The organism is Fundidesulfovibrio soli, assembly GCF_022808695.1.
GTDB lineage: Bacteria > Desulfobacterota > Desulfovibrionia > Desulfovibrionales > Desulfovibrionaceae > Fundidesulfovibrio > Fundidesulfovibrio soli.
The window spans coordinates 1-45,663 of sequence record NZ_JAKZKW010000027.1 but is presented as its reverse complement, the minus strand read 5'-3'; the positions used below and the strand labels follow the sequence as shown (position 1 = coordinate 45,663).

The 45,663-nt window shown below is 68.5% G+C and carries 42 protein-coding genes and 1 riboswitch; of the genes, 25 read left to right on the top strand and 17 right to left on the bottom strand.

Annotated features, from left to right (window positions below; translation table 11 throughout):
* Window positions 1-77: 77 nt before the first annotated feature.
* The 5 genes from MLE18_RS16670 to MLE18_RS16650 form a co-directional block, all read right to left on the bottom strand.
* The gene (locus MLE18_RS16670; RefSeq protein WP_243439933.1) at window positions 78-1,295 is read right to left on the bottom strand and encodes an MFS transporter; all 1,218 of its coding nucleotides are present in this window, start codon (window positions 1,293-1,295) and stop codon (window positions 78-80) included.
* A gap of 36 nt (window positions 1,296-1,331) precedes the next feature.
* Window positions 1,332-2,309 (bottom strand): diguanylate cyclase, encoded by a 978-nt coding sequence (locus MLE18_RS16665; RefSeq protein ID WP_243439932.1) that lies wholly within the window; start codon window positions 2,307-2,309, stop codon window positions 1,332-1,334.
* 9 nt (window positions 2,310-2,318) lie between these two features.
* Window positions 2,319-5,789 carry a response regulator gene (locus tag MLE18_RS16660; RefSeq protein WP_243439931.1) on the bottom strand — a complete coding sequence of 1,157 codons (3,471 nt, stop codon included), beginning with the start codon at window positions 5,787-5,789 and terminating at the stop codon, window positions 2,319-2,321.
* A 6-nt stretch (window positions 5,790-5,795) separates the two neighbouring features.
* Complete coding sequence (locus tag MLE18_RS16655; protein WP_243439930.1) at window positions 5,796-7,115, bottom strand: branched-chain amino acid ABC transporter substrate-binding protein; 1,320 nt, start codon at window positions 7,113-7,115, stop codon at window positions 5,796-5,798.
* 119 nt (window positions 7,116-7,234) lie between these two features.
* On the bottom strand, window positions 7,235-7,861 hold the full coding sequence (locus MLE18_RS16650; protein ID WP_243439929.1) for a hypothetical protein: 627 nt from the start codon (window positions 7,859-7,861) through the stop codon (window positions 7,235-7,237).
* A 124-nt stretch (window positions 7,862-7,985) separates the two neighbouring features.
* Here MLE18_RS16650 and rarD point away from each other — a divergent pair, with 124 nt between their 5' ends.
* Complete coding sequence (gene rarD / locus MLE18_RS16645; protein ID WP_243439928.1) at window positions 7,986-8,894, top strand: EamA family transporter RarD; 909 nt, start codon at window positions 7,986-7,988, stop codon at window positions 8,892-8,894.
* Window positions 8,895-8,904: 10 nt separating this feature from the next.
* Window positions 8,905-9,729 (top strand): nitroreductase family protein, encoded by an 825-nt coding sequence (locus MLE18_RS16640; RefSeq protein ID WP_243439927.1) that lies wholly within the window; start codon window positions 8,905-8,907, stop codon window positions 9,727-9,729.
* Window positions 9,730-9,892: 163 nt separating this feature from the next.
* Here the strand turns inward: MLE18_RS16640 and MLE18_RS16635 are convergent, their stop codons facing one another.
* The 5 genes from MLE18_RS16635 to MLE18_RS16615 form a co-directional block, all read right to left on the bottom strand.
* Entirely contained in the window at window positions 9,893-10,366 is a 474-nt protein-coding gene (locus MLE18_RS16635; protein ID WP_243439926.1) for an EVE domain-containing protein, read from the bottom strand.
* A gap of 25 nt (window positions 10,367-10,391) precedes the next feature.
* Window positions 10,392-10,688, bottom strand: a complete 297-nt coding sequence (locus MLE18_RS16630) for an ArsR/SmtB family transcription factor (protein ID WP_243439925.1) — start codon at window positions 10,686-10,688, stop codon at window positions 10,392-10,394.
* A gap of 127 nt (window positions 10,689-10,815) precedes the next feature.
* On the bottom strand, window positions 10,816-11,061 hold the full coding sequence (locus tag MLE18_RS16625) for a hypothetical protein (RefSeq protein WP_243439924.1): 246 nt from the start codon (window positions 11,059-11,061) through the stop codon (window positions 10,816-10,818).
* Window positions 11,062-11,172: 111 nt separating this feature from the next.
* Complete coding sequence (locus tag MLE18_RS16620) at window positions 11,173-11,448, bottom strand: hypothetical protein (protein WP_243439923.1); 276 nt, start codon at window positions 11,446-11,448, stop codon at window positions 11,173-11,175.
* 94 nt (window positions 11,449-11,542) lie between these two features.
* Entirely contained in the window at window positions 11,543-12,001 is a 459-nt protein-coding gene (locus MLE18_RS16615; protein ID WP_243439922.1) for a universal stress protein, read from the bottom strand.
* A 191-nt stretch (window positions 12,002-12,192) separates the two neighbouring features.
* Between MLE18_RS16615 and MLE18_RS16610 the strand changes: the two genes are divergently transcribed.
* From MLE18_RS16610 to MLE18_RS16580, 7 genes are all read left to right on the top strand, one after another.
* Window positions 12,193-14,619: a Lon protease family protein gene (locus MLE18_RS16610; RefSeq protein ID WP_243439921.1), complete on the top strand. Its 2,427-nt coding sequence runs from the start codon at window positions 12,193-12,195 to the stop codon at window positions 14,617-14,619.
* A 3-nt stretch (window positions 14,620-14,622) separates the two neighbouring features.
* Entirely contained in the window at window positions 14,623-15,393 is a 771-nt protein-coding gene (locus MLE18_RS16605; protein ID WP_243439920.1) for a hypothetical protein, read from the top strand.
* 236 nt (window positions 15,394-15,629) lie between these two features.
* Window positions 15,630-17,453: a triose-phosphate isomerase gene (locus tag MLE18_RS16600; protein WP_243439919.1), complete on the top strand. Its 1,824-nt coding sequence runs from the start codon at window positions 15,630-15,632 to the stop codon at window positions 17,451-17,453.
* Complete coding sequence (locus MLE18_RS16595) at window positions 17,425-18,579, top strand: potassium channel family protein (RefSeq protein WP_243439918.1); 1,155 nt, start codon at window positions 17,425-17,427, stop codon at window positions 18,577-18,579. The genes MLE18_RS16600 and MLE18_RS16595 overlap by 29 nt, the downstream gene beginning before the upstream one ends.
* Window positions 18,579-19,088 carry a cyclic nucleotide-binding domain-containing protein gene (locus MLE18_RS16590; protein ID WP_243439917.1) on the top strand — a complete coding sequence of 170 codons (510 nt, stop codon included), beginning with the start codon at window positions 18,579-18,581 and terminating at the stop codon, window positions 19,086-19,088. Before MLE18_RS16595 ends, MLE18_RS16590 begins: the two co-directional genes overlap by 1 nt.
* A complete protein-coding gene (locus MLE18_RS16585) occupies window positions 19,085-19,987 on the top strand; it encodes a hypothetical protein (protein ID WP_243439916.1) in 903 nt (300 codons plus the stop codon). The genes MLE18_RS16590 and MLE18_RS16585 overlap by 4 nt, the downstream gene beginning before the upstream one ends.
* Complete coding sequence (locus tag MLE18_RS16580) at window positions 19,984-20,820, top strand: hypothetical protein (protein ID WP_243439915.1); 837 nt, start codon at window positions 19,984-19,986, stop codon at window positions 20,818-20,820. The genes MLE18_RS16585 and MLE18_RS16580 overlap by 4 nt, the downstream gene beginning before the upstream one ends.
* A gap of 21 nt (window positions 20,821-20,841) precedes the next feature.
* On the opposite strand, the gene MLE18_RS16575 is transcribed toward MLE18_RS16580, so the two are convergent.
* From MLE18_RS16575 to MLE18_RS16560, 4 genes are read right to left on the bottom strand one after another with little or no spacing between them, the layout of a single operon-like run.
* Window positions 20,842-21,363 carry a hypothetical protein gene (locus MLE18_RS16575; RefSeq protein WP_243439914.1) on the bottom strand — a complete coding sequence of 174 codons (522 nt, stop codon included), beginning with the start codon at window positions 21,361-21,363 and terminating at the stop codon, window positions 20,842-20,844.
* A 38-nt stretch (window positions 21,364-21,401) separates the two neighbouring features.
* Window positions 21,402-21,593: a hypothetical protein gene (locus MLE18_RS16570; RefSeq protein ID WP_243439913.1), complete on the bottom strand. Its 192-nt coding sequence runs from the start codon at window positions 21,591-21,593 to the stop codon at window positions 21,402-21,404.
* 58 nt (window positions 21,594-21,651) lie between these two features.
* On the bottom strand, window positions 21,652-21,975 hold the full coding sequence (locus tag MLE18_RS16565) for an AzlD domain-containing protein (RefSeq protein ID WP_243439912.1): 324 nt from the start codon (window positions 21,973-21,975) through the stop codon (window positions 21,652-21,654).
* The gene (locus tag MLE18_RS16560; RefSeq protein ID WP_243439911.1) at window positions 21,951-22,664 is read right to left on the bottom strand and encodes an AzlC family ABC transporter permease; all 714 of its coding nucleotides are present in this window, start codon (window positions 22,662-22,664) and stop codon (window positions 21,951-21,953) included. Before MLE18_RS16560 ends, MLE18_RS16565 begins: the two co-directional genes overlap by 25 nt.
* Window positions 22,665-22,785: 121 nt before the next feature.
* Here MLE18_RS16560 and MLE18_RS16555 point away from each other — a divergent pair, with 121 nt between their 5' ends.
* From MLE18_RS16555 to MLE18_RS16535, 5 genes are all read left to right on the top strand, one after another.
* On the top strand, window positions 22,786-24,789 hold the full coding sequence (locus MLE18_RS16555) for a molybdopterin-dependent oxidoreductase (RefSeq protein WP_243439910.1): 2,004 nt from the start codon (window positions 22,786-22,788) through the stop codon (window positions 24,787-24,789).
* A 47-nt stretch (window positions 24,790-24,836) separates the two neighbouring features.
* Window positions 24,837-25,802 carry a CobW family GTP-binding protein gene (locus tag MLE18_RS16550; RefSeq protein WP_243439909.1) on the top strand — a complete coding sequence of 322 codons (966 nt, stop codon included), beginning with the start codon at window positions 24,837-24,839 and terminating at the stop codon, window positions 25,800-25,802.
* A complete protein-coding gene (locus MLE18_RS16545) occupies window positions 25,799-26,833 on the top strand; it encodes a WD40 repeat domain-containing protein (RefSeq protein WP_243439908.1) in 1,035 nt (344 codons plus the stop codon). Before MLE18_RS16550 ends, MLE18_RS16545 begins: the two co-directional genes overlap by 4 nt.
* 2 nt (window positions 26,834-26,835) lie before the next feature.
* Window positions 26,836-27,951, top strand: coding sequence for a lytic murein transglycosylase (locus MLE18_RS16540; protein WP_243439907.1), 1,116 nt, complete (start codon window positions 26,836-26,838; stop codon window positions 27,949-27,951).
* A gap of 163 nt (window positions 27,952-28,114) precedes the next feature.
* A complete protein-coding gene (locus MLE18_RS16535; RefSeq protein WP_243439906.1) occupies window positions 28,115-29,401 on the top strand; it encodes a cyclic di-GMP phosphodiesterase in 1,287 nt (428 codons plus the stop codon).
* Window positions 29,402-29,423: 22 nt separating this feature from the next.
* Here the strand turns inward: MLE18_RS16535 and MLE18_RS16530 are convergent, their stop codons facing one another.
* Window positions 29,424-30,296, bottom strand: a complete 873-nt coding sequence (locus tag MLE18_RS16530; protein ID WP_243439905.1) for a diguanylate cyclase — start codon at window positions 30,294-30,296, stop codon at window positions 29,424-29,426.
* 53 nt (window positions 30,297-30,349) lie between these two features.
* Window positions 30,350-31,612, bottom strand: coding sequence for a M48 family metallopeptidase (locus tag MLE18_RS16525; protein ID WP_243439904.1), 1,263 nt, complete (start codon window positions 31,610-31,612; stop codon window positions 30,350-30,352).
* 192 nt (window positions 31,613-31,804) lie between these two features.
* Between MLE18_RS16525 and MLE18_RS16520 the strand changes: the two genes are divergently transcribed.
* A complete protein-coding gene (locus tag MLE18_RS16520) occupies window positions 31,805-32,155 on the top strand; it encodes a hypothetical protein (protein WP_243439903.1) in 351 nt (116 codons plus the stop codon).
* 1,074 nt (window positions 32,156-33,229) lie between these two features.
* On the opposite strand, the gene ilvD is transcribed toward MLE18_RS16520, so the two are convergent.
* The gene (gene ilvD / locus MLE18_RS16515) at window positions 33,230-34,891 is read right to left on the bottom strand and encodes a dihydroxy-acid dehydratase (protein WP_243439902.1); all 1,662 of its coding nucleotides are present in this window, start codon (window positions 34,889-34,891) and stop codon (window positions 33,230-33,232) included.
* A 251-nt stretch (window positions 34,892-35,142) separates the two neighbouring features.
* On the opposite strand from ilvD, the gene MLE18_RS16510 reads away from it, so the two are divergent.
* The 10 genes from MLE18_RS16510 to MLE18_RS16465 all read left to right on the top strand — a co-directional run.
* On the top strand, window positions 35,143-37,128 hold the full coding sequence (locus MLE18_RS16510) for a response regulator (RefSeq protein ID WP_243439901.1): 1,986 nt from the start codon (window positions 35,143-35,145) through the stop codon (window positions 37,126-37,128).
* A complete protein-coding gene (gene metX, locus MLE18_RS16505; RefSeq protein ID WP_243439900.1) occupies window positions 37,125-38,303 on the top strand; it encodes a homoserine O-acetyltransferase MetX in 1,179 nt (392 codons plus the stop codon). The genes MLE18_RS16510 and metX overlap by 4 nt, the downstream gene beginning before the upstream one ends.
* Window positions 38,304-38,900 carry a methionine biosynthesis protein MetW gene (gene metW / locus MLE18_RS16500; protein ID WP_243439899.1) on the top strand — a complete coding sequence of 199 codons (597 nt, stop codon included), beginning with the start codon at window positions 38,304-38,306 and terminating at the stop codon, window positions 38,898-38,900. It begins immediately after the preceding gene.
* 509 nt (window positions 38,901-39,409) lie between these two features.
* Window positions 39,410-39,591: riboswitch (cobalamin riboswitch) on the top strand.
* A gap of 136 nt (window positions 39,592-39,727) precedes the next feature.
* A complete protein-coding gene (locus tag MLE18_RS16495; RefSeq protein WP_243439898.1) occupies window positions 39,728-40,633 on the top strand; it encodes a sirohydrochlorin cobaltochelatase in 906 nt (301 codons plus the stop codon).
* A gap of 34 nt (window positions 40,634-40,667) precedes the next feature.
* Window positions 40,668-41,675, top strand: a complete 1,008-nt coding sequence (locus tag MLE18_RS16490) for a FecCD family ABC transporter permease (RefSeq protein WP_243439897.1) — start codon at window positions 40,668-40,670, stop codon at window positions 41,673-41,675.
* The gene (locus tag MLE18_RS16485) at window positions 41,668-42,450 is read left to right on the top strand and encodes an ABC transporter ATP-binding protein (protein ID WP_243439896.1); all 783 of its coding nucleotides are present in this window, start codon (window positions 41,668-41,670) and stop codon (window positions 42,448-42,450) included. Before MLE18_RS16490 ends, MLE18_RS16485 begins: the two co-directional genes overlap by 8 nt.
* Window positions 42,450-43,316, top strand: coding sequence for an ABC transporter substrate-binding protein (locus MLE18_RS16480; protein WP_243439895.1), 867 nt, complete (start codon window positions 42,450-42,452; stop codon window positions 43,314-43,316). Before MLE18_RS16485 ends, MLE18_RS16480 begins: the two co-directional genes overlap by 1 nt.
* Window positions 43,313-44,017: a precorrin-2 C(20)-methyltransferase gene (gene cobI / locus MLE18_RS16475; protein ID WP_243439894.1), complete on the top strand. Its 705-nt coding sequence runs from the start codon at window positions 43,313-43,315 to the stop codon at window positions 44,015-44,017. The genes MLE18_RS16480 and cobI overlap by 4 nt, the downstream gene beginning before the upstream one ends.
* A 215-nt stretch (window positions 44,018-44,232) precedes the next feature.
* Window positions 44,233-45,123 (top strand): flagellin N-terminal helical domain-containing protein, encoded by an 891-nt coding sequence (locus MLE18_RS16470; protein WP_243439893.1) that lies wholly within the window; start codon window positions 44,233-44,235, stop codon window positions 45,121-45,123.
* A gap of 221 nt (window positions 45,124-45,344) precedes the next feature.
* Window positions 45,345-45,663: flagellin N-terminal helical domain-containing protein (locus MLE18_RS16465; RefSeq protein WP_473828293.1), on the top strand; the 319-nt coding region annotated here is incomplete at its 3' end.

The window sequence follows — 45,663 nt, the reverse complement described above, 5'->3', positions numbered from 1 at the left end:
GGGCCGGACCTGGACAACCGGCAGGCCTCCGGCGGCCAAGGGGTTGTGCCCCTTGGAACCCCGATCGGCTTCGCGTTCTATGCGGGTTTGTTTTGGACGAGCTTGTCGCGCAGGCGCAGCGCCGGGAACAACCGCATCCACAAGGCCACCACCACCAGCGTCCCGATTCCCCCCAGCACCACCGACCCCACCGCGCCGAACAGGGCCGCCGTCACGCCGGACTCGAACTCGCCCAACTGGTTCGAAGTGCCGATGAAGATGGAGTTCACCGCGCTGACCCGGCCGCGCAGCTCGTCTGGCGTCTCGAGCTGCACCAGGGTGGAGCGGATCACCACGCTGACCATGTCGCTGGCCCCCAGGCAGGCCAGGGCCGCAAGCGACAGCGGGAACGAGGTGGAAAGCCCGAACACCACCGTGGAGACGCCGAACACGGCCACGGCCCCGAACATCTTGTGCCCCACGCGCCGGGTGAGCGGCACCCGGGCCAGGAACAGCGACATGGAGAGCGCCCCCACGGCAGGGGCCGCGCGCAGCATGCCCAGGCCCCAGGGGCCGGAGTGCAGGATGTCCTTGGCGTAGACGGGCAGCAGGGCCGTGGCCCCGCCCAGCAGCACGGAGAAGAGGTCCAGGGAGATGGCCCCCAGGATCTCGGGGCGGGAGCGGATGTAGGAGATGCCCCCCAGCACCGAGCGCAGGGTGGGCGGCTCTCGGCGGGCCTGGGGGGCCTGCCGGGGGATGGAGAACATGGCGGCCGAGCCCAGCACGAAGCACACGGCGCACACGCCGTACACCGCCTGGGGGCCAGCCAGGTAGAGCGCCCCGCCCAGGGCCGGGCCTACGATCACCGCGCTCTGCCAGCCCGAGGCGCTCACGGCCAGCATGCGCGGCAGCATGGCCGTTTCGGCCAGGCCCGGCAGCAGGGCCTGCATGGTGGGCATCTCGAAGGAGCGGGCCGCGCCGATGGCGAAGGCGCAGGCGTAGATGGCGTGCTGGTCCACCAGCCCGGCCAAGCTCCCGGCGGCAAGGATCGCGGCCAGCAGCCCCTGGGCCGCCTGGCAGACGAAGACGATGCGCCTGCGCTCCATGTGGTCGGCCGCGTGCCCCACCACCAGGGTCAAAGCCAGCTGCGGCAGGAACTGGGCCAGGCCCACCAGGCCCAGGCTGAGCGCGCTGCCTGTGAGCTCGTACATCTGCCAGCCCACGGCCACGGTCATCATCTGGTAGGCGAAGCCCGAGGCCACGCGGGAGAGCCAGAAGCGCTTGAAGGAAGGGTTGGAGAAAACCGGCGTCTGCATGGCGAAGCCCCCTAAGGTCGAGGGGCTTGCGATGGCTCATTCCCCCGGAGAGGTCAACCCCGGCGGCGGGGCGATCTCCACGCGGTTCCGCCCTGATGCTTTGGCCCTGTAGAGGGCGTCGTCAGCGCGGCGCAGCAAGCTGGCCACGTCGTCCCCGGGGTGGTAGGCGGCCACGCCGAAGCTGGCCGTCACCTGCTCCACAGGGGGAAGGGGCTGGCAGGCCAGCACCGAGCGCAGGCGGGATGCCAGCTCGGCAGCGGTCTCCAGCCCGGTTTCTGGGCACAGCAGCAGGAACTCCTCCCCGCCCCAGCGGCCCACCATGTCCATCTCGCGCACGTTGGCCGAGAGGGTGTCCGCCACCTGCACCAGCACGCTGTCGCCCACCAGGTGCCCGAAGGTGTCGTTGACGGTCTTGAAGGAGTCCACATCCAGCAGGATGACGGAGAACTGGGTGGCGTAGCGCTTCGCCCGCAGCACCTCGGCCTGGAAGGCCTCGTCGAGCTTGTGGCGGTTGTGCAGCCGGGTCAGGCGGTCGGTCTGCAGGAGCACCTCCAGGGCGCGGTTCTTGTCGTCGAGCTCCTGGTTCTTGAGGTCCAGCAGGGTGTAGGCCTCGTTGAGGCGGTTCTTGGCCCGGACGAACTCGATGTGGTTCTTGACCCTGGCCAGCACGATGGGCGGGCTGAAGGGCTTGGTGATGTAGTCTATGGCCCCCAGGCTCAGGCCCTCCAGCTCGTTGGTCTCGTCGCTCTGGGCGGTGAGGAACACCACGGGGATGGCGCGCGTGGCCGGGTTGGCCTTGAGCCTGCGGCAGACCTCGTAGCCGTCCATCTCCGGCATGGAGATGTCCAGCAGCACCAGGTCGGGCGGAGAGGATTCCGCAAGGGCCAGGGCCATGTGCCCGTCGGTGGCGAAGCTCACCGCGTAGCTGTTCTTGAGGAGCTCCCGCAGCAGCTTGATGTTTAATGGCATGTCGTCGACGACGAGCACGCGGGGCCTGTTGGTGACTGCTGCCATACGATGCCTTCAATCGGACTGGAGTTCGGTCTCCAGTTCCTGCAACACCGCGAGGGCGGTTTCGTAGTCCAGTTGGGAGAGGCGGGCTTCCAGTTCGTCGAGCAGGGAGGCGTGCAGTCCGGCCGAGGCGGCCCGCAGCTGCGCCAGCGTGTCCGCCGCGTCCATGTCGTGGGCCTGGAGCTGGGCGCGCAAGCCGTGCGCCAGGGCGGCCAGCGCAAGCTTGTCCGCCGCTGTGCGCGCGTGGCCGCCGGGTGCAGCCGTGGCGGGCCGGACTCCGGGCAGGGCGTCGAGCCCCTGTAGCACGGTCTGGAGGGCATGCAGCAGGCGGTCGATGAGCGGCTGCAGGTCCCGGTTGGTGCCTTCCTTCAGTGCGTGCTCAAGAGGCTGGATGGCCTCGCGCACCTCGTTCGCAGCCATGTTCGCGGCAACGCCCTTCATGGCGTGGAGCAGTCCCGGCAGCTCGTCCGGCCTTTCCCGGAGCGCCCGGCGGAGTTTGTCCGGGAAGGCGCGGGCCTGGGCCGCGAAGCCTGAGAGCAGTTCCAGGTACGTTTTCGAGTTGCCCATGACCCTCGCCAGGCCGGTCTGCATGTCGATTCCCGGCAGGGAGTCAGGCAGTGCCGGAGGCGCGGGGGGCTGGTCCTGCCCCTGGGGCGGAGCGTCGGAGGCCGCACCCATGCGGCCGTTTCGGCGCGGCATCCAGCGCAGCAGGGCGGCGAACAGCTCAGACGGGTCGATGGGCTTGCCCAAATGGTCGTCCATGCCCGCATCCAGGCAACGCTGGCGGTCGCCGGTCATGGCGTGGGCGGTCATGGCCACGATGGGCAGGTTCTTGAGGCGCTCCACGGCGCGGATGGCAGCCGTGGCCTGGAAACCGTCCATTCCCGGCATCTGGATGTCCATGAGCACCAGGTCGAAGGGCTGGGCCAGAGCCTTGGCGATCCCTTCGGAGCCGTTGGTAGCGACTTCCGTCACAACGCCGGCGTGATGGAGCAATTCCACGGAGACCTGCTGGTTGAGGGGGTTGTCCTCCACCACGAGCACCCGGGCCCCGCGCAGATCTTCGAGCCGGGTGAGGTCCACCCCTTCCGGGGGGGCCGGGGTGTCAGGCGAGCCCTCGCCATCTGGGCTGACGGGGCGCCCCAGGACTTTCAGCACGGCATCGAACAGGCTGGACTGGGTGAAGGGCTTGGTCAGCACCATGTCCACGCCGGAGCCGGAGGCCTCGGACATGAGGCCCATGCGGCTGTAGGCGGTGAGCATGAGCAGCGCGGGCTGTTTCTGGATGCGCAGGCTGCCGCGTATGCGCCGGGCCAGCTCCAGGCCGTCCATGTCGGGCATGAGCAGGTCGATGAGCGCCAGGGAGAAGGGGTCCGCGGGGTCGGCCTGCTCCAGGATGCGCAGGGCGTCCCGGGCGTTGGTGGCCGCGCTCACCTGCAGCCCGTAGCCGCGCAGGAATTCGGACACCAGGGCCAGGGCGTTGGCGTTGTCGTCCACGGCCAGCACCTTCAGGGAGCGCAGGGACTGGTCGGGCGCGGCGCGGCGGCGTTTCTTCTCCTCGACTCCGAATGCGGCGGTGAATGTGAAGGTGCTGCCCGACCCATATTCGGATTCCACCGAGAGTTTGCCCCCCATGAATTCCACTAGGCGCTTGCAGATGGCCAGGCCCAGGCCTGTGCCGCCGTATTTGCGCGTGATGGAGCCGTCCGCCTGGGAGAAGGGCTTGAACAGGTTGTCGAGCTGGACACGGGTCATGCCCACGCCCGTATCCCGAACGGAAAAGCGCAGCACCGACTTGCCGTCCTGATGGCTATCCAGGGCGATGCGGATCTCGACCTCGCCCTGCTCCGTGAACTTGAGCGCGTTGCCCACCAGGTTGAGCAGCACCTGGCCCAGGCGAAGCGGGTCGCCCAGCAGGTTGGTGGGCACGTCCGGCTCCCTGCGCATGATGAGCTCGATCCCGCGCTCTCCGGCGCGGGCGCCCAGCACGTTGGACACGTCGGCCAGCACGTCGTCCAGGGCGAAGGGCACGAGCTCCATGTTGAGCTTGCCAGCCTCGATCTTGGAGAAGTCCAGGATGTCGTTGACGATGGCCAGCAGGGAGCGGGCCGAGGAGTTGATCTTCTTCAGGTAGTCCCGCAGGCGCGTGGGATCGTCGCTGTCCAGACCCAGGCTGGAGAAGCCCAGGATAGCGTTCATGGGGGTGCGTATCTCATGGCTCATGTTGGCCAGGAACTCGCTCTTGATCCTCGTGGCGGATTCGGCGGCCAAGTTGGCGGCGCGCAGCCCGCGCACAGCCTCCTCCAGCTCGTCCTTGGCCTTGGCCAGCTCCCCGGTGCGCTGGCTGACCTTGGTCTCCAGGTCGCCCACCAGGCCGCTCATCTCGGACGCCATGGAGTTGAACGTGTCGGCCAGCTCGCCGAACTCGTCGCCGGTATCCACCGGCACCCTGACGTCCAGGTTGCCCGAGCGCAGCGAGGCGGCCGAATCCGTGAGCGCAACCAGCTTCCTGGTGACCGAGGCGTTGACCAGCCAGGCTATGAGCAGGGTGCAGACCAGGCCCAGCAGGGCGGTGACGGCTATGATGGCCGTGGCGGAGCGGCTCACCGCGTCGATGTGCGCCCTGGTGCGGTTGACCTCGGAGGTCACCAGGGCCTTGAGCTCTTCGGAAATGGGGTCGATGGCTTGTGATTGCAGGGCGAAGTCATTGAACTTCCCGGCTATGGCCGAGTCGACGTTGGCGATGTCCTCGCCGATGGAGGCGACGTTGCGCAGGATCTCGCGGGCCTGGGCCTTCTGGTCGGCGTTGAGATGCTTGGAGGCGGCCACGGCCTTGCCCAGCAGGAAACCCTCGTTGAGCGCGGCCTGCATGTCCGGGCGCTGCTTCGTGAGCTGGTACTGCTTCTGCTGGGCCAGCTGCTTGAGGAACAGCCGGGACATCTCCTCGCTGGCGTCGGCCAGCGGGGCCAGAACGGCCATCTGCTCATCCAGCCGGTCCTGCAGGCCGGTCTCGGGCGCGGCCAGGATGGTCACCAGGTCAACGAGCTCCAGGAAGGTCTGGGTGAAGCGTTTGGCCGAGGAGAGATAAAGGTTGATCTCCACATTGCGGCGTTGCAGCGCATCGCTGACGTCCGGGCTGGAGACCAGCCGCTTGAGGTCGTCGCTCAGGGCCACCACCCGGGCGATGGCCTGGATGGAGGGCTGGAAGTAGAGTTCGTGTGCCTTGCTGAAGCCCACGGAGGGGTAGTTGAGGAAGAAGTCGCGGTGCAGGCGGCGGGCCTTTTCCAGCCCGGCGTCCATCTCGTAGACCCGCTGCCTGATCTCGGCGCTGTTCAGGATCACGTTCTCTGCGTGGCGCACGGACGCCAGGGCGAAGTAGCTCACCGCCGCAACGAGCGTGAGCATGGCCAGCAGCAGGGCGAAGGCCAGCCCGAGCTTGTAGGTGATGGAGAGGTTGCGCCAGAACGAAGTGACGGTGTTCATGCCGGCCTAGCGGGCGGTCCCCGGTGCGTAGGTGAAGAGCACGTTGGCCCGCAGGCCTTCCACGCCTTTGGAAAGGTCGTCGAGGCGCAGCACGTTGAAGCGGGGCGGGGCGCAATCCCCGAAATCGTTGCAGGTGAGCGTGCCGGTGACGCCCTTGAAGTCCGCGGTGGCGTAGAGCGCGTCGCGCAGGGCCTGTCGGCCCACGTGCAGGGTGTTCTTGGAGTCCCTCTTTGCGGCCTTCTCGATGGCGTCGAAGAGGATGTTGGCCGCGTCGTAGGCGCTCTGGTAATACATGGTGGGCGGCTCCGTTTTGTAGCGCTCCATGTACGCCTGCCGCAGGGCCGCCACCTCGGGGGTGGCCGCCGGGGGGGTGGGGCCGACGAAATACATGCCCAGGGCGTCCTGCTTCACATCCGCCAGGAAGGTGCCCTCGATGAGCGAGCCGTCGCTCATCAGGATGACGTCCTTCATCTCAGGCATCGATCTGGCCTGGCGCAGCACATGGTTGCCCTCCGGCTGGAACAGCGGGAAGAACAGCAGCTGCGCGCCGGAGTTGGCCGCCGCCGTGAGCACGGGCGCCATGTTGGTGTCGCTCTTGTTCACGGTGGCCGAGAGGGTGATGCGTCCGCCCAGGCGTTCGAACTCCTGCCGGAACCCCTCGGTGAGCCCGGCGGTGTAGATGTCGCCGTCGTTGACCGTGGCGGCCTGCCGGATACCCAGGGTCTTGAAGGCGTAGGTGGCGGCGGCCGGGCCCGAGGCCTCCTCGTTGGGGGCGGTGCGGAAATAGCCGGGCTGCCACTTGGGTGCGCGCTTGCCGGCCACGGAGGTCAGGAAGGGGGCGCTGTTGTTGCCCGAGATCATGGAGAGCCCCGCCTCGGACATGACCCCGGCCGCGGTGGCCGCGTCGCCCGAGCAAGTGGTGCCGAAGATGGCCAGCACGGACGGATCCGCCACCAGCTTGAGCGCGGTGTTGGCGCCGCCCTCGGGCTTGCAGCCGGTGTCCTCGGTGGGCAGTGCCACGGGGCGCCCGGCCACCAGGCCGCCGCGCTTGGCCAGTGCCAGCTCGAGGCCGCGCACCTGCTCCTGCCCGAGGATGGCCACCTTGCCCGAAAGGGCCTGGATCACGCCGATCTTCACGGGGTCGTCGGGCCCGAGATCCACGCAGCCCAGCTTGTCCGAGCAGACGAAGCGCTCGGGCTGGCCGGAACAGGCGGCGGCCAAGGCTGCCGCCAGGGCGCAGGCCAGGAAGGCGCGCGAGATGATGTTGCGGGACAGGACGCCGCGGGAGCGGCGTCCGGCTGATGATCCGGTGCGGGCAATGGTCATGGGCGCTCCGTACATTCGATATCCATACGAATACTCGACATTATACCACGCACTCAGACTAGCCTATGCCGCAGGTGCCCACAATGCTTTTCCAACAGGCGATCATGTCGCCCGGGGGCTCAGTCGGGCTCGAAGGGCGGAACCAGCCCACCGAATCCGGCGGAGGCGCGCTTGCGGTAGAGGGTGTCGTCGTCGGGCGAGTTGGACTTGGTGTGCTTGAGGTGGTCCACCTCCATGAGCACGCAGTTGGGGTTGTAGGTCATGACCTCCTGGGCGCGTGCGATGGCCGAGAGCTCCACGTCGGCGAAGTGGCTCTTGTAGCCGGGGAAGAACAGGCAGGTGCGGTAGAGCGCGCGGGCCCAGGCGCGGCTGGCCAGCCCGAACACGGCCAGGTTGCCGTGGAAGCGGCCGTCGTTGAAGGCCAGCAGGCAGGCGCCGCTGTTTTCGAGGGTGAAGAGCGCGCACTTGAGCCAGCCGTCGCTGGGGAAGGCGTCCTCGGCCAGGTATCCGAAATATTTCGACTCGCTGCGGGCGAACAGGGCGTTGGCCACGCCCACGAACCCCATGCGCCTGTCGTCCTCCACCAGCACAAGCAGTCCGTCGGCCAGGGCGCGGCGCGTCAGCACCTCCCTGCTCAGCTCCGCAGCCCGGGGGTCGATGAAGGGCAGCACCAGCACGGCTTCATCGTGCTGGAAGCGCTGGCCGGGCTCCAGCTCGGAAAACTTGAGGCTGAGGGTCTGCAGCATGCGGGCCTCCAGGATGGGGAGTGCCAGGATAGCGCTTTTCCGGCTTTCCCGCCACCCGGGGGAAGGGGTTCACAAGCGGTTGCAAAAGGAGCACTATCGCCCCCTTCACACAAGGATGCCCATCATGTCCCAAAGACAGACAGGCCCGGGCCTCGCGGCCGCGGCCTTCTCCTTTCTCTGTTGGGGGATGCTCCCCCTGTACTGGCGGTTGCTGGACGGCGTTGCGGCCCTGGAAATCAGCTGCCACCGCGTGGTCTGGTCCGGCGCGCTCACCGGTTTGCTGCTCCTGGCCCTGGGCCGCGCGGGCGAGGTGCGCAAGGCGCTCTCCAGCCGGCGGGACCTGGGCCTGCTGGCCGTGAGCAGCGCCATGATCGGCGTGAACTGGGTGCTCTACATCTGGGCGGTGAACAACGGCCACGTGCTGGACGCCAGCCTGGGCTACTACTTGAACCCCCTGGTGAACGTGGTGCTGGGCATGGCCGTGTTCCGCGAGCGCCTGAACAGGCCACAATCCGTGGCCGTGGGGCTGGCGGCCTGCGGTGTGGCCGTGCAGTTCGTGGGCGCGGGCAGCCTGCCCTGGATCGCCCTGTCCCTGGCGGTGAGCTTCGGCATCTACGGCATGGTGCGCAAGCTCACGGCGGTGGAGTCCCTGCCGGGCCTGTTCGTGGAGACGGCCTGCCTGGGCCTGCCCGCCGCGGGCTACCTGTTCTGGCGGGCCGCGCAGGGCGTGGGCGGCATGGGCAGCGGCGGCCTGGCGCTGGATTTGCTGCTGGTGGGCGCGGGGGCCGTCACCACGCTGCCGCTGTTGACCTTCGCCTTCGGTGCGCGGCGCATCAGCCTGACCACCCTGGGCGTGCTGCAGTACATCGGGCCCACGGGCATGTTCGCGCTGGGCATTCTGGTCTACGGCGAGCCGCTGGGGCTGGCCAGGGCCGCCACCTTCGGCCTGATCTGGGCGGGCGTGGCGCTCTACACCGTGGACGGGGCCATGCGCCTGCGCGGGCTCGCGAGGCGGGCGGACGCAAACAGCTGACGGAGGACACATGCAGGACCTGGATTTTCGCGTGGACGAGACGCTCTGCGTGCGCTGCGGCGAATGCGCGCAGGATTGCCCCGCGTCGGTGATCCTTCTGGACGACCTGCCGCGCCTGACCAACCCTCAGGGCTGCATCCGCTGCCAGCACTGCCTGGCCGTGTGCCCCACCGGGGCGCTCTCCATCCTGGGCCGGAACCCCGAGGACAGCGAGCCACTGGAGGGGGGCATCCCGGACTTCCGCAGCCTGGCCGTGCTGGTCAAGGGCAGGCGCTCCGTGCGCCGCTACCAGCTCCGCGACCTGGACCCGGCTTTGGTGCGCTCCCTGCTGGACGCCGCCTGCCACGCGCCCACCGGGGTCAACTCCCAGGGCGTGCTCTTCACGCTGGTGCCGGGCCTGGAGGCCATGCGGGGGGTGCGCGCGCAGGTGCTGGACGCCCTGGAGCGGCTCAAGCGGGAGGGGAGGTTGCCCGAAGGCTACATGGGGCGGGTGCTGGGCTGGGCCGTGAAGGTCTGGCGGGAGCAGGGCCGCGACGCCGTGTTCCGGGACGCACCGCACCTGCTGGTGGCCAGCGCGCCCGAGAGCGTCCCCTCGCCCGTGGAGGACTGCCTGGCCGCTTTGACCACCTTCGAGCTGTTGGCCTGCTCCGCCGGGGTGGGCACCCTCTGGAACGGCATGGTCATGGCGGCCCTGAAGCTCTGCCCCGAACTCCGGGATCGCCTGGGCATCCCGCGGGATCACCGCCTCGGCTACGCCATGACCTTCGGGCTCCCGGACGTGGCCTACCGCCGCACCGTGCAACGCGGCCCGGCCCGGGTGAACGTGGTGTCCTAGCAGCCTGTTGAAAAATCCCTGCTGACATCGTTGCTCAATAATAGCCAAACCCTCGCGTAGGAGAGCTGCGCGTCGGGCTTGGCTTTTTTCTTGCGCCTTGCCAGCAGGTTTTTTGAACAGGCTGCGAGAATCGGCTTTTCAACGGACAGCAAGGCCGGAAAGCTCAGGACTCGCCAGCCTCGGCCATGGCGCAGACCAGGGCGAACTCCCCTTGGCTCACCGGCATGACCGAGAGGCGCGAGCCCCGGCGCAACAGCTCCATCCCGGCCAGCCCGGGCGCGGCCCGCATGGCCCCCAAGGGCACCGGGCGTGGGAATATCCGTTCCAGGCGCACGTCCACGGCGTACCACTGGGGTTTCTCAGGTGGGGATTTGGGGTCGTAGTGCCGGTCTTCGGGGTCCCAGGCGGTGGGGTCGGGGTAGGGCTCCCGCACCACGCGCACCACGCCCACGGCCGAGGGGTCGGTCACGCTGTGGTAGAAGATGGCCAGGTCGCCCGGGGCCATGCCGTCGCGGATGAAGTTGCGGGCCTGGTAGTTGCGCACCCCGGTCCAGGAGGTGGTCTGGTCCTCCTCCTGGGAGAGGTTCGCGATGGAGTAGCAGCCGGGCTCGGTTTTCAGCAGCCAGTGTCTGGGCATGCGGCGTCCTTGGAGTGCCGGGCGTTCAGCGCCGGCCAGCGGAGAGCAGGCCCATGACCTCCTCCAGCACGGCCGGGTTGGGCCGCGCGGTGAGGAACTTGCCTTGGCGCTCGGTCTCCACCAGCCCGGCGTTCACCAGCTCCTTGAGGTGGTGGGAAATGGTCGGGGCCCCGATGTTGAGCCTGGCCATGATGTCGGAGACGCAGCATTCGCACCCGGCCTGGAAGTCCCTCCGTTCGCCCCGGACGATGGCCAGATAGATCTCCAGCCGGTTGGGGTGGGAGAGGGCCTTGAGCACCTTGGCTGCCTGCTGCGTGTTCATGCACGGACCTGCTTGTGAAATTCGATAAGCGTCAAATCGAAAATGCACCGCCGTGGGCGGGCTTGTCAAGCGCGAGGCCTGGCCGCAGGAGGGCGGACCCTCCCTGCGGCCAGGCTGCCGTGGTGGTCTACTCGTTGGCCGCGTCGATGAGCTTCCTGTCCGGCGTGAAGATGATGCGCTTCTTGCCGCCGCCGTCCGATTCGGAGCGCCACTCGCCGATGCCCTCCAGATAGGCCGTGTCCTTGTTTTTCATGGCGTTGGTGATGACGGAGCCCACGATGGTGATCACTTCGGCCGCGTCCTCGTCGGTCTTGATGCATTGCGACATGGCGTCCTTCAGAACGTTCGTGAAAGTCTTCAGATCAGCAGCCATGGGAACCTCCCTGCGGTTATCGGTGTGCCAGAGGGAAACGCAGCCTGTACGCCTGACGACGGTGGAAAAGTGCGAAACGGATGGGCGGCAGGGGGCGGGGCCGCCCCAGGGTCAGCCGCCTACGGGGCACTCCTTGGAGTGGCGGCAGTAGCTGTGCACGAACTGGCGCAGCTCAGCGGCGAAGGCCGTGCATTCTTCGCCGCCCAGGCATTTGCGGACGTCCTCGTTGTCCAGGCACGAGCTCATGCTGTTCTGGCCCTTGCCCAGCCGGACCTCCCAGGAGTCCATTCGCGGGTCTTCGATAACCTCCAGGGTCACACCGTACTCGACGATCTCGGGGAACATGCTCCTGATTTTTGCTTCGATCGCCTTTGCGTCGACGTTCATGGCCTGCCTCCGTGTGGAACGGCACGGGTTGGGGGCCGCGCTCCCGGCGTGACGGTCGCGGCCCGTTTGCTGCGCCTTGCCTGGCCCGGCTCCGCTAGGGCCGCACGATATGCACGGGGACCTTGGACAGCTCCAGGATTTCCCTTGCCACGCGCCCCAGCCCCGTCTCCCCGCCCGGCCTGGCCCCCAGGCCATGGCCCCGGCTGGTCATGACGACCAGGTCGGCCTTCTCGGTGTCGATGGCTTTGAGGATCTCGGCCGCGGGCTCGCCCGAAACCAGGTGGATCTTGAGCCTTGGGCAGCCCTTCAGGGCCTCGCCGCAGATATGCTCCAGCTTGAGCTTGGCCTGCTCCACCTCCCAGCCCTGGAACTCCTGGATCATGTTCGGGCTGGGGTAGTTGCCGTAGGCCGGGAAATAGGAGCAGAGGTCCACGCTGACGTACATGACCACCACGAGGGCGCCGTATTTCTCGGCCAGGGAGAGAACGTGCCCCGACGCCTTGAGGGAGCCGGGAGAGAGGTCAGTGGGCCAGAGGATGGTGCGTACTTCCATGGTTCCCCCTCGAATTGGGTTGGAGTGGAGAGGAATACGACCCTGCCACACTAACGCGGGGGGAGAAAAATGCAAGGGCAATCAGCTGGAGCGGCGATTCCCCGCATTTGCGGGGTTCCCTTGCGAGCGCGGCCCTTGCGAGCGCGGCTGCCAAGCGTTACTCTATGACAAAGATTCTTTCAGGATACCCCATGCCCAAGCCTTCGCCTCTGGCTCCGGAAAAGCTCCGGGCCGTCTGCCCCCCTGAATCCATTCCCTGCGACGACAGCACCACGCTGCCGGAGGCCGAGGCCTCCGACGCGTCCTTCCAGCCGCGGGCCCTCTCGGCGCTGGAGCTGGGGCTCTCGCTCAGCGGGCGCGAATACAACATCTTCCTGGCCGGGGAGCCCTACCAGGGCCGCACCTATTTCCTCAAACGCTTCCTGACCCCGGTGGCGGCCAAGGCCCCCACGCCCCCGGACATCGTCTACGTGCACAACTTCGAGGACCAGGACCGCCCCGCCGCCCTGACCCTGCCCCCGGGCCAGGGGCGCAGGCTCAAGGCCGAGACGGCCAAGGCCGTGGCGGCCGTGCGCGACGAGATACCCATCCGCTTCGAGCAGGAGGGCCACCTGGCCAGGCGCCAGAGCCTCCAGCGCGACTTCCAGAGCGTGCGCGAGGAGCTGTTCTCCGAGATGGAGGAGCGCGCCGCCGAGCAGGGCTTCAACCTGGACGTGGACGAGCAGGGCGGCATGACCCTCTACCCCCTGCTTGAGGGCAAGGTGGTCAGCGACGAGGACTACGAGCGCATGGACCCGGATCTGCGCAAGTCCCTCAAGCAGCAGGGCGACGAGATCCTCTCCGACATGGGCGGCTACATGCGCACCCTGGCCGCCGAGGACCGCACCTACCGCGAGAACGAGAAGAAGCTCGACCAGCAGACCGTGGGCGAGGTGGTGGACTTCCACCTGGAGGCGCTGCTGGCCGAGTTCGCGGACCAGCCGGAGGTGCTGCGCTTCCTGCGCGGGGTGCGCCAGGACGTCATCGAGAACTACGAGGGATTCCTGGTCAAGGACGCCCCGCCCGTGCCCGTGCACCCCGGGCAGGACCAGGGCCTCACCGCCGACGGCCTCATCGCCCGCTACGAGGTCAACCTCTTCGTGGACAACTCCCGGCTGGAGGGCGCCCCCGTGGTCATCGAGGACCACCCCACCCACCACAACCTGCTGGGCTGCGTGGAGCGCGAATCCGACTTCGGAGCGCTCTACACCGACCACACCCTGATCAAGCCCGGGGCCATTCACCGCGCCCTGGGCGGCTTCCTGGTGCTGCGCATCGACGACCTGGCCCACGGGGCCCAGGCCTGGGAGGGCCTGCTGCGCGCGCTGCGCTCCGGCCTGTGCCGCATCGAGGACCCCGCCGACGGCGAGCAGGTGCGCACCCGCACCATCGAGCCGGAGCCGGTGCCGCTCACGGCCAAGGTGATCCTGGTGGGCACCGACGAGGCCTACGAGGTGCTGCTCTACGGCGACGAGCGCTTCCAGAAGCTCTTCAAGCTCAAGGCCCACCTGCAGGACCACATCCCCCGCACCCCGGCCAACGAGGCGGCGCTGCTCTCCATGCTGCGCCGCGTCATCGACGAGGGCGGGCTCAAGCCCTTCGACCGGGGGGCCCTGGCCGCCCTGGTGGAGCAGGCCTCCGCCCTCTGCGACGACCAGACCCGCCTGACCCTGCGCCTGCCGCTCCTGCGGGAGCTCATGTGCGAGGCCTCGGCCCTGGCGGGCATCCGCGGCAGGGACATGGTGGACGCCGGCGTGCTGCGCGCCGCCCGCGACGCCAGGCTGTTCCGCGCCAACCTCCTGGAGGAGGAGTTCCTGGCCGAGTACGACCGCGAGATGATCAAGGTCTCCACCTCGGGCAGCGCCGTGGGCCGGGCCAACGGGCTCTCGGTGCGCATGTACGGCGACTTCGCCTTCGGCCTGCCCCACCAGATCGCCTGCACCGTGGGCGTGGGTCACGGCGGCATCCTGGACCTGGAGCGCGAGGCCGAGCTGGGCGGGCCCATCCACACCAAGGGCATGATGATCCTCAAGAGCTACCTGGTGAGCCAGTTCGCGCAGGACAAGCCCGTGGTGCTCACCGGCAGCCTCTGCTTCGAGCAGAGCTACGCCGAGGTGGAGGGCGACTCCGCCTCCGGCGCGGAGCTGGCCGCGCTGCTCTCCGCGTTGTCGGGCGCGCCGCTGAACCTCTCCCTGGCCTTCACCGGCGCGGTGAGCTCCTCCGGGGCAATCATGGCCGTGGGCGGGGTGAACCAGAAGATCGAGGGCTTCTACGAGGTCTGCAAGCGCCGGGGCCTCACGGGTGGGCAGGGGGTGCTCATCCCGGCGGACAACGTGGTCAACCTGATGCTCAAGGAAGAGGTGCTGGAGGCCGTGCGCAACGGCCAGTTCAACATCTATCCGCTCGGAAGCATCGAGGAGGCCATCGAGCTGCTCTCCGGCATGCCCGCCGGGCAGCGCGGCCCGGACGGGCTGTTCCCCGAGGGGAGCCTGTTCCGCCTGGTGGACGAGAAGCTGGCCCGATTCGCCGCACTGGCCTCGCGCTGGTCCGGCGTGAACCGTCTGAACTGCGAGCCCTGAGCCATGTCAAAAGCCTGGATCACCGAAAAGCTGCCCGAGTTCGTGCGCGACATGCTGCGCGACCTCTGCCTCTCCGCCGACATCCTGGAGAGCCAGTTCGCCATCTTCGACCGCACCTCCCAGCTCTCCTTCGAGGTGCTGCACTCCCTGGTGGGCGAGGAGATGAACAAGGGCCTGCTCTGGCGCCTCAAGGACACCGCCCACCACCTGTTCCGCAACGACGGCAAGCAGCTCTTGGCCGGGCAGTTCCTGGACTGGTCCATCGGCTACATCTTCCACGAGACCATGAAGCTCAAGGAGGACGCCTACCAGCAGCAGAACTACGGCCCCTGGTTCCGCGAACTGATGGACCAGGAGCTCCCCGAGGAGGACCACGTCATCTCCCGCGAGCTGTTCCAGGTGGTGCTGCAGACCACCGAATCCATCCGCAGGGAGATCGCCCGCGTGCGCTTCTTCTTCGCGCGCTGCCGCAAGCTGCTGGGCGCCTACCTGGAGGACCAGGGCGAGAACCCGCTCCTGGGGCGCTTCTTGTTCGAGCAGAACGCCCTGGTGCGCAAGTTCTTCGGCTCCGACTTCGAGGACTTCACCCGCGCGGTGTACCGCAACCAGCCGGAGATGCTCTACGTCATGGCCGCCCAGAGCCTGCGCCAGGGCGGCTGGATGACCCACGCCGCCGAAGCCGCGGGCGCCGCCTACGAGCTTGCCCCCGCAAACCCGCGCGTGTTGCGGGAAAAGCAAATCGTTGATACTTGGATGGAGAGAATGAAGGCCTAGCAGCCTGTTGAAAAATCCTCACTGGCTGCGTTGCTTTAAAAAAGTCAAACCCTCGCGTATGCAGCATACGCTTCGGCCTTGACTTTTTCTTGCGCCTTGCCAGCGAGTTTTTTGAACAGGCCGCGACAACCTGCTTCATCGACGGTTCGGTGAAGCTACGTTGTCGGAAGGCCCGGCCCCTGCTCCCGGGGCCGCCTGCCCGCCGCGCCATCGCCCTCAAGGAGGAAGTCCCCGCCATGTCCCTGATGCATCTCAACCGTTCGCTCCACCGCCTGCAGAACAGGGAGAAGCCCGAGCTCTATCGGGAGCTGTTCCCCTACACCAAGGTCAGCCGCGTCAGCTTCGACGACACGATGGTCCTTCCCCGCCCCGCGGAGAAGATGTTCATCACGGACACCACCTTCCGCGACGGCCAGCAGGCCCGCCCGCCCTACACCGTGCGCCAGATCGCGCACATCTACGACCTGCTGCACAAGCTCGGGGGCCACTCCGGGCTGATCCGGGCCAGCGAATTCTTCCTCTACTCCGACAAGGACCGCCGGGCCGTGGAGGCCTGCCTCGCCAAGGACTACAAGTTCCCCGAGGTCACGGGCTGGATCAGGGCCAACAAGGCCGACCTCAAGCTGGTCAAGCAGCTGGGCCTCAAGGAGACGGGGATGCTCACCTCCGTCTCGGACTACCACGTCTATTTGAAGCTCGGGAAAGACCGCAAGGCCGCCATGGCCGACTACCTCTCCGTGGTGGACCAGGCCCTGGAGTGGGGCATCGTGCCGCGCTGCCACTTCGAGGACGTGACCCGCGCCGACATCTACGGCTTCTGCATCCCCTTCGCCCGCGCGCTCATGGCCCGCAGCAAGGATGCGGGCATGCCCGTGAAGATCCGCCTGTGCGACACCATGGGCTACGGCGTGCCCTATCCCTCGGCGTCCATCCCGCGCAGCGTGGCCAAGGTGGTGCGCGCCTTCACCGACGAGGCCGAGGTGCCCGGCGAATGGCTGGAGTGGCACGGCCACAACGACTTCCACAAGGTGCTCATCAACGCGGCCACGGCCTGGCTTTCGGGCTGCGCCGGCGCCAACTGCACCCTGCTGGGCTTCGGCGAGCGCACCGGCAACGCGCCGCTTGAGGCCATGATCATCGAGTACATCTCGCTCACCGGCGAGGACGACGCGGCCAACACCCAGGTGATCTCCGAGATCGTGCGCTACTTCGAGGACGAGCTGGACTACAACGTGCCCGCCAACTACCCCTTCGCCGGGCGCGACTTCAACGCCACCTCGGCGGGCATCCACGTGGACGGCCTGGCCAAGAACGAGGAAATCTACAACATCTTCGACACCCAGAAGATCCTGGGCCGCCCCGTGCCGATCATCATCACGGACAAGTCCGGCAAGGCGGGCGTGAGCTACTGGATCAACACCGAGCTGGAGCTGGACGAGGAACAGCGGGTGGACAAGCGCCACCCGGCCGTGGACAAGATCTACTCCCGCATCATGGAGGCCTACGAGGGCGGGCGCAACACCTCCTTCTCCAACCAGGAGATGAAGACCCTGGTGAAGCGCTACATGCCCGAGCTCTTCCCCTCCGAGTTCGACCACCTCAAGAAGCTGGCCCACACCATCGCCTCGCAGCTCATCCTCAAGCTCTCGGAGCAGCCCTGCATCAGCGAGCTGGAAGTGGCCCCGGCCACGGAGTGCATGGCCACCTTCCTCTCGGACTACCCCTTCATCCAGTTCATGTACCTGACCGACACCAGGGGCAAGCTGGTCACCTCCCACGTGGCCAACCCCGTGGACAGGCCCAAGTACGCCTCCATGACCGAAGGGGTGGACCAGTCCGACCGCGAGTGGTTCATCCAGCCCATGCAGAACGGCAAGCTGCACATCACGGACTTCTACCGCTCCACCTTCACGGGCAAGCTCTGCCTCACAGTGTCCGTGCCCGTGGCCAACGAGCGCGACGAGATAACCGGCGTGCTCGGCGCGGACATCCGCTTCGAGGAGCTGCTCAAGCGCCACAGCGACCTGGAAGATGCCGAGACCCTGGGCCAAGCTGACTGAGAGCCCCTTTACCCTGCCGCTTACACTCATGGCGGTCATCCTGGCCGTCTCGGCGGCCGGGTTCTGGTGGTTTGAGACAGGCACGCAGGCCGAACCCGTAGGCTTCTTCGAGGGGCTGTGGTGGGCCATGGTGACGCTGTTCACCGTGGGCTACGGCGACTTCGCCCCCAAGACCGTGCCTGGGAGGCTCCTGGGCATGGGGGTCATGGCATCGGGCATCGGGCTTGTCTCGGTGTTGACCGGCACCATGGCCTCGGCCATGGTGGAGCGGCAGACGTTGAAACGGCGGGGGTTGCTGCGTTTGGACAAGCAAGGACACATCCTCATCCTGGGCTGGAACGGCCACGGGCGCATGCTCGTGGAGCACCTGCGCCGCCTGTCCGATCTGGCCGGAGCGCCCGTGGTGCTGGCCTGCGACATGGACCCGGCCGCCTTCGAGCAGGAGGCCGAGGCCATGAGCCTGGGGCCCGACCTCTCCTTCGTGCGCGGCAACCCGGCGCACAGGTCAGTTCTGGAGCGGGCCAACCCGGCCAAGGCCCGGGTGGCCTACATCCTGGCGTCGGACCACATCCCCGGGGAGGAGGCCGACAACCTGAGCGTGCTCACCGCCCTGACCCTGCGCTCCCTGGCCCCTGACCTGACCGTCTACGCCGAGGCCATGCACGACCAGAGCCGCGACCACCTCCTCCGCGCGGGCGTGACCAAGGCCCTCGGCCGGGAGGAGCTCACCGGGCGGACCCTGGCCTTCATGGCCGCCCACCCCGTGATGCACGACGTGCTGCGCGCCCTGTTGGGCGGGATGCCTGGCTTGGGCAAGGGCGGCAACTTCCGTTACCGGGCCATGAGCGCGGCTGAGAAGAAGTCCTCCTGGGCGGAGCTGGTGCGCCAGAGCCTCGAAGCCAGCGGGCAGCTGCCCCTGGGCGTGTGCCGCCTGCCCCGCGAGCTGCGGCTCTCCGACGTGCTGGACGCCTCTGAAGGGCTGGACCGTTTCGTCATGGAGCTGATCAAGACCTCGGGCCAGAGCGACAGCCTGGGCCAGCAAGGCTCCGAGGTGGTGCTCAACCCCGGGCCGGAGCTGCCCCTGGAGAGCTTCGACGGCATCGTCTACCTGGAGCGCAGGCCCTGATGGACGTACGCTGGAAAGACATCGGCTTGCTGCGCGGCCTTGACGAGGACGCCCTGGCCAAGGTGCGCCCCATCTTCGAGCCGCGCCAGGTCGGGGCCGGCACCCGCGTGATCGTGGAGAACGAGCCCGGGGAGGAGATGTTCGTGCTGGTCCAGGGGCGGGTGCGTATCGTCAAGTCCATGCTACTGCCCGTTGACGCCGCCGCCCTGGGCGGCCTGGACCCGACCAAGGTGCTGGCCACCCTCACCGGGGAGGCGCTGCCCTTCTTCGGGGAGATGGGCCTGATCTCCGACAACCCGCGCTCCGCCACAGTGGAGACGCTGGAGCCCTCGACCTTCCTGGTCACGGACAGGGCCCGGCTCTTCGATCTGGTGCGCCGCGAGCCCGAGCTGGGCTGCCGCCTGCTCACCGCTCTGGCCGCGCGCATGGCCGACCTTGTGCGCTCCGGCAACCAGCAGGTCATGAAGCTGACCACCGCCCTGGCCTTGGTGCTCTCCGGCAAGAAATGAGCGAGACCCCCGCCGCGCCCGGGGCCGAGGAGCCCAGCCTGACCCACCGCGACATCGCCGCGGCCCTGGGGATCACGGTGACCACGGTCAAGAGCTACCGCCACAAGTTCCCTGAGTTCTTCACCGGGGCGTCGGGCACCCGGCCCATCCGCTTTCCGGCCCAGGCCGGGCAGGTCTGCGCGCGCATCCAGGCCCTGTTCAAGCGAGGTTATGCGGTGGAGCAGGTGCGGGAGCGCCTGGCCCTGGAGTTTTCCGCCCAGGAGTTCTCTGGGCAGCAGGCCCAACCCGCGCCGCCCACCGGCAGCGCGGAGATTCCCCTTTCCCCCCCGGACCCCCTGGCCCGCATCGAGGGCCTGCTGGAGGGGCTGTTCTCCATCCAGAACCGCACGCACTCCCTGCTGGCCGACCTGCTGTCCAGGCTGGACACCGTGGCCGACGCCCTGGCGGCCCAATCCCAGCCGAAGCCTTCCGCCCAAGAAAAGCCCGCGCCCAAGCCCGCGATCAAGCCCGCCCCGAAACCAAGCGCCGTGAGCACGGCCATCCGGCCCCCGGCGGATTTCCTGGCCCTGCCCGTGGTGGTGCTCTCGGCCGACGGCGAATACCTGGGCGTCACCAGCAAGGGCGGCAAGGCCTTCTCCCTGGCGCAGTTCGAGGAGTTCCTCATCACCCGGGCCAAGGGTCTGGGCGCGGTGGAGCCCCTCTGGCGCGGTGCCGGGCAGGAGTGGGTGCTCGGCTTGCGCAGCGGCGGCCAGTCCCACGACCATCATTTCATCCGGGCCGTGACGCCCAAGGGCAACGCCGTGTCCCGGTTCTCGGCCCTGTCCGTGGGCGGGCGCACCGTGTCCGACGCGGCCCTGCAGACGTTTCTGCGCCAGGTGAAGGAGTCGTTGGTCCAATGAACGGCGCATACGACCAACCGCGCCTCCGGCGCATGCGCTGCGAGGAGCTGGCGGAGCGCGCTGCGCTGGGGCTGGAATCCATGCGCGAGGCCCTGGATGCGGGGCGCATGGAGGATGCCGCCCGCCTGGCCCGCGAGGCCGACCTCCGCCTGCGGGAACTGGCCGCCCTGACCCTGCTGCCCGAGGCGGCGGCCGGGCTGGAGCCTGGCTGGTCCGATCCGGGTTCGCTTCAGGCGTTCAGGCGCGCGGGCCTGGAGGCCCTGGAGCGGCTGCGGGAGCGCTACGCGGCCCTCTGCGCCGGGCCCTGGCAGGACGCTGGGGACATCCTGGGGCGCGACGCGGCCCGCAGGCTCGCCTTGCGGACGCTCTGCGCGCTGCTGGCGGCCGCCGCGATCTTCGGGGGATGGTGGAGATGGCAGGAGGCGCGCAGCGCCCGGCTGGCCGCAGGGTTGGACGCCGCCAGGGCGGAGACGGCCCTTGAGGCAGCGCGCCTCATCGGCCGGGCCTGGACCCAGGTCGCCAGGTTCGCTGGGAAAGCTCCGGAAGGGGTGCCCAAACTCAAGGATTTCGAGGCCTGCACGGGTGCGGACCTGCGCGGCTTAGCCCCTGACGCCCCCTGCAGGCAGGCCTGGAAGACGGCCAGCGGGCAGCTTTTCCTCGGGGCCGTGCCGCCGCCCGGCAACGCGGATGCCGCCCCGTCCGAGGTCCAGAGCGACCCCTGGGGCTCTCCCTACGTGCTCGCCGTCGATCCGCAGGGCAGGGGGCGGGTGGTTTCCCCGGGGCCGGACGGCCGCCTGGGCACCCTGGACGACATCTCCGAGCCTCTGCCCTAAAAGTCCTTCACGTCCTCTCTGTCACTTCCTTTCCGGCACCGAAAGCCGCGCCCGGCTGTAGGCCGCTGCGTCCGTGGCGGCGGCCAGCAGCACCGGTCCTGCCGCTCCCGAGGCGATCTCGCGCAGCATCGCGTCGCCCTGCAGGGGGGCGGGCTGGGTCCAGTCCATGGTCACGAGCATCACGGCCTGCATGACCTGCCGCCCCTGCGGGTCGTCCCGTCCGAAATGGTATTCCAGTACGTAACACAGATTCGCCCCGGCCTTGGCCAGGGCGGCCCTGTCCTGCGTGGTGAAGGTGCGGCCCTGGATCGTCCTGCCCACCAGGGCGTCCAGGTTGAAGATGCCTGTGGCCCGCGCCAGCGTGCCACCGTCAGGCTGGGGCGTGGCCGACCAAGTCACCCGGGTGAAAAGCGGGCAGGCACCGAGGAGTTCCCCCAGGGTCTGGGCGGGGGCCACGGGGTGCCGCTGTTCCTTGAGGCGCGCCACGCCGTCGCGCCCGCAGCCGCCCAGGAGAAGGGCGGGCAGCAGGGCGGCCAGCAACATAACTGTGATACGAATCGTATACAAAATGAAAACGTCAATTAGTCAGGGCTGTTGAACGTCCCGCAGTTCTCGCAGGAGAAGCCGTAGAAGCGCGCCTCCCCGTCCACCACCTCGATCTCCACATGGTTCATGTGGCCGCACTTCTCGCACTGGATCATGGCGATGCCGGTCTTGGGATTGTAGAGGCATTCCTCGCCGCGGATGACGACGGTGTCTGTGAAGCCTTCCATGTCCGACCTCCTCTGGGTTTGAACCAGGATAGCCGAGCACGGAGGTTGTTGGCAACGGCTAGAAGATGGCGCGCCAGAGGGCCACGAAGCACAAGCCCGCCAGCACGGGGCCGAAGAAGCCCTTGGTGCGCCAGGCAAGCAGGCAGGTCAGGGCGGAGGCCCAGAGGAAGGCGTTGTCCAGGCTCAGGTGCAGCGCGCCTTTCTCGAGCAGGACGGACTGGGCCAGCAACGCGCCCAGCACCGCCGGGGGCACCACGGAGAGAAAGCGGCGCAGGACCTCGGGCATGGGGCGCGAAGCGAAGAACAGCGCCGGGACAACGCGCGGCAGGTAGGTCACCGCGGCCATGCCCAGGATGGTCAGGAGGATCGTTTGCTGGTCCATGGCGTGAAGGCCGCGGTGGCGGCGGCGATGACGGCTCCGGCCAGGGTGGCGTAGGCCGAGGCGTCGGTCTGGGAGATGATCAGGGCCAGGGAGCCGCCCAGGGCCGCGGCCAGGATGTGCGCGGGGCTCAGCAGCTGGCCCACCAGCAGCACCGCGAACATGGCGGGCAGGGCGTAGTCGAGCCCCAGGGGCTTCACGTCGGGCACGAAGCCCCCAGCCACGGCCCCGGCGATGCCGCCCACGATCCAGCCCGTATGCGCCAGCAGGTTGATGGCCAGGGTCTTGCGGGCGCTCAGTTGCCTGTTGTGGAAGCGCGTGGCGTGCAGGGCGAAGGTCTCGTCGGTCATCTCGAAGCAGAACCGGGCGATGCGCCGCACGGGCCAGCTGGCCAGGAACGGCGAGAGCGCGGCGGAGAAGAGCACGTGGCGCAGGTTCACGATGAAGGCCGTGGCTATCACGCTGGAGGCCGGGGCGCCCGCGCCGATCATGTCCACGGCGATGAGCTGGGCCGAGCCCGCGTAGACCAGGATGGACATGAGCCCCGTGTTGGCCAGGGAGAGCCCGGCCTTCACCGCCAGCACGCCGTAGGCGAAGCCCACGGGCAGGTAGCCCATGACGATGGGCAGGGCCTGCGAGAGGGCGGAGGGCTCGGCCCGCTGGGCGGTATGGTCGTCGTTCGCGTGCTGCATAGGGGGGATTTGGCTACTCCTCGCTGGAGCCCAGGTCAAGGCCCGCAACCTGGCCGGGGCCCGGGTCAAGGCCTCCGGGCTGTCGGCTGGCGGTTTGGGGCCGATTGCGGTAGCCTGGCGCATGCGCGCGACCGAAAACACCCGTTCCATCGTCACCACCTGCACCCGGGACTGCCCCAGTTGCTGCGGCCTGCTGGCCGTGGTGGAGGAGGGCCGCCTCACGGCCATCAAGGGCAATCCGGCCCATCCGCTGAACAAGGGCGGCTGCTGCGGCAAGATGAAAGCCTACGTGCGCCGGGTCTACAGCCCGGAGCGCGTCACCAGCCCCATGCTGCGCAGGGGCGGCGCCTGGCGGGCCATCGGCTGGGGCGAGGCCCTGGACCTCTGGGCGGAGAAGATCAAGGCCTTCGTGGCCGAGTCCGGGCCGGAGTCCATCCTGCACTATCAGGGCTACGGAGAGCGCACGGCCCTCACCGTGCTCAACGAGCGTTTCTTCGCCCACCTGGGCGGGGTCACGGGCCTGGCGGGCACGCTCTGCTCGGGCACGGCCTACGCGGCCATGGCGCAGGATTTCGGCGTGCGCGTCTCCCACGACCCGCTGGATCATCTGAACGCCCGCACCATCATCCTCTGGGGCCGCAACCCTGCGGTCACCCAGTTCAACATGACCCGTATCCTGGGCGAGGCCCGCAAGCGCGGCGCGACGGTCTGGCTGGTGGACCCGGCCGCCACCGAGAGTCTGGCCCTGTGCTCGCGGCACATCCAGCCCAGGCCCGGGGCGGACGTCCACCTGGCCCTGGGCGCGGCCCGCTCCGCCCTGGAGAACGGCTGGGTGGACCAGTCCTTCGTGTCGGAACGGGCCACGGGCTTCGACGCCTTCCGGCGCATCGCCCTGGAGGCCACCGTGGAGGAGCGCGCCGCCCTGGCCGGCGTGTCCCCCGCGGACGTGCGCTCCCTGGCCCAGGCCATGTGGCTGGGCAAGCCAACCGCCATCCTGCTGGGCTGGGGCATGCACCGCCACGCGGACGCCCACCTGGGGGTGCGGGCCATCGACGCGCTCTCGGCCATGACCGGCAACGTGGGCCTGCCAGGCGGCGGCGTGAGCCAGGGCTTCGAGGAGTACGGCCCCTACGACCAGTCCGCCTGGGGCCACGAGTTGCACCCGCCCCGGCGCAGGCTGCTCATGGCGCGCATCGGCCGGGAGATCCTGGGCGCCAAGGACCCTCCCATCCGCATGATCGTCACCAGCGCGGCCAACCCCGTGTGCATGGCCCCGGACAGCGACACCGTGGCCGAGGCCTTCTCCAGCCGGGAGTTCACCGTGCACCTGGGCCACTTCCTGGACGACACCGCCCGCCTGGCGGACCTCTTCCTGCCCTGCGCCACCTTCCTGGAGGAGGACGACGTGGTGGCGGCCTACGGGCACAACTTCCTGGGCCCGGTGAACAAGGCCGTGGAGCCCGTTGGGGAGTGCCGCCCCCAGTTCGACATATACCAGGACCTGGCCGGGCGCTTCCCCTTCGCCGGGGAGTATGTGCGCCCCAGGGACGAATGGCTGCGCGCGCTCTGCGAGCCCTTCATCGGCAAGGGCTTCACCCTGGAGCAGCTCAGGCGCGGACCCCTGCGCGACCCGGACGCGCCCATGGCCCCCTGGGCCGAAGGGCCGTTCGCCACGGCGGACGGCAGGTTCCACTTCCTGGGTCAGGCCCCCTCCCGCTCCATGCCGGCCCCGGCCCTGCCCCTGTGGCTTCTGACCATCGGCAGCGCGGAGCACCTCTGCTCCGAGCTGACCCTGGCCGAGCACGCCACCCTGCCCACGGCGCGCATCCACCCGGACACCGGGGCCGCACTGGGGCTGGCCCACGGCTCGCCCGCGCTCCTGCAAAACGCCCAGGCCAGCGTGACGGTGCTGGTGGAGTTCGACGCGGCACAACGCCGCGACGTCTGCCTGTGCGCGCGGGGCGGCTGGCTGGCGGCCGGGCACGGCCTGAACCGGCTGGCCGCGGCCCGGGCCAGCGCCCTCGGCTCGGGCACCCCCTACTACGAGACGCGGGTCACCCTGCTCCCGCTGCCGTCCGGCGCGGCCCAGGGGCATCCGGTTGACAGGGAATCCTCCCGGAACTAGCCTCCTCCGGTTTTCCACAGCAATAACGCCCACGGAGGCTCCGTTTTATGCTCCCCATCCCGGTTACTGTCCTCACCGGCTATCTCGGCGCGGGAAAGACCACGCTGCTCAACCGCATCCTCACCCAGGAGCACGGCAAACGCTATGCCGTGATCGTCAACGAATTCGGTGAGGTAGGCATCGACAACGAGCTCGTGGCCCACAGCGACGAGGAAATCTTCGAGATGAACAACGGCTGCATCTGCTGCACCGTGCGCGGCGACCTGATCCGCATGGTGGGCGGGCTGATCCGCCGCAAGGGCCACCTCGACGGCGTGATTATCGAGACCACGGGCCTGGCTGACCCCGCCCCGGTCATCCAGACCTTCTTCCTGGATCAGGAGACCAAGGAGCGCACCGCGCTGGACGCCGTGGTGGCCGTGGTGGACGCCCGCCACTTCCAGGGGCAGCTGGAACGCAGCGCCGAGGCCCGCGAGCAGGTGATCTTCGCCGACGCCGTGATCCTCAACAAGTGCGACCTGGTGGACGAGGCCGGGCTGGAGGAGGCCCGGGCGCGCATCCGTGAGCTCAACCCCTCGGTGGAGATCATCCCGGCCACGCGTTGCGACGTGCCCCTGGAGAAGGTCATGGGGCGGCGCTCCTTCGACCTGCTGCGCCTGCTGGACATCGAGCCCGAGCTGCTGGACGAGGGCGCGCACGAGCACAGCCACGGGCACGTGCAGTCCGTCTCCCTGGTCTCGGACAAGGCCGTGGACTTCGAACGCTTCAAGAAATGGATCGGCGAGTTCCTCAACGCCCAAGGGCAGAACGTCTACCGCTGCAAGGGAATCCTGCATCTGCCGGGCGAACGGCAGCGGCTGGTGTTCCAGGGGGTGCACATGCTCATGGAGATGGGTTTCGGGATGCCCTGGAAAGAGGGCGAGCCGCGCAGCAGCAAGGCCGTGTTCATCGGCCGTGGCCTGGACAGCCTGGCCCTGCAGATCGCCTTCCGCGACTGCCTGGTGACGTCATGACCGCCGCCAGGGAGCTGGGCTCCGGCATCCTGGAGTGGAGCCTGGGGGCCTTCCCCGAGCGGGCCGCCTTCAGCGCCGACAGCGCGGAGATGGCCTTCGCCCTGGGCGACGGGCGCATCGCGGTCATGGGCGTGGAGGGGCAGGATGCGCGCTTCTTCGCGCCGCACGAGGGGGGCTCCTGCATGTCCCTGGCGGCGCACCCCAAGGGCGGCTGGCTGAGCGGCGGCGACGACGGCAGGCTGGTCTACACCTCGCCCGAGGGCGAATGCACCATGGTGCATGAAGTCCCGGGGCACTGGCTGGAGGTCATGGCCGCAAGCCAGGACGGCGGCACCCTGGCCGTGGCCGCCGGGCGCACGGTGCTGGTGTTCGACCTGTCCTTGGGCTCCATGACCGAGTACGGCCCGCACCAGGGCAACGTCTCCGGGCTGGCCTTCAGCCCGGCCGGGGGCATCCTGGCGGCCACCCACGTGGGCGGCGTCTCCTTGTGGGACCTGGACGAGCCATCCGAACCGATCTTTCTGGAATTGCGCGGCCTGAACCTGGCCCCGGCCTTCTCCCCGGACGGCAACTTCCTGGCCTGCGGGCACCAGGAGAACGCCATCCACGTGGTGGACCTGGCCTCGCGCAAGGTGTTCCAACTGGGCGGCCTGCCCGCCAAGCCCGGCCAGCTGGCCTGGTCCCTGGACGGGCGCTACCTGATGCACACCGGCACCCGGGCCGTTGTCTGCTGGCCCGTGCCTGATTGCTTCAACCAGCACCCGGAGCCCGTGGCCTTCGCCGTGCAGGAGGAGGCCCGCATGACCGCCCTGGCCGCCAACACGCGCATCCCCTTCGCTGCCGCCGGTTTCGGCGACGGCACGGTGCTCCTGGCGGAGCTCAAGCGCTTCACCGCCTTCCCGCTGGGCCTGGACCCGGGCTTCCCCGTCTCCTGCCTGTGCTGGAGCGGGGCCGGGCTGCACCTGGCCTGCGGCATGGAGGACGGCCGGGCCGCCCTGCTGGATCTGGGCAAAATGCTCTCGGAGGGCTGAGAATGATGAGGATTTCCTTTGGCGCACGGCTGCTCGGAGCCTGCCTCATGGTGCTGCTGGCCACCGCCGCCCTGGCGGCCGAGTTCGACGCGGTGAAAACCCGCCTGACGGCCGACGGCATCCCCGCGGCGCAGGTCAAGGCGGCGTTCTCCAGGCCGGACGTGCGCTTCAGCGTGGACCCCATGGGCAAGAAGCTCCTGGAGATGTACACCTCCAAGTTCGGCTCCGACGTGGTGCGCGAACTCCAGAAGCGCTTCACCGAGCTGGGCTATTTCAGCGGGCCCGCCAACGGGCGGCCGGACTACCTGTTCCGCAGCGGCGTGCGGGCCTTCCAGCGTGAGCACGGCCTGCCCGTGGACGGCCGCTACAGCCTGGACATGCTCACCCTGGCCGTGCAGGAGCAGGCCAAGGCCCCGCGGCAGGTGCAGGACGACCTGAAGGCCCTGGCCGCCAGCGGCCCGCCGCAGATGTACGAGGCCATCATCACCCCCGAGCGCCTGGGCGAGGCCAAGGAGTTCTACCTGGCCAACAAGGCCGTTCTGGACGAGGTGCGTCAGCGCTACGGCGTGCCGCCCGAGGCCACCGTGGGCCTGCTCACCGTGGAGACGCGCGCGGGCAAGTTCCTGGGCGACAACCTGGCCCTGAACAACCTGGCCAGCATGGCGGCCAGTTCCAAGGCTTCGACCGTGATGAGCGTGTTCGCGGGCGAGAAGGTGACCCCGGAGCGCATGGCCTGGCTGGACTCAAAGGCAGCCGAAAAGGCCGCCTGGGCCTATAACGAGCTCAAGGCCCTGTTCACCTACGGGGAGCGCAACAAGCTCGACATCGCTGCCATGCCCGGCTCCATCTACGGGGCCATCGGGGTGAGCCAGTTCATGCCCACGAGCCTGCTGCGTTTCGGCATGGACGGCGACGGGGACGGTGTGGTGGACATCTTCAACGTGCGCGACGCCGTGAACTCCATGGGCAACTACCTGCGGGCCCACGGCTTCACCGGCAACCTCGACGACGAGGCCACGCTGCGCGAGTCCCTTTTCCGGTACAACCACTCCGAAACCTACGTGAACACGATCATGGCCGTGGCCCATTACCTCAAGGGGGGGCAGGCTTTGCCGTAGCCCCTTTCCCCGTGCTGACGGCGGGCCTGCTTCGTTTCACGCGATACGGTGCGCCCGTCTCGGGAAACAGCTCCGTAAGTATTGTGTAGCGCCGGGCATGCGGCTATAATAGGTGTTGCATAATTTCATCCTTTAACGGTCGGAGTTGGCGCGGGCGGATGGCATGAGCAAGTGGATTCCCCTGGAGGAGCTCAAGCCTGGCATGTTTGTCAGCTCCTTCGACCTTTCCTGGTTCCGCCACCCCTTCGTTTCCTCGCGTCTTGGCGTCATCAGGGACCAGCGGCTCATCGACGAGCTGCAGCGCCTTGGGGTGCGCCATGTGCAGATCGACCCGGCGCTCGGCAGCAAAGTCGGCGGCACGGCCGGCGGGGCCTCCCAGTCTCCGCCCGACGCCTTCGAGCACACCACCGAAGGCTTTGGCCCGCCGCCCCGCTTCGACAGCCCGCAACTGAGGAGCGAAGCGCCGGCAGCCGCTCCGGGCCTGCCTCCGGTGCCGCCCCCGACCGATCCGGCGCGGACCGCCCGGTTCGCCCGCAAGCTCTTCGACCACGCCATGCGCTCCACTCGCAAGCTCACGCGCGGGGTGGTCGGGGGTGAGCAGCTGGACGTGGACGAACTCAAGGCCCTCGTGGGGCATCTTATCGCCTCCGTGCACACCAACGAGGACGTGCTGCACAACCTGCTGCAGCTCAAAGCCTTCGACGACTACACCTACACCCACTCCGTGAACCTGGCCGCCCTGGGCGTCCTGCTGGGCGAGGCCATGCAGCTGGACCGCAAGGCCCTGGAGATCGTGGGCCTGGCGGGCATCCTGCATGATGTGGGCAAATGCCTCGTGCCCAAGGAGCTCATCGCCAAACCGGACAAGCTCACCCAGGAAGAGTTCGAGGTGGTCAAGCAACACAGCCGCCTGGGCCATGATCACCTCAAAGCCCAGAAAGGGGTCGACCCCCTGGTGCTGCGCGCCACCCTGGAGCACCACGAGCGCATGGACGGCAGCGGCTATCCTCGCGGCCTGACCGGCGGCGCCATCCATCCCCACAGCTACCTTGTGAGCATCGTGGACGTGTACGACGCCATAACCTCCGAGCGGGTGTACAGCGGGCGGGTCTCGGGCCACACGGCCATCCGCGCGCTCTTCAACATGAGGGACAAGGCCTTCCCCAGGGACATGGTGGACATGTTCATCAAGCGCATGGGCGTGTTTCCGGCCAACAGCGTGGTGCAGCTGCGCAACGGCTGCTACGCCGTGGTCTCGCGCCAGATCGAGGGGAGCCCGCTGCACCCCGAGGTGATCGTCATCTGCGACGCGAACCGGGTCCCCGTGCCCAGGCGCAGGGTCAACACGCGCAGGCTCTGCGAGGAGATGGGCCGCAAGGAATTCGAGATAGAGCGCAACGTGGAGCCGGAGGAGATGACCTGCCCCTTCCTGACGCAGGGCGGCGCCTAGAATCCTCGGGCCTTCCGGCGGCTCAGCAGGCGTTTTCTTCCGTTACGCGGTCCTTCCCCGTGCGCTTGGACTCGTACATGGCCATGTCGGCCTTGTGCAGGATGGCCTCCAGTGAGGCGCTGTGGTCCTGGCAGGAGATCGCCCCCACGCTGCAGGTCAAGGCCCAGCCGTTCTGGCGCATGGCCTTGATGACCATGTCGTGGATCTTGGTCGCTACCTTCCTGGTCTCCTCAGGCCCGATCTCGGGCAGGAGCACCGCGAACTCGTCTCCCCCCAGCCTGGCTACGAGATCGATGGCGCGCACGTTGTTCACGATGGTCTCCGCGATGACCCGCAGGGCCCTGTCACCCGTGAGGTGGCCGTGAGCGTCGTTGAGGGCCTTGAAATTGTCGGCGTCCACGATGAGCAGGTTGAGGGGTTTGTCGAAGCGTCTGCACCGCTCCAGCTCCAGGGTGGCCATCTCGTAGAAGCATTTGCGGTTGGCTATCCCGGTGAGTTCGTCGGTGCGGCTGGCCTGGCTCTCCTCAACGTAGGATTCGTGCAGCGCCCTCACCAGCCAGGCGAAACAGAAGAAAATGAGGAAACTGATGAACAGGTTGGCATAAAAGCCAAGCCAGGAGGTGAATACCACCCCCGTGAGGACGTCGGTGGTGGTTCTCGCGACGGAACTGGCCAGGCTCACCAACAGCCCGCCCCTCAGGCCGGTGGATACGGCCGCCACGAAAACAGGCAGCAGATAGAGGCCGGCGAGGTTGATTCCGAATGTTGTCAGCCAGTCGAGGTATGCCACGGCGCCGAGCAACAGGACGCACAACAGCACGCTCCGGCATTTGCCCAGCTGGGGCAGCTTGACCAGTATGATCTCTCGGAGCAGCCGTTTCGTCCGCGTTGGCATGTCCGGGGGCTAATATATATCGGCAGGCTTTTCAATTTGGATGTGTAAAAAAATCACCGGGGTCTGCTGGCGCCTTCCAGACGCCGGACGCGCTCCAGGACGGGCGGATGGCTGTAATGCAGCCAGACGGTGAGCGGGTGCGGCGTGAGGTTGGCCAGGTTGGCCACGCTGAGCGCCTTGAGCGCTCCCGACAGGGCTCCGGCCCGCTCGGGGGTGTCGGCGGCGAAAGCGTCGGCCTCGAACTCGAAGCGCCTGGAGAGCGCGTTGGCCGAAGCCGCCAGCAGCAGGGCCAGGGGCTGGTAGGCCAGGGCGAAGACCGTCAAGCCCACATGCACCGAAGGCTGGGCGGCTCCGAAGGCCTGCTGCAGGGGGGCGCTGGCCAGCATGGCCTGGAGCACGGCCAGGAGCAGGCCCGTCTTGAGCATGGCCACGGCGAACCCCTTGAGGATGTGCCTGCGCACGCTGTGCCCCACCTCGTGGGCCAGCACCGCGACCACCTGTTCGTTTGACAGTCTGTCCAACAGGGTGTCGTACAGGCTGATCCGTTTCCTTCTGCCCAGTCCCGTGACGAAGGCGTTGGCCTTGGCCGAGCGGCGAGAGCCGTCCATGACGAAGATGCCATCCAGCCCGATGCTGTGCCCGGCCGCGTAGGCCTCGATGGCCTCGCGCAGCTCCCCCGGCTCCAGCGGCGTGAAGCGGTTGAACAGGGGCAGCAGCCAGGCGGGCCCCAGCCAGAGCATGAGCGCCGAGAACCCGGCCACCACGCCCCAGGCCACAAGCCAGGCCACTGAACCCATTCGCATGTAGGCCCAGATCACCCCGGAGCACAACGCGCCGCCAAGCACGGCCCCCAAGGCCAGGCCCTTGAGCCTGTCGGCGATGAACAGCCCCGGCGTGGTGCGGTTGAAGCCGAAACGGGCCTCCAGCCGGAAGGTGGAGTAGATGTCGAAGGGCAGGCTCAGGACCGCCTGGGCCAGGCCCAGCCCTCCCAGGAAGATCAACCCGGTACCGAGTTCTCCAAGCCCCAGGCTCCCGGCCAGGCCGCGCGCCAGGGCGTCTGCCCAGCCGATGCCGCCCGCCAGCACGAAACCGCAGGCCAGGAGGGTGTCGAAGCTCTCGCGCAGCTGCTCCAGGCGTGCGCCGGCGCGCAGGTATTCCTGGGAGCGGCGGTACTGCCCGGGGTCGAACACGCCCTCGAATTCGGGCGGGATGGACTCGCTCAGGCAGCGGACGTTGAGCCGCCGGGCCAGCCCTGTGACGAGATAACACAGCACCAGCGCCGCGAGCACGAGAAGGGTGGGGCCGTTGACCAGCAAGCGGTGACTCCTTGGAGGCGGGTCGTCCCGGGGAGATATACCGCGCCGGGTCTCCCGGCAACAGGCCATGCTTTCAAATTGTTAACCCGGACCAATGCTGTGTCCCGCGCCGTGGCGTGATACTGTCCAGTGCATACAACGCCCGCAGGGCGGTAATGGTTCCGCCCCGGCGCGCGGGAGATGTCCATGCGAATGAGCACCGCAGCACTGGCAGCGTTGGCGCTGTGCCTGGCCCTGACCGCCACGGCGCAGGCCCGCAAGGTTTACGTCTACGAACCTCCGGCGGTGATCATCACCCCCGGGTATCCGCCCCCGCCGCCTCCCCCGCCGCCTCCGGTCCGGGTGTACCGGGTGCCGGTGGTCAACTACTGGTACTACCCGGCCTGGAACGTCTACTGGGACCCGGTCGCCGGGATGTACTGGTCCCGCCAGGGGAGGCATTGGGTGCTCGGCGGCCTGCCGCCGCATGTGCACCCAAGCCGTCTGGGCCGCTACTACATGGTGCCCGCCGAGGAGGGCAGGCCCTGGAAGCGGGTGAGATAGACTCTGCCGGAGAAAGAAGAGGCCCCTCCCATGCGGAGGGGCTTTTCTGTTTCAGCGGGCCCCGCCTCTGAGGGCGTTTTCCGCCCAGTTTCGGCGCCCACACGTCGTCCTGGCGCGCCGGATGTGCAGGGATCTGCACTTCAGGATGCACAAATCCCCAACCGCCTTGTTGATATCATAGGGTATTTTCCTGGCATCAACCATGCAGAAGCTGTTTGTCCGCAATTGGGACGCATGACAGGAGGATACGGCTGTGTTGCAGTTCACTGTGTTGACGATTCCGATGGAATTGATGCTGACTTTGCTGTGGGTCTCGACCTGGGCAGCGGTTATGATATGGCTCATCAACAGGGATGGAAGGAAAATCCTGGCCGCAGCTCGGCCCGACGCATCAGGCCGCGCCGCAGGCAGGGGCGCGAGGGGCTCGTCAGCGGCGGATGCCGCCTGGACCGGACCGGGAGCCGGGGCTCGGCGGTGATCGCTGCCCGGCGCGTTGTTTTTGGACGATGACCAGCGTTGGGAGAGGCTCTCCCAAAGGAGGATACGGAACATGGCGACGATTTCCCAGCGGGTGAAGAAGATCGTGTCGGTGTGCCTCGCCCTGTTGCTCGTGAGTTCCCTGGCCTTTGCGGGCATGGGCGGCGGTGGCGGAGGCGGAGGCGGCTCCGGTGGTGGCGGTGGATCCAGTGGTGGCGGAGGCGGCTCCGGTGGTGGCGGTGGCTCCGGCGGCGGAGGCGGTATGGGAGGCGGAAGCTCCGGAGGGGGCATGGGTTCGGGATCTGGCTCCGGCTCCGGTTCCGGTTCGGGTATGGGCTCTGGCTCCGGTTCCGGTTCGGGTATGGGCTCTGGCTCCGGTATGGGCTCCGGTTCGGGCATGGGGTCGGGCTCAGGCTCGGGCTCAATGACGCCCGGCTCCCCAGGCGTGGGGACTCCCGGCCAGATGCATCCCCAGGGCGTGCAAGGCCAGCAGCCCGCGGGCGGCGGCCAGCAACCCGGCCAGTAGGTTCTCGCCGCCCGGCGCGGCAATAAAAAAGCCCGGCGCAAGCCGGGCTTTTTCGTTTCAGGCTGTGGGGCCTATTTCATGGCCGCGCCGTAGGCTGCGGACTTCACCGAGCGGGCGTAGCGGCGCAGCATGCCCGAGGGCAGGGGCTTCTCCACGGGCTTGAAGACCGCGCGGCGGGCCGCCAGCTCCTCTTCGGAGACGAGCAATTCCAGCTTGCGGGCCGGGATGTCGATCTGGATCTTGTCCCCGTCCTTGACCAGGCCGATGGGCCCGCCCTCGGCCGCCTCGGGCGAGATGTGCCCGATGGCGGGGCCGCGCGTGCCGCCGGAGAAGCGCCCGTCCGTGAGCAGGGCCACGTCGGAGCCCAGGCCCATGCCCATGATGGCCGCCGTGGGGGAGAGCATCTCCCGCATGCCGGGGCCGCCCTGGGGGCCTTCGTAGCGGATGACGATGGCCATGTCGGGCTTGATCTCCCCGGCCAGGATGGCCGCGTAGGCGGTCTCCTCCGAGTCGAAGCAGCGGGCCGTGAGGGTGCGCTGCATCATCTCCGGGGCCACGGCGGACTGCTTGACAACCGCGCCTTCCGGGGCCAAGGAGCCGCGCAGCACGGCGATGCCGCCCTTCTCGGAGTAGGGGGTCTTGTCGCGGATGACGTCCTCGTCGGCGATGACGGGCTTGAGCTCGGCCAGGTTCTCGCCCACGGTCTTGCCGGTGACGGTCAAGAGCGAGGTGTCGATGAGCCCGCGCTTGGCCAGGGCCTGCATCACGGCGGGGATGCCGCCCGCGCGGTGCAGGTCCTCGATGTGGTGGTGGCCTGCGGGCGAGAGCTTGCAGACGTTGGGGGTGCGCGCGCTGATCTCGTCGAAGATGTCCAGGGTCAGGTCCAGCCCGGCTTCGGCGAAGATGGCGGGCAGGTGCAGCACCGTGTTGGTGGAGCAGCCCAGGGCCATGTCCATGGTCACGGCGTTGGCCACGGAGCCCTTGGTCACGATGTCGCGGGGCTTGATGTCCTTGGCCAGCAGCTCCATGACCTTCATGCCCGCGTACTTGGCCAGGCGCACGCGCGCCGCCGTCACCGCCGGGATGGTTCCGTTGCCGGGCAGGGCCAGGCCGATGGACTCCGACAGGCAGTTCATGGAGTTGGCCGTGAACATGCCCGAGCAGGAGCCGCAGCCCGGGCAGGCCTTCATCTCCAGGTCGCAGAGCTGCTCCTCGTCCATCTCGCCGCGCTTCACGCGGCCCACGGCCTCGAACACGCTGATGAGGTCAACGGGGTTGCCCGCCGAGGAGCCCGCCAGCATGGGGCCGCCCGAGATCAGGATCGAGGGGATGTTCAGCCGCAGCATGGCCATGAGCATGGCGGGCACGGTCTTGTCGCAGTTGGGGATCATCACCAGGGCGTCGAAGGGGTGCGCCGTGGCCATGATTTCGATGGAGTCGGCGATGATCTCGCGGCTGGGCAGCGAGTAGCGCATGCCCGCGTGGTTCATGGCCAGGCCGTCGCAGACGCCGATCACCGGGAATTCCATGGGCGTGCCGCCCGCCATGCGGACGCCGGCCTTGGCCGCGTTGGCGATGGTGTCCAGGTGCAGATGGCCGGGGACCACCTCGTTGGCGGAGTTGACGATGCCGATCAGGGGGCGTTCGATTTCCTCTCGGGTCAGTCCGAGGGCGTGGAGCAGGGAGCGGTGGGGGGCTTTCTCCAGCCCGCCGGTCATGAGTTTGCTGCGCATGGCGGCTCCTGGGAGTGGGATGAGCCGTGGATAGCCCCAAAGCGGGGCGAAGTCACCCCCCGGGATTCTGCGGCCTTGTAAGCCGACCGCGCCAGTAGGCAATAAAATTTCTCAGATAAGGCTTGATCTGTCGAAAAAATCAGCTCGGACCCTGGCGCTATGCGCGGGTTTGGGTTAGGCCCAAAAGTAGCGCGCCCAGGATGGAATGCCGTTCTAAGGAGTATGGCGCGCTCGCCAATGAGGTTCCGTACATGGCTCCCGAATCACACGAATCCGGCTTCGTTGACAGTACCCGCCCGGACATTTCCTACCCCCGGCCACAGTGGGAGGACGCACCGGTGGGCCTCGCAGTAACTGACCGCGACGGCGCCGTGCTCCGCGTGAATCCGCGGCTGGGGGAAATGACCGGCCTCTCCCCCGCCAGCCTGGCGGGCGCGCCCCTGGAGGCCTTCCTCTACAGCCTGGACAATCCCGGGCCGGAGGAGCCCGGCAACGCGTCTCCGACCCGCAGGTTGTCGTTGCGGACCGCGTCCGGCAGGGAGATCCCCGTGGCCGTGCGCTGTGTTCAGCTGGGCTCCGGGGAGCAGGGACACCTCTTGTGGGCATTGATGGAGATTCCCGGGGCCGGCGAGGGGGAATGCCGCGCCGAGCTGCTTCGCGAACGCGAGGAGCACGGGCGCGCAGCCGTATTCAGGAACAGCTTCCTGGTCAACGTCAGCAGGGAGATGCGCACCCCCCTGAACTCCATCCTCGGCATGGTCCGCCTGCTGATCGACAGCGAGCCCACCCTGGGCCAGCGGGACATCCTGGATGATCTTGAGTCGGCAGCCTCCTCCCTGCGCTTCGTCATGGACAACCTGCTGGACTACACCGACACGGAAACAGGCAACGATGCCCACTCCTCCGCCGACTTCGACGTCCGCCTGGTCCTGGAGGGCGTCCTGGAGGCGTTCTCCCGCGCGGCCAGCCGCAAGGGGCTGGTCCTGTCGCTGGAGGTCGACCCGGACGTGCCGGCGCACCTGCGGACCGATCCGGCCCGGCTGCGCCAGGTGGCGGCCTGCCTGCTGGACAACGCGGTCAAGTTCACCTCGGCCGGAAAAGTCGCAGTGCGGGCCAGAATGGAAACCCAGGGGCTGCTGGTGCTGGAGGTGGAGGACACGGGCATCGGCCTGGACGAGTACGGCCTGTCCCTGCTGCAGGACGCCCCGGCGAGGGCGGCCCTTCTGGGCCGCTGGCGGCACCCCGGCGCGGGCCTGGGCCTCACCGTTTGCAAGCGCCTGCTGGAAACCGTGGGCGGCACCATCTCCGCCCGCAACGCGGAGGGCGGCGGGGCGGTGTTCACCTGCGTCATCCCTGTCGGCATGAGCCCGGCGTCTGCCGACGAGTGGGCGGCAAGCAGCGCCGCGAGGGCCCCGCAGGCGCGGAAGGGCGGCGGCTCCAAGGCGTCCCTGCGCATCCTGCTGGCCGAGGACAACGCCGTGAACAGGCGCTTCACCACCAAGTTCCTGATCCAGCGCGGGCACAGGGTCACAGCGGTAGAGAACGGGCGGGCGGCCTTGGACACCCTGGCCCGCGACGTCTTCGACATCGTGCTCATGGACATCTCCATGCCGGAGATGGATGGCGTGGAGGCCACCGCGGCCATCCGTGGCCACGACGGCTCCCGGTTCGATCCGCGCATCCCCATTGTGGCCGTCACGGCCCACGCCATGCGCGGCGACGAGGAGCGCTTCCTCAAGGCCGGCATGGACGCCTATCTGGCCAAGCCCCTGGACCTGGAGCACTTCGAACGCGTCATCCTGGAGGTCTGTTCGGTCTCGTCGGCCTGCCCGGCCGAAGCGGGGAAAGCCCCGGGCGACCAGGCGGAAGCAGCGGCCCCCGCGTCTGAGGGGGGCGGGCCGTTCGACACGGCGCAGCAGGCCAGACGCTTCGCCAATATGGGTGACATCCTGCCGGAGCTGTTGGCCCTGTTCATCAAGAATTCCGGTTCCACCACCGATGCGCTGCGCGCCGCCATGGAGACCGGCAGATTCGCCGATGCCACGCGCGCCGCCCACACGCTCAAGGGCATGGCGGCCGTGGTCTGCGCCACGGGAGTGGAGGCCGCGGCCATGGCCTTGGAGAAAGCGCTCTCCGCCCAGCCGGACGCGGATCACTCCCCCCTGTTCGAGTGCCTGGAGGTCCAGGTGGCCCTGGCCATGGACCATCTCCACAAGCCCAAGGGCGGCTTCAGGTGAGCGAGTACGCCGAGCACGACCTCGACGCCGAGGGCGTGGGACTGGTGGAGAAGCGCCTCTTCACCTTCGCCCAGGACGAACCCATGCCCCTGGAGAGCGGCGCAGTCATCGGCCCCGTGACCCTGGCCTACGAGACCTACGGCACCCTGGCCCCGGACGGCTCCAACGCCGTGCTGGTCTGCCACGCCCTCACGGGCGACAGCCACGCCGCCGGGGTCTACAGCGCCTCCGACCCCAAGCCTGGCTGGTGGGAAGTGATGATCGGGCCGGGCAAGGGCATCGACACGGACCAGTATTTCGTCATCTGCGCAAACGTCCTGGGCGGCTGCATGGGCTCCACCGGCCCGGCCAGCATCGACCCGGCCACGGGCCAGCCCTACGGGCCGGACTTCCCGGTGCTCACCATCGGGGACATGGTCCGCGCCCAGAAAGCCCTGCTGGACCATCTAGGCGTCAAGCGCCTGCTGGCCGCCGTGGGCGGCTCCATGGGCGGCATGCAGGTGCTGGAGTGGGCCGCGCGCTACCCCGACCGGCTGGTCTCCGCCATCGCCCTGGCCACCGCGCCCAGGCACTCGGCCCTGCAGATCGCCTTCCACGAGGTGGCCCGCCAGGCCATCGTGGCCGACCCTGACTGGAACGGCGGCCGCTACTACAGCTGCTGCAAGCCCGCCCACGGCCTGGCCGTGGCGCGCATGATCGGCCACATCACCTACCTCTCCGACGAGGCCATGCGCCACAAGTTCGGCCGGGGCCTGCAGGACAGGGCCGACTTCTCCTTCAGCTTCGACGCCGACTTCCAGGTGGAGTCCTACCTGCGCTACCAGGGCCGCAAGTTCGTGGAGCGCTTCGACGCCAATTCCTTCCTCTACATCACCCGCGCCGCCGACTACTTCGACCTGGGCTCCACCCACGGCGGCGGTTCGCTCACCAAGGCCTTCTCGCGCGGCAAGGTGCGCTTCCTGGTGGTCTCCTTCAGCTCGGACTGGCTCTACCCCACCTACCAGTCCCGCGAGCTGGTGCAGGCCCTCAAGCGCGCCGGAAAGGACGTGAGCTTCTGCGAAATCGAGGCCCACTGGGGGCACGACGCCTTCCTGCTGGACAGCCCCCGCCTGGCCGGGCTCATCTCCGGCCACCTGGAGCGCACCAGCCGCGACATGGCCAGGGGGATTCTCTAGATGCGCTACGATCTCGACCTCATCGCCTCCTGGATCGCCCCGGAATCGCGCGTGCTGGACCTGGGCTGCGGCCAGGGCGAACTGCTGGAATACCTGCACCAGGCCAAGAACGTGCAGGGCTACGGCGTGGAGCAGGACGAGGCCAAGGCCGCCGAGGGCATCGCACGGGGGGTCTCCATCCTCCAGGGCGACATCACCCGCGAGGTCATGGACTACCCCGACCACTTCTTCGACTTCGTGGTGCTCTCCCAGACGTTGCAGCAGGTGGCCGAGCCCCTGGGGCTCATCCGCCAGATGCTGCGCGTGGGCCGCAGGGCCGTGGTCAGCTTCCCCAACTTCGCCCACTGGCGCGGCCGCTGCCAGATGTTCTTCCAGGGCCGCGCCCCCGTGACCCCGGAACTGCCCTACGAGTGGAACGACACCCCCAACATCCGCGTGATCACCCTGGTGGACTTCAAGCGCTTCTGCGTGCGCCACTCCATCCCGGTCATCGAGGCCGTGGCCGTGAAGACGGAGCCTTCGGCGCGCACGGGGCTGATCCTGAACTGGCTGCCCAACCTGCGGGCCACCAACGGGATATTCTTGCTGGGAAGGTAGAGGAGGGGAGGGGGGATATGCCTCCGGCGGCCAAAGGGAGTTCCTCCCTTTGGAATCCCCTTTAGCTTCGCGTTGTTGCGGCATACGCTTTCAGCCTGAGACCATATTCTTCATCCCGTATTCCACGTTGTGACGATAGGCCAGCCCCAGCGCCCCTGGCGGCGCGGCGGGCGGCCTTGCGCTGGCGCTTCGCCAGAGGGCCGCAGGCCCGGCAGCTTGGGCCACCCGCCGCGCCGCCAGGGACGCTGGGGCTGGCCCACTGAATGACTTTTCCATCCGCTTCGCAGCAGAGCCGCAGGCCCGGCAGCTTGGGCCGCCCGCCGCGCCGCCAGGGGCGCTGGGCTGGCCCACTGAATGCCTCACCTGAGCTTGCACGGAACTGCTTCAACCCTGGCGGCATGAATCTCCCTCAGCCTCGCGCGGAGCGCAGGGGCAGGCCCACCAACAGGCCCCTTTTCTGCGCTTGCGCCGGAAGGCCGTCGCCTTCATTGACAACCCCCCTCCGACCGGATAGCGCAGGCCCCACAGGTGCCCAGCAATGGGAGAATAGGGAATCCCGTTCAAATCGGGAGCGGTCCCGCCGCCGTAAGTTCCATGCGTGTCCGCCCCTTCGCGCGCCACTGGGGAATCCCCCGGGAAGGCCGGGGCGGACGGAACGAGCCGGAAGACCTGCCTGTGCGTCATACCATGCTTCCAGCAGGGCAACGGGCTATTGCCGTGCATGGACCCCAGAAGGGCGAATACGGGCCGCTTCTCCAGCCGGAAACGGGTGGGGAGCGGCCCGGTCTTCTTCCTTCCAACAAGCCGCAAAGCGATGGAGCGCGCTCATGACTTCCGCCTTCCCCCCCGCCTTGCGTGGAATTCTCGTCCCGTTGCTTGTTCTGGCCTGCCTCGTGTCTGCCGCTTCCGGGGCTCTGGCCCACGGCGAAGCAAAAAACGAGGGGAAGACGGGCCTGCTGCTGGTGGCCTTCGGGACCAGCGCCCAAGGGGCCGACGCGGCCTACGCCAACATAGAAGCCAAGGTCCGGGAGCGCTTCCCGGGCATGGAGGTCCGCTGGGCCTACACCTCCGTGACCATCCGCAACAAGCTGGCCAAAGAGAAGGGCGTCCGACTTGATTCCCCGGCCCTGGCCCTGGCCCGCATGGCCGACGAGGGCTTCGGGCGCGTGGCCGTGCAGTCCCTGCAGACCATCCCCGGCGAGGAGTTCGAGGCCCTGCGCAGGACTGCCCTGGCCTTCTCCGGCATGCCCAAGGGCATCGCCCGGGTGGAGGTGGGCGAGCCTCTGCTGGCCTCCCCGCGGGACATGGAGCGGGCCGCCGCCGCGCTGCTGGCCTCCGTGTCCGCCGAACGCAAGCCGGGCGAGGCGGTGGTCCTGGTGGGGCACGGGTCTCGCCACAACGCGAACGCCTCCTACCCGGCCTTGCAGTACTACCTGTGGCGCAAGGACCGGAACGCCTTCGTGGGCACCGTGGACGCCTCCCCCTCCCGGGAGGACGTGCTGGCGGAGCTCGCCCGGGCGGGCCTGAAGAAGGCCTGGCTCGTGCCGCTGCTCGCCGTGGCCGGGGAGCACGCCCGCAACGACATGGCCGGTGACGGCCCGGATTCCTGGAAGACCGCCCTGGAGGCCCACGGCGTGGCCTGCGCGCCCGTGCTCAAGGGCACGGGGGAGATGGGCCCCGTGGCGGACATCTGGATCGATCATCTTGCCCAGGCGCTGGAGCGCCTGAGATAGCCCGGCCCCCCTGAGGGCAAGGGCGGGGAGCCGCATGAGGGGAGTCGAACCGCTCCTGGCGCTCTGCGTGGCGCTCACCGCGCTGGCGGCAGCCGCGGCCGGGACCGTGCCCGTGCCCGCGGCCGACGCGGCGCGCGTGCTGGCGGGCAAGCTCCTGGGGCAGGAGGGCTGGCTGGCCGGGGTGCCCGCCATGAGCGTGGCCCTGGTCTGGGACGTGCGCCTGCCGCGCATCGCCTGCGCCCTGGCCGTGGGCGGCTCCCTGGGGCTCTCCGGGGCGCTCTTGCAGGGCGTGCTGCGCAACCCCCTGGCGGATTCCTACACCCTGGGGGTCTCTGCGGGCGGGGCGCTGGGAGCCTGCCTGTGCCTGCTGGCCGGGTTCACGGGCCTGGGAGTGCTGTCCGTTCCGGCATGGGCTCTGGCCGGCTCGCTCGGCGCGCTGGCGGTGGTGCTGCTCATGGCCCGGGCCGGGGGAGGCTTCGACGCCGTGACCCTGGTGCTGGCCGGGGTGATGGTTGCCGCCACGCTCCAGGCCTGCATCGGGTTCGTGAAGTTTTTGGCCGGCGAGAACGTGGCCGGGCTGGTGTTCTGGCTCATGGGCGGCTTCTCCGCCAAGACCTGGGCCGAGACTGCCGTGGCCTGGGCCGGGCTGGGCTTGGCCCTGCCGGTGGCCCTGGCCTTCGCCCGCGACCTGGACGCCCTCTGCCTGGGCGACGAGCAGGCCGGGGCACTGGGCGTGGCCGTGGAGCCTGTGCGCCTGGCCCTGCTTGCCGCGGCGGCCCTGATGACGGCCTGCTCCGTGGCGGTCTCCGGCATCATCGGCTTCGTGGGCTTGATCGTGCCGCACATGGCCCGCATGGGCGTGGGGCCGGGCCATGCCAGGCTGCTGCCCGCCTCCATGCTGGGGGGGATGCTGCTCCTGCTGGGGGCGGACACCCTCTCCCGCGCGGCCCTGGCCCACGAGGTGCCCGTGGGCGTGCTCACGGCGCTCCTGGGCGGGCCGTATTTCTGCCTGCTGTTCCTGAGGGGGCGCGCCAATGGCTGAGGGGGGGGCTGAGCGCGCGCTGCTGGAGGCCCGGAGCCTCAATGTGGAGCGCGGCGGCCGCCCGGTGCTGCGCGGGCTGGACGTGACTCTTTTCGAGGGCGAGGTGCTGGGCGTGGTCGGGCCGAACGGCGCGGGCAAGACGACCCTGCTGCGCTGCCTGGCCGGGCTGCAAGCCCCGAGTTCGGGCGAGGTTCTGCTGGAGGGGCGGCCCATCCAGTCGGTCCCCCGCAGGGAGCTGGCCCGCGCCGTGGCCTACTCCCCGCAGGAGACCGAGGACCGCTTCGGCTTCACCGTGCGCCAGGCCGTGCTTATGGGCCGCCACCCCTGGCTGCCGCGCTTCGGCGCGACGCCGGACGCCGAGTGGGCGGGTGTGGACGCGGCCCTGGCCGCGCTCGACCTGGAGCGCCTGGCCCAGAGGCGGGTCACGGAGCTTTCCGGCGGCGAGAAACGGCGCGCGGCCCTGGCCCGCACCCTGGCCCAGGGCGGCCGCGCCGTGCTGCTGGACGAGCCCGCCGCCGGGCTGGACATCCGCCACGCCATCCTGGCCTTGCGCGTCTTCGCGCAGCGGGCCTCGCGCCACGGCGCGGGCGTGGCGGTGGTCCTGCATGATCTCAACCTGGCGGCCATGTTCTGCGAGCGTCTGCTCCTGCTCCAGGAGGGCGGGGCGGCTGCCTGCGGCCCGGTGGCCGAGGTCCTGACCGAGGAGAACATAGCCCGCGTGTTCGGCGTCCGCTCCAGGGTGGACGGCGGGCACGTGCGGTTTCTGGAGGATTGATGCGCTTTTGGCTGGCTTGCGCCATCGTGGCGCTTCTCATATTGCCGGGCGCGGCCCACGCCGGGGAGGGTCCGCGCGTGGTCAGCCTGTACGCGGCCCACGCCGAGAACCTGGCGCTCATGGGCGCGGCGGGCCTGCTGGTGGGCGTGAACGAGCCCCTGGGCGACCTGCCCGTGCTCTCCGCCCGCGACGGTGCCGAGGCCATCGCGGCCCTGAAGCCCGACCTCGTGCTGGCCCGCCCCATGCACCGCACCACGCAGCCCGGGCTGATCGAGCAACTGGAGCGCCTGGGCGTCAAGGTGGCTTGCCTCCAGCCCTCCTCGCCCGAGGAGCTTGAGCCCTACTGGCTGGAGCTGGGCAGGCTCGCCGGGCGCGAGGCCCAGGCCCGGGAGATGGCGACGGCCTTCCGCCGGGAGATGGCGGAGCTGGACGCCGTGGTGGCCAGGGTGCCGGAGCGGGAGCGCAGACGCGTGTATTTCGAGTCCATCCACCGCCAGATGAAGACGGTGAGCCCCGGCTCCATGGCGGCCTTCGTTCTGGAGCGTGCCGGCGGGATCAACGCCGCCCCGGACGCCGAGCCCGTCTCGGGCAGCAACATCGCGCTGTTCGGACTGGAGCGGCTGGTGGCCGCGGGGGACCGGGTGGACGTGTACCTGGCCCAGAAGGGGCCCATGAACCCGGTGAGCGTGGAGGAGATTGCGTCCACCCCGGGGCTTTCCGGGCTCAAGGCCGTGCGCGAGGGCCGGGTGTACCTGGTGGACGAGGCCCTGACCAGCAGGCCCACGCCGCGTCTGGCCCAGGGCGCGCGCCAGATGGCTGCCCTTTTGTATCCGCAACTGTTCGCAAACGACGGAGTGGCGAAGTGATATCGACCGGAACCCTGTATGCCGTGGGCGTCGGCCCCGGCGACCCTGACCTGCTGACCATCCGGGCCGTGAAGGCCCTGGGGGCCTGCGCCGTGGTGTTCGCCGCGGCCTCCACCAAGAACGACCACTCCCTGGCCTTGTCCATCGCCGCGCCGCACATGCGCCCCGAGACGCCGGTGGTGTCCCTGGGCTTCCCCATGACACGCGACCGCGCCGTGCTGGAGGCCGCCTGGGAGGCCAACGCCCGGGCCGTGCTGGAGGCGCTGGACCAGGGGCGCGACGCGGCCTTCATCACCCTGGGCGACCCCATGACCTATTCCACGTTCCTCTACCTCTGGCGCACGATCAAGGCCATGCGCCCGGACGCGCGCGTGGAGGTGGTGCCCGGCGTCAGCTCCATCCAGGCCGCCGCGGCCGCAGCCGGAGTGGGGCTGGCGGAATCAGGCGAGAACCTGGCCGTGCTTTCCGGCGTGGATGACCCGGCCCGCCTGCGCCGGGCTTTGGAGGCCTGCGACAGCGCGGTGATCCTCAAGGCCTACAGGAGCTTCCCCATGCTGCGTGAGCTGCTGGGCTCCATGGGCCTGGCGGACAAGGCCGTGCTGGTCAGCCGCTGCGGCCTGCCCGGGGAGGCCATCGTGCGGGGGCTTGCGGAGGTGGGCGAGAGGCCGCCCTATTTCTCGTTGATTCTGGTAAAAAAATAACCTGGCTGCAAGTCTAGAGATTCCGGCATGTTGCGGGCCGGGCGGGGAGCGATTCCCGCCCGGCCCGCCGTTTTTTCGGGGTTCCGCCCTAAAGAAACACCCTGTCGCGTTCGATAAGCGCTTCAGAAAGGGTGCACTAGAGCGCGACGCCCTTCCGGGGGGAGGGGAGAAGTCGTGCAGGCAAGGATGCCACCACTATTCAAGGAGGAATCGCGATGTCACTGGTTATCAACCACAACATGATGGCGGCGAACGCCACACGGAACCTGTCCAACTCGTACGGGAAGCTGGCAGTCTCGACCAGGCGCCTCTCTTCGGGCCTGCGGGTGGGCACGTCCTCGGACGACGCGGCCGGCCTGGCCGTACGCGAGCTGATGCGCGCCAACATCGCCTCGCTCAACCAGGGCGTGCGCAACGCCAACGACGCCATCTCCATGATCCAGACCGCGGACGGCGCGCTCGGCGTCATCGACGAAAAGCTGATCCGCATGAAGGAACTGGCGACCCAGGCTTCCACCGGCACCTACACCTCTGACCAGCGCCTGATCATCGACTCCGAGTACCAGGCCATGTCCTCGGAGATCACCCGAATCGCCAAGTCCACGGACTTCAACGGCATCTACCTGCTCAACGGCAACCTCTCCGGCGCCACGCACTCCGGCTCCGGCCTGGTGCCCACCGGCAAGCTCAAGGTGCACTTCGGCAACAACAACTACTCCGCCTCCGACTACTACTACGTGCAGATCAACGCGGCCACTGCCTCGTCCCTGGGCGTGGGCCAGGGTGCGGGCGCGGGCAAGGCCGGGCGCTCCATCTCCACGCAGGACCTGGCCCAGAAGGCGCTCTCCGCCCTGAACAAGGCCATCGTCTCCAAGGACAAGATCCGCGCCAACCTGGGCGCCCTGCAGAACCGCCTGTCCAACACGGTGCAGAACCTGCAGATCCAGGCCGAGAACCTGCAGTCCGCCGAATCGCAGATCTCCGACGTGGACGTGGCCACCGAAATGACGGAATTCACCCGTCAGCAGATCCTGACCCAATCCGCCGTGGCCATGCTCGGCCAGGCCAACAACCTGCCCAGAATGGCTCAGCAGCTTTTGGGATAAAAGAGGGAACGAGAGCCTCCCTCTCCTCCGTTGGCCGGGGCGTACGAGCGCCCCGGCTTTTTTCGTTTCTTCGCCCGGAGAGGGCTAAAGCTTTTCAGGAATCGGCCGATTAGAGGCGCGAATCATCCCCTTGAAACCCGGTCCGGCAGTTCGGCGCGGGGGATCGTCCGGGGGGATGAAAACAGGCAAGGAAGCCGCTTAACATTCACGGAGGAATCACCATGGCTCTCGTAATCAACCACAACATGATGGCGATGAACGCGTCCCGCAACTTGTCGAACTCGTACGGCAAGTTGAGCGTTTCGACCAGGCGCCTGTCCTCGGGCCTGCGCGTGGGCAACGCTTCTGACGACGCGGCCGGCTTGGCTGTCCGCGAACTGATGCGCGCGAACATCTCATCGCTCAACCAGGGGGTGCGCAACGCCAACGACGCCATCTCCATGATCCAGACCGCGGACGGCGCGCTCGGCGTCATCGACGAAAAGCTGATCCGCATGAAGGAACTGGCGACCCAGGCCTCCACGGGCACCTACACCTCTG

Bases quoted from the DNA above. Each gene is read 5' to 3' on its own strand.
- MLE18_RS16670 (WP_243439933.1), bottom strand. From the start codon at position 1,295: ATGCAGACGCCGGTTTTCTCCAACCCTTCCTTCAAGCGCTTCTGGCTC.
- MLE18_RS16570 (WP_243439913.1), bottom strand. From the start codon at position 21,593: ATGGAAGGCTTCACAGACACCGTCGTCATCCGCGGCGAGGAATGCCTC.
- MLE18_RS16650 (WP_243439929.1), bottom strand. From the start codon at position 7,861: ATGCTGCAGACCCTCAGCCTCAAGTTTTCCGAGCTGGAGCCCGGCCAG.
- MLE18_RS16540 (WP_243439907.1), top strand. From the start codon at position 26,836: ATGATGAGGATTTCCTTTGGCGCACGGCTGCTCGGAGCCTGCCTCATG.
- MLE18_RS16665 (WP_243439932.1), bottom strand. From the start codon at position 2,309: ATGGCAGCAGTCACCAACAGGCCCCGCGTGCTCGTCGTCGACGACATG.
- MLE18_RS16575 (WP_243439914.1), bottom strand. From the start codon at position 21,363: ATGTTGCTGGCCGCCCTGCTGCCCGCCCTTCTCCTGGGCGGCTGCGGG.
- MLE18_RS16605 (WP_243439920.1), top strand. From the start codon at position 14,623: ATGTCAAAAGCCTGGATCACCGAAAAGCTGCCCGAGTTCGTGCGCGAC.
- MLE18_RS16490 (WP_243439897.1), top strand. From the start codon at position 40,668: ATGAGGGGAGTCGAACCGCTCCTGGCGCTCTGCGTGGCGCTCACCGCG.
- MLE18_RS16595 (WP_243439918.1), top strand. From the start codon at position 17,425: ATGCCGAGACCCTGGGCCAAGCTGACTGAGAGCCCCTTTACCCTGCCG.
- MLE18_RS16615 (WP_243439922.1), bottom strand. From the start codon at position 12,001: ATGGAAGTACGCACCATCCTCTGGCCCACTGACCTCTCTCCCGGCTCC.
- MLE18_RS16600 (WP_243439919.1), top strand. From the start codon at position 15,630: ATGTCCCTGATGCATCTCAACCGTTCGCTCCACCGCCTGCAGAACAGG.
- MLE18_RS16620 (WP_243439923.1), bottom strand. From the start codon at position 11,448: ATGAACGTCGACGCAAAGGCGATCGAAGCAAAAATCAGGAGCATGTTC.
- metW (WP_243439899.1), top strand. From the start codon at position 38,304: ATGCGCTACGATCTCGACCTCATCGCCTCCTGGATCGCCCCGGAATCG.
- MLE18_RS16585 (WP_243439916.1), top strand. From the start codon at position 19,085: ATGAGCGAGACCCCCGCCGCGCCCGGGGCCGAGGAGCCCAGCCTGACC.
- MLE18_RS16640 (WP_243439927.1), top strand. From the start codon at position 8,905: ATGCAGGACCTGGATTTTCGCGTGGACGAGACGCTCTGCGTGCGCTGC.
- MLE18_RS16530 (WP_243439905.1), bottom strand. From the start codon at position 30,296: ATGCCAACGCGGACGAAACGGCTGCTCCGAGAGATCATACTGGTCAAG.
- MLE18_RS16485 (WP_243439896.1), top strand. From the start codon at position 41,668: ATGGCTGAGGGGGGGGCTGAGCGCGCGCTGCTGGAGGCCCGGAGCCTC.
- MLE18_RS16565 (WP_243439912.1), bottom strand. From the start codon at position 21,975: ATGGACCAGCAAACGATCCTCCTGACCATCCTGGGCATGGCCGCGGTG.
- MLE18_RS16610 (WP_243439921.1), top strand. From the start codon at position 12,193: ATGCCCAAGCCTTCGCCTCTGGCTCCGGAAAAGCTCCGGGCCGTCTGC.
- MLE18_RS16510 (WP_243439901.1), top strand. From the start codon at position 35,143: ATGGCTCCCGAATCACACGAATCCGGCTTCGTTGACAGTACCCGCCCG.
- MLE18_RS16590 (WP_243439917.1), top strand. From the start codon at position 18,579: ATGGACGTACGCTGGAAAGACATCGGCTTGCTGCGCGGCCTTGACGAG.
- MLE18_RS16470 (WP_243439893.1), top strand. From the start codon at position 44,233: ATGTCACTGGTTATCAACCACAACATGATGGCGGCGAACGCCACACGG.
- MLE18_RS16555 (WP_243439910.1), top strand. From the start codon at position 22,786: ATGCGCGCGACCGAAAACACCCGTTCCATCGTCACCACCTGCACCCGG.
- ilvD (WP_243439902.1), bottom strand. From the start codon at position 34,891: ATGCGCAGCAAACTCATGACCGGCGGGCTGGAGAAAGCCCCCCACCGC.
- MLE18_RS16625 (WP_243439924.1), bottom strand. From the start codon at position 11,061: ATGGCTGCTGATCTGAAGACTTTCACGAACGTTCTGAAGGACGCCATG.
- MLE18_RS16495 (WP_243439898.1), top strand. From the start codon at position 39,728: ATGACTTCCGCCTTCCCCCCCGCCTTGCGTGGAATTCTCGTCCCGTTG.
- MLE18_RS16480 (WP_243439895.1), top strand. From the start codon at position 42,450: ATGCGCTTTTGGCTGGCTTGCGCCATCGTGGCGCTTCTCATATTGCCG.
- MLE18_RS16655 (WP_243439930.1), bottom strand. From the start codon at position 7,115: ATGACCATTGCCCGCACCGGATCATCAGCCGGACGCCGCTCCCGCGGC.
- MLE18_RS16550 (WP_243439909.1), top strand. From the start codon at position 24,837: ATGCTCCCCATCCCGGTTACTGTCCTCACCGGCTATCTCGGCGCGGGA.
- MLE18_RS16545 (WP_243439908.1), top strand. From the start codon at position 25,799: ATGACCGCCGCCAGGGAGCTGGGCTCCGGCATCCTGGAGTGGAGCCTG.
- MLE18_RS16635 (WP_243439926.1), bottom strand. From the start codon at position 10,366: ATGCCCAGACACTGGCTGCTGAAAACCGAGCCCGGCTGCTACTCCATC.
- MLE18_RS16630 (WP_243439925.1), bottom strand. From the start codon at position 10,688: ATGAACACGCAGCAGGCAGCCAAGGTGCTCAAGGCCCTCTCCCACCCC.
- rarD (WP_243439928.1), top strand. From the start codon at position 7,986: ATGTCCCAAAGACAGACAGGCCCGGGCCTCGCGGCCGCGGCCTTCTCC.
- MLE18_RS16535 (WP_243439906.1), top strand. From the start codon at position 28,115: ATGAGCAAGTGGATTCCCCTGGAGGAGCTCAAGCCTGGCATGTTTGTC.
- MLE18_RS16660 (WP_243439931.1), bottom strand. From the start codon at position 5,789: ATGAACACCGTCACTTCGTTCTGGCGCAACCTCTCCATCACCTACAAG.
- MLE18_RS16580 (WP_243439915.1), top strand. From the start codon at position 19,984: ATGAACGGCGCATACGACCAACCGCGCCTCCGGCGCATGCGCTGCGAG.
- MLE18_RS16520 (WP_243439903.1), top strand. From the start codon at position 31,805: ATGAGCACCGCAGCACTGGCAGCGTTGGCGCTGTGCCTGGCCCTGACC.
- MLE18_RS16560 (WP_243439911.1), bottom strand. From the start codon at position 22,664: ATGCAGCACGCGAACGACGACCATACCGCCCAGCGGGCCGAGCCCTCC.